Origin of the sequence: Oryzibacter oryziterrae (genome assembly GCF_021864535.1) — a bacterium.
In the GTDB taxonomy this organism is placed as follows: domain Bacteria; phylum Pseudomonadota; class Alphaproteobacteria; order Rhizobiales; family Pleomorphomonadaceae; genus Pleomorphomonas; species Pleomorphomonas oryziterrae.
The window spans coordinates 1-57671 of record NZ_JAKJIC010000018.1; the positions used below are offsets into that span (position 1 = coordinate 1).

Sequence of the window (57671 nt, forward strand, 5' to 3'; positions counted from 1 at the left end):
TTGAGGATGGTGTTGCCAAACGCCTCGCCGGCGTTGGAAGAGCCATCAGTCACGGCAAGGTTGATCGTCACGCCCTTGGAGATACCCGCGTAGGACACGACGTCAACACCGTCACCACCATCGACAACGTCCTTGCCGGCGCCAGGCTCCAGAAGATCGTTGCCAGCCATGCCCGACAGCGCATCGTTGCCACCGAGCCCGGACAGCTTGTTGTTGTTGCCATTGCCAACCAGCGTATCGCCGAAGGGGGAACCGACGAGGTTGGAGATGAATCCAAGTGTATCCCCCGCCGCATCGCCCTTGGTGCCGGTGCCGACCGTCAGATTGGCCGCAACACCCGACGGTGCCGACACATAGCTGGCTGTGTGGTTGCCGGTCGGGTTCTGGATGAAGATGTAATCAGCCCCCGGCCCGCCGATAAACGTGTCGTTGCCGCCGGTGCCGCTATAGAGAAAATCGTTGCCCCCATAGCCATAGATCGTGTCGCTAAAAGCCGTGCCGGTGAGGTCGTCGACACCATTTGTCCCCTTGATGATTCGGCCGGTCGTGGCGGTATCGAGCACAGTCATCTTGAGGTCTCCGTTGTCGTTGATCCAGGAAAAGACAAAGCGGCCATCGATCATCACGTTACGTGCCGCTTCGAATGACCGCATGCCTTACCTATAGAACGAGTATGTTCACTCTCTTTACGCGTCAACATATAAGTTTTTCGCGTCAAAGAAATTCCAATAGGTAGGGAGCTCTGGCTGCAGTAGAGCGCCTGACGAGCGCGACATCGTCTTGAAGCCCGCCCCGCAAGGCCGGATATATAGTTATCTTACAATGATTTGAGTCTTCATTCCTCCGCAATGGCATGGACCCTCTCAATCGGCGGATCGGACGCTCGGGAGACATGCTCAATTTCGTTCAAGGCGTGTGGCATCGTCGCGAGGGAAGTGCTCCCGCATGGCCAGCGGTACGGCTATTGAATCCCTCCTCACCGTCCCGGTTTCTCGGTCGGAAGGCGGTGATGTCGGAGAGGATCTCGCGGGCGGCGTTGCAGCCGGGGATGCCGGTGACGCCGCCGCCGGGGTGGGCGCCTGAGCCGCACAGATAGAGGCCGGGCACCAGCGCGCGATAGTCGGCATAATAGAGCGTCGACTGCATGGGAAAGATATGGTCCAAATGCAGGGCGGTGTGAATGATGTCGCCGCCTCTCCTCCTCTCCCTCCCCACAATTCCTAATCCACAATGAATTAATTGCCTTTCGCCCGTGAATTCGCTAGCACTGGGGCCAATTACAAATCATCTCGGGGGAGGCCCGGATCATGCTTCTGGCTTGTGGCGATGCGCTGATCGATTTCGTTCCGGTGAAGAGCACCGATGGGCGTGACGGCTATGTGCCGGCGGTCGGCGGATCCTGCCTCAACATTGCCGTTGCCATGAGCCGGCTTGGCGCGCCCACCGGTTTTGTCGGCGGCGTCTCCAACGACATGTTCGGCGCCATGATTGCCGAGCATATGGCGGCGTCCAACGTGTCGCTGCGCTATGTCACCCGCTCGGACACCGAGACCACGCTGGCCTTCGTGCGCTTCGTCAACAACGAGCCGCATTATGCCTTCTATGACGAGACCACCGCGGCGCGGCTTTGGACCTATCAGGAGGGGTCGATCCCCTTCCCGGCCATCGATGCGCTGCATGTGGGCTCCACCACGCTGATCAACGAGCCGGTGTCGTCGGAATATCTCAAGATGTTCCGCGCCGGCAAAGGCCTGACCACGCTCTCCTTCGATCCCAACTGCCGCCCGTCGCTGACCCACGACAAGGTCGCCTATGTCAGGCGCATGGAAGAGTTCGCCGCCAGTGCCGACATCATCCGCATGTCGGACATGGACTTCGACTTCATGTTCGGCGGCAACAACTGGGACGCCAAGGCCGACGCCTATCTCAAGGCCGGCGCCAAGCTGGTGATCGTCACCCGTGGCGGCGACGGCGTCACCGCCTGGCACGCGACTGCCGGCAAGCTTGAAGTGGCGGCGCCGAAGATCCAGCTGGTCGACACCATCGGTGCCGGCGACACCTTCCAGGGCTCCTTCCTGGTGGCGCTGAAGGAGGCCGGCCGCATCGACGTCGATGCGCTCGCCGCCATCCGTGCCGACGAGCTGGCCGCCGCCCTCGCCTTTGGAACGAAGTGCGCCGGCGTCACCTGCTCGCGTTCGGGTCCGAACCCGCCCTGGCGGCTCGAATTGAGCTGACCGCCGGGGATAAGTCCGCCGGCGTTGCGCCCAAATCCCTCAAGTTCCATTTCCGCGACATTGTCGCCTGCCTCGTCGAGGCCGCAGGCGACATAAGCGTGACATTTAAGTCAGGCCATAGCACCCGCCGATCATGTTGAAACAACATGATCGAAAAGCGGCTGCTCAACTCTTGAATCTGGAGCGATTTCTTGTCGACCTGACGGTTCCGTCAGGTCGGAAAGCGCTCTAGACGCGCCAGATGATTGTCGAAGGCGAGATCGTCGCGCCCGCAGGGGTTAAGCCTGGTTGTGGCGCCGGCAGTCATCCGGGCCAGGGTGCCGGCGCCGTTCGAGAGCAGCAGCTGCCCGGCTTCGAGCGGCGCCATGCCACAGACATCGTCCAGCCTGACATCGCCGAGGAAGCGCGCGCTGCCGGCTTCGAAGGCGAAGGCGATGCCGCCCTTGGGCGAGGAGAACACCACGGCCCCGCCATCGCCGGAGGCGGCGACCGAGCCGATGTAGTTCTTCGGCAGCGCCATGATATCCTCTGGAATATCAATGAGTTCCGCCGTTCTGCCCGGCTGGGTCCGGCCCAGCAGCGGCGGCAGGTCGGACGGGTCGCCTTCATATTGGCAGCCGAACCAGACCGCGCCGGTACGATCGAGCGCCAGATGGCGGATCGACAGCGCATTCCATTGCCGATCAAGCACTTGCGTGTCGATCACCTTCTGCGCGTCCGGGTCGACGAAGGTCAGGCTCGCCTTCATGTCGGCCACATTGAGATTGGTGCGCCCGAAATCGGCCGTGGTGTCGAGCCCGCCATTGGCGATCGCCAGCGTCCGGCCGTCGGCCATCCAGATCAACTCGTGGCTGCCCACCCCGCCGGTATCGAACTCACCGATCCGCTTAAAGCCTTGGCGCACATCGTAAATTCCGATGACACCGACGCCGCGGTCATAGTCGTTTTCGGTGGCGTAGAGGCGGCTGCCGTCGGCGGTGAACACGCCGTGGCCGTAGAAATGCCGCCCCTTGGGGCTGGTGATCACCTGCGGCTCGCGCTGTCCCGCCACGTCGAAGATCACCGCGAAGGTACCGGGCCGGCGGGCGAAGGCGACGCAGAGACCCGCCACCGGGTCGAAGGCCACGTCATGGCCCCGGTCCGGCAGCGGATGCAGGGCCCGCACGGTGCCGTCGAGCGCCACCAGCGCCACGGCAAAGCTGTCATCCTTGAGCTTCGCGCAGGAGGCAAACAGGGTTTCTCCTGTGGTCTCAGAGGCATAGACGACCGGCGTGCCGAGCGTTGCCGCAAGCCAGCCCCCGCCGGCCAGCGACAGGAAGGCCCGGCGTGAGGGCGCGAAGGAGCCCGTCATGTCAGTCTCCGTCATTGGCGTTGAAGCCGGCTTCGACACCGAGCGAGGCGGTCAGGTCACGGCCGATCGACTTCTTGAGATTGTGCAGCGCCACGCGCACGTATTCCACCACCTTGCGGTCCTGCGGATTGTCGGCGGCCGCCGGCATGGAGTCGGTGATCTTGTTCAAGGTCTTGGACGTGTTGCGCAATTCGAACTGGATCGAGTTGGCAATCCACGTCTCGTTCTTAGGGATATAGGTTTCGAGCGAGGCCACTTCGAGAATGCGCAGGCTGGCGTCCAGCGTTGCCTCGGTCACCGACAGGCTCATGCCCGAGCGCCAATAGGGTGCCAGGCGCGGCTTCTTCACGTCCTCGGTCTTGCCGAAGGGCGTGGTGATCATGTCTTCCACCACGCTCTCGAGGCCCGAGGTCAGGGTGTTGAGCAGCTTGCCCACCACTTCCTTGTGGGTCTGGAACTGCGGGTTCTGAGCGGACGGGGTTGCAACAAGCCTGGTGGCGGCGCCGTCGGGTGCCCAGGCCGCCGCCATTTCCGCGGCCATGTTATGCACGTTCACCGAAATGGCCTTACCGTAGCTGCAACGGAAGGCGCCTTGCGGGTTTGCCTTGTCGAGCAAGGTTGCAGCGCCATCGCCATAGAGGACGAATTCGAGAGCCGTCAGCCCCTGCGCACCAACCGATTTCTGCGGCAAGGTTGCAGGATCAAGCGCCGTCGGGTCCGATTTGGCGAGAATCTGGTTGACCGGCTTCAATCCCAACCCGCGCGGGTCCGGCCAGAAGCTCAGGCGTTCCAGGCGGTGCTCTTCCATCAGTGGGCCGATCTTCACCGGCAGAAGGCTGAAGAAGCCGCGCAGCGTCCCCTCGAAGGCGCGCTTGACGTCGGTAAGGCCGGCATCGGTCGGAGCGGCGCAGAAGCGGCCGAGGTTGGCCGCCAGCAGCTCGGACTGCATCTCGAAACCCTCATAGGAGGGGCGCACCTGCCCGTCGATGACCGAGGCGGCCAGCTTGGCATAATCGGCTTCGGTCAGGACCTTGGCCTGGATCACCATATCCTCCGCGGCACCGGGACCGATCAGCGCGAGGCTTGTCAGACCGCCGGCGATGAGGCCCAGAAGACGGCGGCGCACCTCTGCGACAGGGAGAACCGATTTCAGCATGTCAGCCTCTTTCACAGTGATTTCAGGAAGTTGAGAAGCGCATCCCGCTCCTCTTTCGACGCATTCATATAGGCCTTGCGTGACAGTTCGGCCTCGCCGCCATGCCAGAGGATCGCCTCCTCCGGGCTCCGGGCGCGCCCGTCATGCAGATAGCCGGCTTTCGGATTGACCGCCTCGGTATAGCCGATGCCCCAGAGCGGCGCCGTCCGCCATTCCTGCCCTGCCGGGCCTCCGCTGGCAAGGTCCGGTCCGAGGTCGTGCAGCAGGAGGTCGCTGTAGGGACGGATGGCCCGGTTGCCGATGGGGGCCGGCGCAGTCGCCGCCGTGGTGAAGTCGGGATGATGGCAGGCGGCACAGCCCATTGAGGCAAAGAGCTTTTTCCCCTCGACACCCGCGGCCTCCGCCTGGCTTGCCGCCTTGGGCACCGCCAGATGACGGACGTAGTAGGTCACGAGATCCAGCATCTTGTCGGGCACCTCGTAGGGGCCGAGGCTCGCCTGCACGCCGTTCGGAAAGGCGCGACAATTCCCTTCGGCCGCCGTGCAATCGCCTTGAGGATCGGGCTTCAGATGTGTGGACAGGCCCATGTCGCCGAAGAAGGCCGCGCCGATCTGGCTTTCCACCGTCGGCTCGCTTGCCTTCCAGCCGAAACGGCCGAGACTGGCCTTCCCATCCGCCCCGGCAACCTCGCTGACGCGGCCGGAAATGCCGTCACCGTTCCGGTCGTCGGGATCGGCCAAAGCCCGGATGTCCGCCTCGGGAATGGCTTCCAGAAGACCGTCGCCGATCAGGGGCGGCGCGATCCGCGGCGACAGTTCAAGGCCTTTTGCCGGCGCGCCGAAGGCAAACCCGGTGAGACTGTAATCCGGCACGCGCAACGTCACCGTCGTGCCGTCGGCAAGGTGCATGTCGCGCGATCGCCAGGCCACGGTCGCCCGCGCCTCACCGGCGAGACCGGTGACGGCCTGGTCCTGCATCTGCGAGCCATAAACGGGGTCAGGGCCGTAGCCGCCGTGCCCATCGGGGACAAACAGCTTGAACAGGATGTTGCCGGTCGACGTCGCATCCGGGGCGTCGCCGCGGCCGTCGCGAATATGGCAGCTGTGGCAAGACCTTGCGTTGAAGAAGGGTCCGAGACCGTCGGAGGCCAGCGTCGAGGTGGGCGACGGCGCCCAGAACTTCTTGAAGACTCCGTTACCCACCTTGAAGGTGAGGCCGTCGTCCAGGGACAGACCCGGCAGGGGCGATTGGAAGGCTTGCCGCGCCAGCCGGTCGTCGGCGGAGGCGGCGCCGGTCATCAGGAGAAAGGCCAGAAGCGGCGGCGCCAAGGCTGGCGCCACCGCGTTGATGACAAGCCAATGAGGCCGCTTTCGCGCCACTTACTTGGCCACCGCGCTCGGGTTGTCGAGGCTGTCGGAGCCCTCGAAGGCAATCGAACCGAGGCCAAGGGCCGTCACGGCCCGCTCGATCGACGGCACCTGATCCACCAGCGTCTTCACGAGGTTATCGACCACGGCGTTGCCTTCGGTGTTGCCCTCGGCGATCATCTGATCGAAAGCTTCGACCGTTTCGCCGCGCTTCTTCAGGGCGCTCGCCGCCGCGAGCGAGGCTTCGAGCTTGGCCGCCACTTCCTTTTCGACCGCCGGATCCTTCTCCTTGAGGAGGTCGTCGACCGACGGTCCCTTGATCACGCTGCCGTCGAGGCGGGTGTAGGTGCCGTAGAAGATGTCGTGGATGCCCACCACGTCATTATAGTGCGAGTTGAAGGTGTTGTCGGAGAAGCAGTCGTGCTCTTCCTCCGGATCGTGCAGCAGCAGGCCGAGCTTGGTGCGCTCGCCGGCCAGTTCGCCATAGGAGAGCGAGCCCATGCCGGTCAACAAGGCAGCAAGGCCTTCCTTGGGATCGGCGTCCAGCAGGCGCTTGGCAGCGGGACCGCTGTCGGCCCAGTCGCCGACCATTTCCTTGAGATCGGAGACGAGGAGATCGGTGGCGGCCTTGAGATAGGCGGCGCGGCGGTCGCAATTGCCCCCGGTGCAGGCCTTGGTGTCATAATCGGTATAGGGTCGCTTGCCGGCACCCGGGCCGGTGCCGTTGAGGTCCTGCCCCCAGAGCAGGAACTCGATGGCATGATAGCCGGTCGCCACATTGGTCTCGACGTCCCCGAGGTTCTGCAGCGTGCCGTGCAGGAGATCGGGCGTGATGTTGGTGGCGTCCACATCCTTGCCGCCGATCTTGATATGCGGATTGGCGATGATGTTGAGCGTGTAATAGGCGTTGGCATCCGACGACGTGCCATAGCTCGGGTCGACATAGTCGATCAGGCCTTCATCGAGCGGCCAGGAGTTCACGCGTCCCTCCCAATCGTCGACGATCGGGTTGCCGAAACGGAAAACTTCCGAGCGCATGTAGGGTGGCCGCGCCTTGATCCAGGCGGCCTTTGCGGCGGCCAGGGTTGTATCGGAGGGGTTGGCGATCAGCGCATTCACCGCCGTCTGCAACTCGACAGCCCCAGCCAGCGCATCCGAATAGACGGCCTCACCGATCGTCACGTAGTTGCGAACGACCGCCTTCTCGTCCGTGGCGGCCTGCGCCGGCATCGCGGCGAGTGCCCCGAGGGAAACCGAAGCGACCAACAGAGCCACCATGTTTCTTATAATCATTTCCGCATCCTTCCTGGACATTATCTTGCCTATATTAACCATGACCGACACAAGATTGATGACACCTTCGGCAATAGGTATATTTTTGGGAATATTTCTCTATTTTCCCGCCTTCGCGACAATCTCCGGGACCTTAAACTGAAGACAGGTTCCTTTAGATTGCCCCGGATACGACCAATATCGACGCCTCAAAGCTCCCTGACATGCCCGGCCAAAGGGGGCGCGGCACGAAAGGCAATGCCGCCACAGCGCGCAGGACACACCGCAAGCGAACGACTATCCGCTTGATATTGCGAACTAATTTTGACATCGACAGAGCAAGGCCCGCGACCTTTTCGCTATCTAAAATTCATGAGATTAATAGTCAAGTTATTTTTGCGGACGGGATCGGGGGAAAATATGAGTGTGAATTGCGAAATCTGACATCTATTAAATTTCTCTAAACTTGCTGTATTATCGCTCACATGCTGAGTATCCGGAGCCCTGTCATGGGGCTTTTGCAAAGCTAGACTCCAAGTACAGGTTTGGCCGCCAATCAAATCGTCTGACGCTGATTGGCCGGCTTCCAGGCAGGACAAGCCCCATGGCTGTTTCGAAAAACATACTCATCGTCGGCGGCAGTATGTATCTGGGTCACCTTCTTCGGGCCGTTCTGGCCGAGGGGCTTTACACTGTTCGCATACTCGACAGCGTCGCCCCGGACGCGACCTACCCCGGTGAAGAGGTGATGTGCGGCGACCTTGGGGACCAGAGCCTGCTCGTCTCGGCTTGCCGCGGATGCGACATCGTTGTCGACTTCACGAAGCTGGACGTCGGTCGCTGGAACGGGGGCGAGCTTGCGACTTTCTCCTCCGGCGTTGCCCATCTTTGGGAAGCCGCGCGGATTGCCGGCGTCAAGCGCGTGATTGCCCTGTCGTCGGACAGCATCACCGGCTTCTATCGTCGCGCCAGCGTGCTCGATCATTTGACCATGCCCCGGCCGGACGGCCCCTCCGGTGTTGTGGGCGCGCTCAATGAATCGATTGCGTCGCTCTATGCCAACAAGTTTGGCCTGGAAGCCATGTGCATCCGCATGGGCGCCTGCCGTCCGGAACCCATCGACGAACGCATGCTGTCGACGTGGATTTCCCCTTCGGACTTCCAGCGCCTGATGCGCATGGCGATCGAGACGGAATACCATTTCGAGATCGTCTACGGCGTCTCCGCCAATGCCGACCGCTGGTGGGACAACTCCAACGCCCGCCGCCTGGGCTACCGCCCGCAGGACCGTTCGGACCTCTTTGCGCCGCGCCTGCGCGGTCAACGCTCGGCCAACCAGATCGAGAACACCTTCCAGGGCGGACGTTCGGCGGCCGACAGCTTCAAGGGCGATCCCCGGCGGATCACCTGAACCCGGCCGTTTCTCGCCGCGGTGACGCCAACCTTATCGCAGCGAGGCGAAGGTCAGGCGCGCGCAGGCGGCCGGCAGCCCCGACAGCAGCACGTCCACATAGGCGATCGACTGATAGTGGCCATTGAGCGATATCCTGGGGATCGCCAGGAGATCGGTTTCGCCGGATCGCATGAATCCCGGCTTGGATGACACCGCCGTCTGCAGGCCGGCCTGCCTTACGAAGGCCATTTCACGGCGACCAAAATTGCGATTTCGGCCAAAGGGATAGGCAAAATCTACCACTCTCTGGCCGGTCTGCTGTTCGATGTCGGCGCATCCGCCGACGATTTCCTCGCGGCAAAGCGATGCCGACAGACCGGCAAGGGACGCGTGTGTGCGCGAATGCCCCGACACCGTCACCAGACCCGAGGTGGCAAGGTCGCGGACGCCTTGCCAGTCGAGCATTTCCGCCTTCAACATCAGCGCCATATCAAGCCCGTAGCGCTGGCAAAGTTCGGCGGACACGCGGCGTTGCTCATCCACGGGGGCTGAGCGGAGTGCAAGAAGCAGGCGCGAAAAGGCCCTGTTCTTGCTCCGCTCGTCGGCACAGTCACAGGTGTAGCGGTGACCGAGAATGTCCAGGTCAACGGCCTTGTTCTCGGCTATGGCGCGCTCAAGCAGCAGCCACCAGCAATTTGCCGTTCCATCGATCATGCCAGAGCAGACGTAGACCGTCGCCGGCGCCCGATGCTTCTGCAGGATCGGCAGGGCATGATCGAGGTTGTCGCGGTAGCCGTCATCAAAGGTCAGCACGGCAAAACGCCCGGAGCCACTGCCCTCCCCGCGCATGCGTGCGGCAGCGTCGGAAAGTGAGATCACCTCGATGCGCTGCTCTTTCAGGTGGGTCAGCACGGCGTCGAGAAACTCAGGGGTCACTTCCAGGTGACCGTTCGGCTGGAAAGGCGCATCGGAGCGCGGGCGGACACGATGCAGCATGAACACCACGCCGTCCCATCGGCAGCAACGCGCAAAAAGACCGGCAGCGCCTGACCACCGCAAGCCATTGAGGACACTGCGTAACACAAAGGTCTTCATATCAGGCAACCGCATGCCACGAGGCCACTCACTCGACGCAATCCACTTTTCCCCTGATATCCGCATTGTCTGACACGAACGTCGCTGCCACCCCACGCTGCCATCGGCTCGATCCATCCCCCGGTCGCACTGCAACAAACATCTACATTACTGTAACTATCGCATAGCAGAGATGGAATTTTAACCCGCCACTGCCATAGTTCTGGCCAATGAAAAGATCAGGGTAGAGGCCATGGAAGAACGCAGATCCGGCGTCAGGCGTCGTACGTTGCGATCAGCGAAGATCGTTTACGGCGACTACCGATACACTGTAGATTGCATCATCCGTGATGCAAGCACAACAGGCTTGCGTATTCGTTGTGACCATGCGGCTGAAATTCCTGGCGAATTTCAGCTCTATGATCCCGCTGAAAACAGTCTGCAGAAGGTTGAGGTCATGTGGCGGCGTGACAATGAGCTTGGTCTCAAATATGTCAGCCCGCCAATTCACATCCATGAAAGCAACGATCCGCGTCATGCGCGGTTCAAGTTCATGTGATTTGCCGACCGCCGCTGAGGCTTGAACATGCATTCCATGGAAGGCGCCGCAGACCGGCGCCTTTTGCTTTGAGCGCTTTGCGATCATGTCGGGTCGACATGATCGGCGGGCCTCTAGCTGGGCAAATGGGCGACAGCCCACTCGTGCAACGCCGCCGCCACCGGCCGGAAAGCATGCCCCGCGTTCGACATCTCGTATTCGACTCGCGGAGGCATCTCGTCAAAGGCGTGGCGCACGATCAGGCCGCTCTTTTCGAGCTCCTTGAGCTGCGCGGCGAGCATATGCTGGGTGATGCGTGGAATGCCACGCTTCAGCTCGTTGAACCGGCGGGGGCCGTCGAGCAGAAGGCACAGAATTTCGCCCTTCCATTTTCCCGAGACCGCCTTCAGGCCGCGCTGCACCGCTTCCAGCCCCTCCAGGATCTCAGGCGGGCAATCAAGACCTGATGAGGAATGCGCTCGGGGTTGGGATTCAGTCTTCATGGCAACCTCGTCTAGATGCCCCATGTCCTGACATCGCTGCAGCAACGCGCCACGACCACGATAGCCCGGTCAGGCCGCAGTGGGGGCGGCTCCGACACCATGGGCAATAGCGCGCCGCAGGCACGTCTTTCGGCAAATGTCATGCGGCGAAGGGCTTATCCCTCTTGGATTAGGACGAGATTTGGCTCAGCTCCAGTAAAAAGCGCCACTAGGGTCATCACAAGACCGTGTGCTTTCCAATACTGCGCAATGGCAAGATGGCCTGCCGTTGAACGCACGCCAAAGTCAGCGGAAGCTTGTCTGGGGAGGATCGCATCTGGTCATCGCCAGACGCGATCCATTGCCGGCCATCCGTCAGGACAGACCGACAATCTGTCCGTCGGCATCAAGGCGAATGTGGTTTGCGGCAGGAACCTTCGGCAGCCCCGGCATGGTCATGATGTCCCCGCAGATGACCACGATGAACTCGGCGCCGGCCGACAGGCGCGCTTCGCGCACCGGCAGGATATGCCCTGAAGGCGCGCCCTTCTTGTTGGGATCGGCCGAGAAGGACGACTGCGTCTTGGCCACGCAGATCGGCAGATGACCGAAGCCCTTGGCCTCGAAGTCGCTCAGGCGCTTGTGCACCTTGGCGTCGAATTCGACGCCGCCGGCGCGGTAGATCTCGCGGGCAATGGTCTCCACCTTCTGGTGCAGCGGCATGTCGTCGGGATAGAGCACCTTGAACGGCGTGCGGCGCGGCCGATCGAGAATGCCGGCGATCTTGCGGGCCAGCCCTTCGGCGCCCTTGCCGCCCTCGGCAAAATGGGTGCAGAGCACGGCTTCGACGCCGATGTCGTTGCAGAGCGTCAGGAGCATATCGATCTCCGCGTCGGTGTCCGAACCGAAGCGGTTGATGCCGACGACAGCCTCGACGCCGAACTTGCTCACATTCTCGATATGCCGCTGCAGATTGGCAAAGCCCGCTTTCAGCGCCGCGACATTCTCCTTGCCGAGATCTTCCTTGGCGACGCCACCGTGCATCTTCAGCGCACGGATGGTGGCGACGATGGCGACGGCGTCGGGCGCAAGGCCGGTCTTGCGGCACTTGATGTCCATGAACTTTTCCGCGCCGAGGTCGGCACCGAAGCCGGCTTCCGTCACCACGATGTCGGCGAGATGCAGCGCGGTCTCGGTGGCGATCACCGAGTTGCAGCCGTGGGCTATGTTGGCAAACGGGCCGCCGTGGACGAAGGCCGGGCTGCCCTCCAGCGTCTGCACCAGATTGGGCTGCAGCGCGTCCTTCAGAAGCACCGCCATGGCACCGGGCGCCGCGACCGCCTCGGCGGTGATAAACTCCTTCTTCTCGGTCTCGCCGATGACGATGCGCGACAGGCGCGCCTCAAGGTCGTGCAAATCCTTGGCCAGGCAGAACACCGCCATCACTTCCGAGGCGACGGTGATGTCGAAACCGTCTTCCTTGGGAAAGCCGTTGCCATTGCCGCCGAGGCCGTTGATCTGGTTGCGCAGCATGCGGTCATTCATGTCGAGCACGCGCCGCCAGGTCATGCGCCGACCATCCAGCTTGGGCTCGTTGCCCCAGTAGATGTGATTGTCGATCATGGCCGACAGGAGGTTATGGGCCGAGGTGATCGCATGAAAGTCGCCGGTGAAATGGAGGTTGATCTCCTCCATCGGCACCACCTGGCTGTAGCCGCCGCCGGCCGCGCCGCCCTTGACGCCGAAGCAGGGGCCGAGCGACGGCTCGCGCAGGCAGATGGCGGCCTTGCGGCCGATGCGATTGAGCGCGTCGCCGAGACCCACCGTCGTGGTGGTCTTGCCCTCGCCGGCGGGCGTCGGCGTGATGGCGGTCACCAGCACCAGCTTGCCGCGCGGGCGGTCCTTCACCGAGCGGATGAAATCATGCTCGATCTTGGCGATATGCTTGCCGTGGGGAACGAGATGGTCGGCGGGTATCCCGAGCTTGGCGGCGATCTCGGCGATCGGCTTCAGCTTGGATGCGCGGGCAATCTCGATGTCACTCAGCATGATGGTCTAATCCCCCCTGCGGCGCCATCCCTGCCGGTCTCTGCCGGCCAGGCGCCTTTCACGTGCCCGGACCCTGCCATAGTGCGGATTTTCCGAGAAGGCGAGCGGTCCATATTATTTCTACAAATTGCTTTTCGATTTTCTTTGAACGGAAGATTTCCCCCGCTTTTCCGGCCTCCATGCTGGACCGCCACGTCCGCCATTGCCGACGCCAGCGACAGACTGTCTCAGAATTGTTGAAAGCCCATACGGGCAATGCCATAAAGCTGCGGTCTCTTCCTGGAGGCTGCGACGGCCAGGCAATCGCTCGTCAACGGACCGGATGGCGGATGCGCGGCATCTTCCTTGCTTGATAAAAGCCCGGCGTGGATCAGGTCTGCCACCGCGCCACTGCCCTCTCCTTTCGCGCCAAGGTGTCCATGACCAAGTCCCGTCTCCTGCTGCTCGGCCGTGTCCTGTCCTTCGTTCGCCGCCCCAGGGGCGCCGGCGACAGGGAGAGCTACACCTATATCCCGAACGGCCTGATCGTCGTGGACGAGGGGCGCATCACTGCCGTTGCCGACGCCGCTGACATCGATCAGTTCCGCACGGACGGCTCGGTGCTGCGCAATTTCTCGGGCAAGCTGATCCTGCCCGGCTTCATCGACACGCATATCCATTTCCCGCAAACGCAGGTGATTGCCTCCTACGGCACGCAGCTGCTGGAGTGGCTCGAGAAATACACCTTCCCCGCCGAGCAGCGCTATGCCGACCCAGCCCATGCGGCGGCCGGCGCCCGCTTCTTCCTCGACGAGCTTCTGCGCAACGGCACCACCTCCGCCGTCGTCTACGGGTCGGTGCACAAATCGGCGGCAGAGGCGTTGTTCGCCGAGAGCGCCGCGCGCGGCACCATGATGCTGGCCGGCAAGACCTGCATGGATCGCAATGCGCCGCCGGCCCTGCGCGACAGCGCGCAATCGGCCTATGACGACACCACCGCGTTGATCAAGGCCTGGCACCGCCAGGGTCGACAGCGCGTCGTCATCACGCCGCGCTTTGCCATCACCTCAACGCCGGAACAGCTCGAAGCCGTCGGCGCCCTGATGCGCGAGAATCCGGACTGCCTGCTGCAGACGCACATGTCGGAGAACCTCAAGGAAATCGCCTTCGTACGCGAACTCTTCCCCGAGCGGGCCGGCTATCTCGACGTCTATGACCACTATGGCCTCATCGGCCCCAGGACGCTGCTCGGGCACTGCATCCACCTGACTGCCGACGAAATCGCCCGCATGTCCGAAAGTGGAGCCGTCGCGGTCTTCTGCCCGACCTCCAACCTGTTCATCGGCTCGGGTCTGTTCGACGCGCAAGGGCTGGAGCGCGGCGCCACTCCGGTCCGCACGGCGCTTGCCACCGATGTGGGCGGCGGCACCTCCTATTCCATGCTGGTCACGGCGGCGGAGGCCTACAAGGTGATGCAGCTGCGCGGCCAGACGCTTTCCGCGCTCGAAGCCTTCGACTGGATGACGCGGGCCAATGCCGAGGCGATCGGCGAAGCAGACGTCGGGCGAATCGAAGCCGGCGCGCTTGCCGATCTCGTGGTCCTCGACCCAACCGCAACTCCAGCCATGGCCCACCGGATGGACGCCGTTTCCGGGGATCTCGAGGAAGAACTCTTCATCCTCATGACCTTGGGGACCGACCGCAACGTGGCTGCCACCTTCGCCGCGGGGCGGGAGTACAGGTTCTGACCGGATCGGACGCTGGGCGCGCCGCACTCGAAGCCTGAATGCGAGGCCGGCTGGCGCTTGGCCACGGCCGGATACAAGGGGCACGATCGTGCAACAGGCCGACCCGGGGCGCACCGCACGGGGCCGCCAGCCTCGCTGCCTACAAATTTAACAAAATGCATTTTTCGATGAATGCGCGATTTTCTTCCGCTTTGTTCCGGGCTTCCCGCTTCGGCCTCAGGGCTCACGCAACCGTGATAAAATCGTTTTATTTTACTTATCGTTAAATGATGAATCGAACGCATTTTGAATTTGCGACGCAAAATCGATTGCCTCTGTACACAGTCCTTTGGTGCACGAAATGAGATGATTGAATCCCATTGAAACTACGGGCTCTTTCGGGCTTTCCATGCAATTTTGCGCCACTCGAAGCAGTAAACCCAAAACTTCAGGAAAATTACAGTGCAGGACAACCGTTATTGCACCGCAATAACAAGCTATGGATATGTTTGGAGATTTAATTTTTTCGACCCTTCAAAAAAAGCCTTGCCAGCCGAAAAAACCGGCTATAGCATTTGATCATTCCGCAGGGCAGCTATGCTATATCGAGATATCTGCCTGAGGGAGAGCGAATGCGGGATGGGACCTGCCTTCGTGAATGCAGCGTGGCACGATCGGTCAAAACAATCAGGCGAACCTGTCAGGTTGGCGACGGGATGGACGTATCGCAATCGCTTCGCGCGTTGACGCGGTTCATCATTCGTCATCTGGGCTCACCTGGTTGAACTTGTGTCGGGAGAAGGGAGAAATTCTCCGGCGCACAGGAGGACGAGACCAACCACATGTCACGCATGGCATTGAGCCGTTTTCTTTTTGAGATGCCGCAGGGGATTGCGGTGTCATTACGCTCTTGGGAGGAGCCAATATGAAGAAGCTTCTTGGCGCGCTGCTCGGCGGCGCTGCTCTCTTTGCTGTCTCCGGGTCGGCCATGGCCGGCGAGAAGTGCGACGTCATCCACTGGTGGACCTCCGGTGGCGAAGCCGCCGCCGTTGCCGAATTCGCCAAGGCTTTCAATGCCGCTGGTGGCGAGTGGATTGACACCGCCATCGCTGGCGGCGGCGGCGACAATGCCCGCGCCGTTGGTATCCCCCGCATCATGGCCGGCGATCCGCCGTGCGCCATGCAGTTCAACTACGGCAAGCAGTTCGACGAACTCGTCTCGAACGGCTTCCTGCGCAACCTCGACGACGCTGCCAAGGCTGGCGGCTGGGAAGCTGCGACGCCCCCGATCACCTGGGGCCAGATCCAGCGCGATGGCCACGTGATGGCCGTTCCCGTGAACATCCATGGTTCGAACTGGTCGTGGTGGTCGAAGGCCGCCCTCGAGAAGGCCGGCGCCACCATGCCGACCAACTGGGATGAAGTCTGGGTCGCCCTCGACAAGCTCAAGGCCGCCGGTATCACCCCGGTCGCCGCTTCGGGTCAGGCCTGGCAGCTCGACATGATGTTCCAGTTCATGGTTCTGTCGATCGCCGGCAATGACACCTTCAAGGCCGTCTATGGCGATCACAGCGAAGAAGCTGTGAAGTCGGATGCCTTCAAGCAGGCCATCGCCGCCTTCCTCAAGGTCAAGAACTACATCGACGCCGGTTCGGCCAACCGCAACTGGAACGACGCCAGCGCCATGGTGATCAATGGCACCGCCGGTGTTCAGTTCATGGGCGACTGGGCCAAGGGCGAGTTCGTTTCCGCCGGCAAGACCGAAGGCACGGACTACTACTGCAAGACCACCTTCTCCGACAAGAAGGGCTACATCTTCGGCGGCGACATCTTCGTGTTCCCCGTCTCGAAGAACGCCGACACCACCAAGGCCCAGGATCTCCTGATGAACACCATGTTCAGCAAGGAAACCCAGGTTGCCTTCAACCTCAAGAAGGGTTCGGCCCCGGTTCGCCAGGACGTCGACACCTCCAAGGTTGACCCGTGCGGCCAGGAAGCCCTCAAGCTGATCGCCAACCCCGCGACCCAGGTTGCCGGTGCTGATGCGACCAACACCCCGGATGCCGTGAACGCCATGCGCGACGTGCTGGCCTCGCAGTGGACCGACCCGAACGCCACGGTCGATACCTTCGTCGAGAAGTTCGTCCCGGCGCTGATGACCGACATGTAATCGGTCTGTGAAGACAACGGGGCGGGCGCGGTCTCAAGCTGCGGCCGCCCTTTTTTTACCCTGCTGCCAGTTGCTTTTAGCTGCAGCCAGGATGGAGCGAATGCACGAACCGCCCCTGACGCAGATCAGGGCGTTTTCGGGCACTCCGGTACGGGCCAGCCGATGAAAACACGCCTCGTCGCATTGCTTCGACGAGCTGCGTCTGGTCCTTCGATTTGACAGATTAGGTCGGGTGTCGGCGCCACCGCGTCGGCCACCGCAACCTGGGAGGCGGTCATGGCCAACAAGCGACGGCGCAATCTTGCTCCGGTCCTCGCCATTGCTCCGTTTTGGGTACTCATTCTTGTGGCGTACCTCGGAACAATGCTCTTCACGATCCTGATGTCGTTCACCAACTCGAAGACGCTGCCAAAGCTCGAGTTCGTGGGCCTCAAGCAATACCAACGCCTGTTCACCACCGACCTCTGGATCACGGCTTCCCAAAATATCTGGGCCTTCAGCATCCTGCTGATCCTGATCAGCCTCACCGTCGGCTTCCTGCTGGCCGTGGCGCTCGATCAGAAGATCCGGGCTGAAGACACGATCCGCACCATCATCCTCTACCCCTATGCGATGTCGTTCATCGTCACGGGCCTCATCTGGCAGTGGCTGCTCAATCCGCAGCTCGGCCTGCAGAAGGCCATGCACGACCTCGGCTGGGAGAGCTTCTCCTTTACCTGGACCCAGGATCCGTCCATGGCGATCTACTCGATCATCATCGGCGGCGTCTGGCAGGGATCGGGCCTGGTCATGGCCATCATGCTCGCGGGCCTCAGGTCCATCGACCAGGAGATCTGGAAGGCCGCCAAGATCGACGGCATCCCCGACTGGCGCGTCTACATCTCCATCGTCATCCCGATGATGCGCCCGACCATCGTCACCGCCGTGGTGCTGATGTCCCTCGGCGCGGTCAAGGCCTATGACATCGTGGTGGCGCTCACCGGCGGCGGCCCGGGCTCCTCGTCCTTCACCCCTGCCCTGTTCATCATGAACTTCTTCTTCACCCGCCAGAACGTCGGCCTCGGCGCGGCAGCCTGCACCGTGGTGCTGGTCGTCGTCTCGGTCTTCTTCGTGCCCTGGTTCTATTACGAGTATTTCCGCGAAGAGAAGAGGGGCCACTGATGTCTGCACTCACCGCCCAGTCCTCGCCCCGCGGGCCGAAGCCGAAGCGCCTCACCCCCGCCCGTGTCGGCCTCTATGGCTTCGTCGCCATGTCCTGCCTGTTCTTCCTGGCGCCTCTGTACGTGATGATCATCACGTCGTTGAAGCCCATGGAGGAGGTGCGCCTCGGCTATATCTTCAAGTGGCCCGACAGCCCCACCATCCAGCCGTGGATCGACGCCTGGTCCAGCGCCTGTACCGGCCTGGCCTGTGAAGGCATTCATTCGGGCTTCTACAATTCCATCAAGATCACCATCCCCAGCGTCATGGTGTCCATCTTCGCCGGTGCGCTGTTCGGCTACTGCCTCAGCTTCTGGAAGATGAAGGGTTCGAACTTCCTGTTCGGTCTGCTGCTGCTCGGTGCCTTCCTGCCCTATCAGCTGTTCATCTATCCGCTGGTGCGCATCTACGCCTGGGCCGGGGCCTATGGCACCATGTTCAACATCATCACGGTGCACACGATCTTCGGCCTGCCCGTGATGACGCTGCTGTTCCGCAACTACTTCTCCTCGGTCCCGATCGAGCTGTTCAAGGCCGCCCGCGTGGACGGCGCCGGTTTCTGGCGCATCTTCCTGTCGGTGATGCTGCCGCTCGCAACCCCGGTGGTGATCGTGGCGGTGATCCTGCAGGTGACCGGTATCTGGAACGACTTTCTCTTCGGCACCGTCTTTGCGGGACAGAACAACTGGCCCATGACCGTTCTGCTCAACAACATCGTCAACACCACCCAGGGCGAGCGGCATTACAACATCGACATGGCGGCCACCATCCTGACCGCCGCCGTTCCCCTTACTGTCTATTTCGTCTCGGGCCGCTGGTTCGTCCGCGGTATTGCCGCCGGCGCCGTGAAAGGTTGATCTTCATGTCCGCACTCAACTCCCATGCCACCGGCAACCCGGCCGATGCCTCGGTTGCTGTCCGCGACCTCCTGATCGCCTACGGCTCGCTGGTCGTGCTCGACAAGCTGTCGCTCGACATTCCCAAGGGCGAGTTCCTCGTCCTGCTCGGGCCGTCGGGCTGCGGCAAGTCCACGCTGCTCAACTCGATCGCCGGCCTGCTCGACATCACCGACGGCGAGATCTGGATCTCCGGCAAGAACGTGACCTGGGAAGAGCCCAAGGATCGCGGCATCGGCATGGTGTTCCAGTCCTATGCGCTTTATCCGCGCATGAGCGTCTACGACAACATGGCCTTCGGCCTGAAGATCGCCGGCCTGCCCAAGTCCGAGATCGAAGAGCGCGTCGGCCGTGCGGCCAAGATGCTGAAGCTCGAGCCGCTGCTCAAGCGCAAGCCGTCGGAGCTGTCGGGTGGCCAGCGCCAGCGCGTCGCCATCGGTCGTGCCCTGGTGCGCAATGTGGACGTCTTCCTGTTCGACGAACCGCTCAGCAACCTTGACGCCCAGCTGCGCTCGGAACTGCGTGTGGAAATCAAGAAGCTGCACCAGGACATCGGCAACACGATGATCTACGTGACCCATGACCAGATCGAGGCCATGACGCTGGCCGATCGCATCGCGGTCATGAAGGGCGGCATCATCCAGCAGCTCGACGATCCGCACACCATCTATAACCGCCCGAAGAACCTGTTCGTCGCCGGCTTCATCGGCTCGCCGGCCATGACCTTCCTCAACGGCAAGATCACCGCGCTGAATGGTGCGCCGGCCGTTGACGTGGGCGGCGGTGTTGTGGTGCCGCTCGGGCGCTATCAGTTCGAGGCCGGCTCCAGCGCACCGGCCGCCGGCACGGATGTGGTCCTTGGCGTGCGTCCCGAACATATCATCACCGGCAGCCCCGCCGATGGTACGGAAGACGGTCGCCGCTTCTGGACCAAGGGTCAGGTGAAGATGCTCGAGCCCACGGGCGCGGACACCATCCTCTGGACCGAGGTCGGTGGGCAGAACCTCACGGTGCGTGTCGACAGCGATCACGAAGTGGCGCTCTACGCCCATTTCGACTTCGCCTTCGACCTCGACCGCGCTTCGCTGTTCGACAAGGCCAGCGGCGACCGCCTGTAATTCAACTTCGGTCGCCGCGCAGGTGGTGCGGCGACCGCATTTTCGGCCAGGGACGATGGGGAGGAGCCTTCGTCCCGTTCGACCAGCATCTGACAACGTTGGCATCGCCCCGCTGGACGGCTGGGAAAGTCCGGGCCCTGCGGGGCGCGGACAGCATGCCTCGGGATGGCCTGGTGGCATGGCCCCAAGCGGCGCGTTTGCAGGCAGGACAGCCGCTGTCGAGCCCCGCCCGGCGACAGGACAAGAACCGGTTTCACAGCCGGTCACTCAGGGAGGACCCACATGGCGCTCGAACATCCCTTCTCGATGCAGCTCTTCTCGGCGCGCAACTTTCCGCCGCTGGCTGACCAGCTTCGGCTCATTCGCAGCCTTGGCTACACCAATGTGGAGCCCTTCGGCGGCCTCTATGGCGATCTCGACGCCTTGAGCGCCGGCCTCAAGGCCAACGACCTCACGGCCTGCAGCGGCCATTTCGGCATCGACATGCTGGAAAATGATCTCGACGGCGCCGTGCGCGTCGCCGAGCGCCTCGGCATGAAACTCATTGTCTGCCCCTATCTGTTGCCGGACCGGCGCCCGGTCGATGGCGAGGGCTGGCGCCGCTTCGGCGACCGTCTGTCGGCGATCGCCGGCAAGGTGAAGGCGCGGGGCTTCCGCTTTGCCTGGCACAATCACGACTTCGAATTTCTCCCCCTCAAGGACGGTTCGCTGCCGATCCAGCATATCGTCGCCGACCCGGCCGTCGATCTTGAGCTCGACCTTGCCTGGGTGGTGCGCGCCGGCGTCAATCCGCTACCCTGGCTCGAAGGCTATGCGGGCCGGATCGCCGCGGTGCATGTCAAGGACATCGCCCTGCCCGGCACGGCCGATGACGAAGACGGATGGGCCGACGTGGGCTTTGGCACGCTTGGCTGGTCCGATCTCTGGCCAGTGGCCGCGGCGTCCGGCGCCAACTACATGGTTGCCGAGCACGACAATCCCTCCGACTTTGCGCGCTTTGCCCGCCGGAGCCTTGCCTCAATGAAGTCGCTCGCCGGCGCCTGATCGGCGCGGCTCCCGGGTTCGAGAAGACCAAAGGAAGACGATCATGGTCATGCGTGTCGGCGTCATCGGCTGCGGCAACATTTCCGACATCTACCTGCGCAACGGCAGCTTCTTCCGTGACTATCGCGTCACCGCGGTTGCCGATCTGCGCCCCGAAGCCGCCAAGGCGCAGGGTGAGAAATACGGCGTCCCCGCCTATGGCGTCGACGAACTTCTCAAGCGCGACGACGTGGATACGGTGCTGAACCTCACGGTTCCCGCCGCCCACGCCGAGGTTTGCCTCAAGGCCATCGAGGCGGGCAAGCATGTGCATACCGAAAAGCCGCTCGCCACGACGCTGGAGGACGGTCGGCGCATCGTCGCCGCTGCGCGGGCGAAGGGTGTCCGCGTCGGTGCGGCGCCCGACACGATCCTCGGCGCCGGCATCCAGCATGCCCGAGCGCTCATCGATGCCGGCCGTGTCGGTTCGATCGTCACGGGCACAGCCACCGTGCTTGGCCGCGGCATGGAGCATTGGCATCCCAATCCGGAGTTCTTCTTCAAGCCCGGCGCCGGGCCGGTGCTCGACATGGGCCCCTATTACATCGCCGCGCTCGTCACCCTGCTTGGGCCTGTCAGGACGGTCAGTGCCACCGGCAAGATCGGCCGCGCGCAGCGGCTCGTCACAGCCGAGGGGCCGATGAAGGGCAAGACCATCGACGTGGAGGTTCTCACCACCGTCAACGGCCTCCTGTCCTTTGCGAACGGCGCCGAGGTGGTGTTCATGACCAGCTGGGATGTCTGGGCGCACGGCCAGCGTCCGATCGAGCTGCACGGTGTCAACGCGTCCTTGCGCGTGCCGGATCCCAACTTCTTCGGCGGCACGATCGAGCTTGCCGAGGGCACCAATGTCTGGTCCGAGATTGCGACCACTGACGCCGTGTTCGGACGGATCAACTGGCCGCTCAAGCCGGCGGAGCAGAAGGTCGCCAACTATCGTGGCCTCGGTCTTGCCGACATGGGCGCAGCGATCCGCGAGGGGCGGCAACATCGCACCAACGGCGACTTTGCCCTGCATGTCCTTGCGGTGATGCTCGGCCTCATCGAATCGGCTGAGGCCCACCGCCCCGTCGGCATCTCGGAAAGCTGCGACAGTCCGGCCCCTCTGGGCGAGACGGAAGCGGCCAGCCTGATCTGAACCTTGCCGGATTTCACCGGGGCGCAGCCTTTCGCGCCCCGGTCCATTGCATCACATTGGCAATCAATTCGCCTCGCAAATACAGATCCAAGCCATTTCAATAGCTTGCAGATTGTTCCGGACTCTGTTTGTCGGCTTTGGTCTGGTCGGCAGGGCTCGGCGGAGCCGAAAAATCGCCCGAAAAGAAAAAATCCCTCAATGAAATCAATTCACTGAGCTTGCTATCGGAATCAGTTTCTTGAGATCTCACTGCAAGCGATTCAAATGACTCAATAAAAATCCATTTCGGATTCAGTTTCTGAGCTCAATCAGCGCGGCTTGAAAGACTTCAAACCGGCGCCTTGCAGACAAGCGCGAGGCTGTTCTTGCCGTTTGCCTTCGGAGTTCAGGCAACGGAAACCATAGAAACCATTTTCTTCTGTCATTTTCAACAGCTGTTTCATACCGTCGGCAGCAGGTGCGTCATCGCAAGATTTCTCTAGCAAATATTTGCGATAAGCATTGCCAATCTTCCTGAGGTTTGGCCTCGATGTCCTCCTCCCCGGAGGCCACGATGCGTTCCAGGCAGCAGGTAAGACCCTGAAAAATTTATTCAAAGTCGCTGGTTTGCCCTTGACGGCATTCATGGCGGCGTTGCCAATCTCAGCCCAAGACATGCTGTGATTTGAGTCATCTGGGGTGAAAATGTCCAAGCGGGTGCATTGGAAGCAGAAGCTTCGCTACGAGTTCGACAAGACCATGGCCGCCGGTCCGATTGCGTTGATCGGTTGGCTTGGTCTGATCTCGCTGATCATCATCGTTCTGGCCGGTATTGTTCTGGCGATCTCCGGGATTGCCCCTGAAGGCGGCTCTTCGCTCGGCTTCATCGAGGCGACCTGGGAATCGCTGATGCGTGCGCTCGATTCCGGTACGCTCGGCGGCGACAACGGCTGGAGCTTCCGCGGCGTCATGCTGGTGGTCACGCTCGCCGGCATCTTCGTCGTGTCGGCCCTCATCGGCGTGCTCAGCTCCGGCATGGAAGCCAAGATGGAGGAGCTGCGCAAGGGCCGCAGCCAAGTTCTCGAGAAGGACCACACGATCATTCTCAACTGGTCGCCGTCCATCTTCGACGTCATCTCCGAACTGGTCATCGCCAACGAAAGCCGCAAGCGGCCGCGCATCGTGGTGATGGCCAACCGCGACAAGGTGGAGATGGAAGACGAGATCGCCGCCAAGGTGCCCGATACCAAGAACACGCGCATCATCTGCCGTTCGGGTGATCCGACCGATCTCTATGATCTCTCCATCGTCAACCCGCAGACGTCGCGAGCCATCGTCGTCCTGTCGCCGGAAGGCGATGATCCGGACTCCCAGGCCATCAAGACGATCCTGGCTCTGGTCAACGATCCCTCCCGCCGGCCCGAACGCTACCAGATCGCCGCCGAGATCCGCGACGGCAAGAATGCCGAACTGGCGCAGGTGGTCGGCGGCGCCGAAGTGCAGGTGATCCTGGCTGACGATCTGATTGCGCGCATCATGGTGCAGTCCTGCCGCCAGTCGGGCCTCAGCGGCGTCTATTCCGAATTGCTCGACTTCGATGGCTGCGAGATCTACGCCGCCGAGCAAACGGCCCTCACGGGTCGCAGCTTCGGTGAGACGCTGTCCGCCTATGATAGCTGTGTGCCCATCGGACTGGTGAACGGGGCCGGCGCTGTTGAGCTCAATCCGCATCCTGAGCGCGTTCTGGTCAGCGGCGAAAAGCTGCTGATCATCGCCGAAGACGACGACAAGATCGAGATGAGCACGCCGGCGCCGGTCAATGCCGCCGCCATTCGCAACTATGGCGAAGAGCCGCGCCAGCCCGAGCGCACGCTGATGATCGGCTGGAACCGACGTTCGCCGATGATCGCGGCGGAGCTGTCCCGCTATGTGGCGCCGGGCTCGCTGCTGACCATCGTCGCCGAGGTCCCCGACCTTGCCGGCAAGGTGGCTGGCATCAGCGTCTACGGCACCAACCTGGCCATCGAGTTCGCCGAGGCGGACACCACGCATCGCGCCTCGCTCGAAGGCTTCAACGTGCCAAGCTACGACCATGTGCTCGTGCTCGGCTATACCGAGGAACTGCCGCCGCAGCCCGCCGACACGCGCACCCTCGTCACGCTCTTGCATCTCAGAAAGATCGCCGAGCAGGCGGGCCTGCATGTGTCCGTGGTCAGCGAGATGATCGACGTGCGCAATCGCGAGCTGGCCGAAGTGAGCCGGGCCGACGACTTCGTTGTCAGCAACAAGCTGGTCAGCTTGATGCTCGCCCAGGCGGCCGAGAATGAGTATATGTCGGCCATCTTCGGCAATCTGCTCGATGAGCAGGGCTCGGAGATCTATCTGCGTCCCGTGTCCGACTATGTGGCCATCGACCGTCCCGTCAGCTTTGCCACGCTCACCGAATCCGCGCGCCTGCGCGGAGAGGTCGCCCTCGGCTATCGCCGGCGCCGGGCGGATGAGGCGGACGACCGTGGCCTCGGCGGTGTGGTCATCAATCCGGCCAAGACCGAGCAGGTGATGTTCGCCGAAGAAGACAGGATCGTGGTGCTGGCGTCTTCGTGACGCCGGTGCCGGTCCTCCAGCACAGCCTGACTTTGACCGATCAAGTGAACCGCGATGCCCGTTCAACCGGCGTCGCGGTTTTCTTTTGCGGATGCTGCGGCAGATCGCGCCCACCCACGGCGGCGGCGCGGCACAAACGCCGAAAGACGCCCGAAGGCGTTTTTCGTGCTCGACATGGTGTCTTGAAGAAATGGTCGGAGTGGCGTGATTCGAACACGCGACCCCCTGCTCCCGAAGCAGGTGCGCTACCAGGCTGCGCTACACTCCGTTCCGTCTGGTGGGGCGGTGTATAACGTCCCGAACCCGGCTCCGCAAGCCCCGCAAAACACTTTTTCGAAGTGGGCTGGGGAAACTTGCCGATCAAAGCGAAGAACCCGCTGATTTCCGGCACTTAGGCCAGAAATTTTCTTTTGCCTCTCCCGGTGACGCCGCTCAGGCGGCCTCGCCGATGCGGGCAGCGCGGATGCGCTCGACATATTCGTGCACGCGGTTCCGCCCGGCGTTCTTGGCGGCGTAGAGCGCCTGATCGGCTTCGCGGCAAAGATCGCTCAGGGCGTGATGCGGGCTGGTTGCCACGGCAAGGCCGATGCTGACCGTCACGCGCCGCTCGATCGTGTCCGAGGTATGCATCTGCGACTCGACCGCACCACGGATGGCCTCCGCGACCGACACGCCGCTGCCGGCGCGTTGCGGCAGATGCAGGGCGAACTCCTCGCCGCCATAGCGGGCGACGGTTGCCAGGGGCGACACGGTGCGACGGATGGTCTGCGCCACGGAGCGCAACACTTCATCGCCGACGGCATGCCCCCAACGGTCGTTGAAGCTCTTGAAGTGATCGATGTCGAGCAGAAGGATCGCGTCGCCCGCACGAAGCGCCTGAGGTACGTGCTGGTCAAAGTAGCGGCGATTGCGAACGCCGGTCAGGCCGTCGGTGTTGGCGATCTCGACCAGTTGCACATGCTGGCGCTCGCCAATGAGCAGAACGATCAGCATGGACAGCAGGAACTTGCCCCCGATGAGCACGAACAGGCCGGAGGCCGGACTGATCAACTCGTGGTTTCCAAATACGAAGTCGTAGACAATGACCAGACAGAGCAGGCTCAGCGCCAGCAGCACCGCGGAGAGAGGCACACGCACCTGGAGGGGCTCGCGCTTGCGGTCAAGATACACGGCCAGCCCCGACAGGCCCAGCGAGAAGCCGGCAACCAGGTTGAAGGTGATGGCCCGCTCGCTATCAAACTCGTGAAAATGGCTGATCAGACCCGCGACAAAGGTGACACCTGCGGGAACGAAAATGTAGCTGGAGGGCATGATGCTGCGGCGACTGCTCAACCGAACCATCCCCAACCCGAACATGCTGTAGGCAAGGACACCGGCCACGACATTGATCAAACTGAAGAGGCTGTAGTGGAGGTGGTCAATCTCCGCATAACCGGCCAAGGTCGACCCCAGCGCGAGGATGAGGAAGGACGCTCCGATCTGACGGACACCGTCAATTGGCCCCAGGACCGCGCGCAGATAGACGAGAACCAGAGCCCCGGCAATATAGGCGGTCTTCTGCAACAGCAGAACTGTGGTCAGGTTGAGTTCGGTGGTCATGCGGTAGAGTCCTTGGTGGTACTCGACGCATTTAAATCCTCAGGACTGAATAAAGGACCAACGAATAGAATTTCACATAGTTAAAATTGAATATAGCCGTGGGTGGGGCGCTTGTGCCGCACCCCACCCTGCCAAGTCTCAGTTCCAGCCGACGACGCCCTTGATTTCCAGGAAGTCGTGGATGCCCCAGCCGGCATACTCGCGGCCGTTGCCGGACTGCTTGTAGCCACCGAAGGGGGCAAAGGTGTCCCAGTCGGGATAGTTCACATAGATCGACCCGGCCCGGATGCGGCGGGCAACAGCGCGCGCCTGTTCGATGTCGGTGCCCTGAATATAGCCCGCGAGACCATAGACCGTGTCGTTGGCGATGCGAACGGCGTCATCGATGTCCTTGTAGGACAGGATCGACAGGACCGGCCCGAAGATTTCCTCGCGGGCGACGGTCATGTCCGGCGTCACGTGGCCGAAGACGGTTGGACGGATGTAATAGCCGCGGTTGAGGCCTTCCGGCCGGCCGAGACCACCGGTCACCACCGTTGCGCCTTCCTTGATGCCCGTTTCGATCAGCCGCTGGATCTTGTCGAACTGCAGTTGGCTCACCACCGGGCCGAGGTTGGTGGCGTCGGAACGCGGATCACCGGTGACGAGCTTTTCGGCAGCGGCCTTGGCGATGGCCAGGGCTTCGTCATGGCGATCGGCCGGCACCAGCATGCGCGTCGGGGCGTCGCAAGACTGGCCGGTGTTGCCGAAGCAGGCGCGCACGCCCTTGGCGACGGCGCGGGCGAGATCGGCGTCCGGCAGGATGATGTTGGCGGACTTGCCGCCCAGTTCCTGTGCCACGCGCTTGACCGTGTCGGCGGCCGTCTTGGCGACGATGATGCCGGCGCGGGTCGAACCGGTGAAGGACACCATGTCCACGTCAGGATGACCGGACATCACCTGCCCCACATCCGGACCGGTGCCGTTGACCAGGTTGAACACGCCCTTCGGCGTGCCGGCGGCTTCCATCACCTCGGCGAAGATGATGCCCGAGATCGGCGCGATCTCGGAAGGCTTCAGCACCACGGTGCAGCCGGCGGCGATGGCCGGGGCGACCTTGCAGGTGATCTGGTTCAGCGGCCAGTTCCACGGCGTGATGAGGGCGCAGACGCCGATCGGTTCGCGCAGGATGCGCGTGGTGCCAAGCGGCTCCTCAAGATCCATCTTCTCGAAGTCGGCGATGGTCGCCTCGATATGCGCGCGACCGGCCCAGGCCTGGGAGTCCTTGGCGAAGGCCAGCGGAGCGCCCATCTCGTAGCTGACGGCCTCGGCGATATCGTCGAAGCGGTCATTGTAGGCGGCGAGGATGCGCTTGAGCAAGGCGAGGCGCTCGGCCTTCGGCGTCACCGAGAAACTCTCGAAGGCGCGCTTGGCGGCGGCGACCGCCAGGTTCACGTCGGCAGAAGTTCCAACGGAAATGCGGGTATAGGCTTCTTCCGTCGACGGATCGATCACATCCAGCGTGGCCGGAGACACCGGGTCGACCCAGGCGCCGTCGATGAAGAATTTCAGATGGTTGGACATGATTCCCCTTGGATTTTGCTTCTAGTGGTTCGATTCCGACATTTGCATCCGCCCGATACGGCCCGCCGAGCAAATGTCGGAATCATGAGAACCACTAGCAAGTATCTGTTTCTAGTGAAGCCTTTGAGCGCCTTTCGATCCTGTTGTTTCAACATGATCGGCGGTTGCTCTAGGTAGGTAGAAGACAATATGCGGCTCCGGGACGCAAGCCCACGAAGACCGTGGCGCCGACCCCATGGTTGGGATGGCCCGCCCCGCGTGGCACGTCCGCCATCAACGCCACACCGGCCGCGCTGCGCAGATGCAGCCGCATCGACCTGCCATGGAAGACGACGCTTTCCACTTCGGCACGGTCGGCACCTGCGCTCTCCACCGTGTCGAGGCGCAGATCCTCCGGCCGGATGCCGACCATGATGGAGGCGCCGGGCTGCAGCGACAGGCCGGAGTCCGTCGGCAGGTCGAGCAGCAATGCTCCCGCTGCCAGATGCAGGCCCTGCCTGTCGGAGGCCCGGCACTGGAAGTCCACGAGATTCATGGTGCCGATGAAGCCGGCAACAAAGCGCGTCGCCGGTCGGTCGTAGAGTTCGGCCGGACTTGCCACCTGGTCGATGCGCCCATGGTTCATCACCACGATGCGGTCGGAGATGGAGAGCGCTTCGGTCTGGTCGTGGGTGACCATGATGAACGTGGTCCCCAGTTCCCGCTGCAGGCGCTTGAGTTCCACCTGCATCTGCTCGCGCAGACTGGCGTCGAGCGCCGACAGCGGCTCGTCGAGCAACAGCACCCTTGGGGCGCAGACGATGGCGCGGGCCAGCGCGACGCGTTGCCGCTGCCCACCCGAGAGCGCCCGCACCGGCCGATCGACCTTGTCGGCAAGGCCGACCATTTCCAGCGCCTCGCTGACTCGCCTGGTCTGGTCGCCGCGCGCCACGCCGCGAACCGACAGGCCGAAGGCGACGTTGTCGCGCACGTTCATGTGCGGAAACAGGGCATAGTCCTGAAAGACGGTATTCACCGGCCGGTCATAGGGCCTCAGCCCCAGGATATCCCGCCCTTCGAGGCGTACGGCGCCATCGCTCGGGGCTTCAAAGCCGGCGACGATGCGCAGCGTGGTGGTCTTGCCACAGCCCGAAGGGCCGAGCAGGCTGACGAACTCGCCTTCCCGCACCGACAGGGAGATGGCGTCCAGACCGAGCGTGCCGCTGGGAAAGACCTTGGTCACACCGGACAGTTCGAGCAAGGCGTCATTCGCCATCACGTTCCTCCGACGGCTTGATGGTGTTGACCCAGACGATCTCGCACCGGGTCTTGCCGAGGTTGCGGAAGGAATGGGGCAGCGTCGAGCGAAAGGCGAAACTGTCGCCGGTGGTCAGCAGATATCGCGTCCCGTCGATCACCAGTTCCACCTCGCCGGCGGTGACGACGCCGAACTCCTGACCGTTGTGCGAGTAGGAGGCCGTACCACCGCCGGGCTCCACCACCACCAGCATGCCCGTGAGCGCGCTGCCCGGCGGCGATAGCAGTTCCTTGGAGATGCCTTCGCTGCGCACCGGCAGCGAGCGGCGCCGTCCTGCACGGACGCAGTAGAGATCACTGACGGGTTCGCCCGGATCGGAAATGAGAGCGGATGGCTCGATTTCCAGCGCCGCCGCCAGGGGCCAGATGACCTTGACGCGGAGCGAGGACAGACCCCGCTCGATCTGGCTCAGCGCGCCGATCGATATGCCGGCGCGTTGGGCCAGTTCGGCAAGCGAAAGATTCCGCTCAATCCTGAGCGCACGCACACGCCGGCCGATCCGCACGTCGGCGTCATTCTCGCTGTCGGTGGGCACTTCGGTGTCCATCGGCTCTCCAATCCCTGTCATTGTTGCGACCGGTGCCGCCGGGGCGGCACCGATGCGGGCCGCGCTCAGCCGCCGGCCTTGACCTTCTCGAACATCTTCGACAGCTCGTCGTTCTGCTTCATCGGTCCGGTGAACACCGTGGACTTGAGGACGGTGTCCGGATCGTCAGGCAGTTCCAGCGCCTTGAGATCGGCGGGTGGAGCGGCGGCAAAGGCCGAACTGGTGGACGCACCATAGCCGTAGCTCTCGATCAGCGCCTTGCCGGAATCGGCTTCGAGGCGGCTGTTGATGAAGTCATAGGCGAGATCCTGGTGCGTCGTGCCCTTCAGCATCACGAAGCCGCAGGCCCAGGTCAGCATGCCCTCCTTCGGCTTCATGAACTCGACCGGCACGCCCTGCTTCTTGAGCGCCACCGCAGAGGCGTTCCAGGTCATGGCCGCCACGAGTTCCCCCGACGTCAGCGCCTGCTCGACGGAGGTCATGTCGGTGGTGTAGCTCGACAGCAGGGGCCGCTGCTCGCGCAGCTTCTCGGCCACCTTGTCGAGCTCGGCCGGCGACATGTCGAAGGGATTGACGCCGGCCACCAGGGCCGCCACCACCGGCGTGTCGTGCACGGCGTCGATGGTCGCCATGCGGCCGGCATATTGCGGATCCCAGAGCAGGTTCCAGCTCTTCTCAGGATTGCTCACCAGATCGGTGCGGTAGAGGATCGAGGTATTGCCCCAGTCCCAGGGCACCATCCACACCTTGCCGTCGCCGGCCTGAATGTCCGGTAGATTGCGGAACACCGGGAAGATCTTCTCCCAGTTTTTGATCTTGGCCGTGTCGATGGGCTCGAGCAGGCCTTCCTTGTTCCAGCGGGCGATCTTGTCATAGCAGGGATGGGCGAGATCGGGATGGAAGCCGGCCTTCACCTTGGTGAAGGCGTCGTCGTCGTCGCCGAAGGTGGAGATTTCCACGCTGTCGGGATGGGCGGCCGTGAAGCTCTTGTGGAAGTCGGGCAGTTCATAGCCGGACCAGGTGAAATAGGTCAGCTTGTCGGCGGCACCCGCCGGCGCTGCGGCGACCATGGCGCAAAGCGAGACGGCGGCGGCAAGCGCCGTCGGCAATCTTGTGCTGAAGTCCTTGATAGACATGCTGTTCTCCTCGTTGACGCCTTTTGCGGCTGTTGTTTATGCGGGGCCTCGACCCGGCGAATGGCGGCGCAGAACTTCCGCCGCGCCGGCCAGCAGGATCGAGAAGGCCAGGATGGCGCTGCCGAGGGCCATCACCATCGGCAGCGACTTGGGAAAGCGCAGCTGGCTCCAGATGTAGAGCGGCAGCGTCGGCTCGGTCCCGGCCAGGAAGAAGGCGACGATGAACTCGTCGAAGGAGGTCAGAAAGGCCAGCATGGCGGCGGAGGCCACGGCCGGCAGCGCCAGCGGCAGCATCACGCGGCGAAACACCACGCCGTCATGGGCGCCAAGGTCTTCCGCCGCTTCGGCGATCGACCGGGGAATGGCCTGGAACCGCCCGCGCAGCACGATCACCGTTGCCGGCAGTGCCACCAGCACATGGCCGATGACGATGGACAGGCGCGACGGCCCCAATCCGGACAGGTTCACCAGGATCAGCAGGGCGATGCCGATCACCACGCCGGGAATGAGCAGCGGAAGGCGCGCCACGGCGGAGACAAGCGTGGCAAAGCGCGATCGGCCGTGGATCTCCAGATAGCTGATGGTCACGCCACAGACCGTCGCGACCAGGGAAACCGTCAAGCCGATGCCGACACTGTTCATCAACGCGCCCCGCAGCGTCTCATTGGCGAGCAGCGCTTCATACCAGGAGAGCGTGAAGCCCTTGAGAGGGAAGGCCGCCTGCACGGCGTCATTGAAGGAGAACAGCACGATCAGGGCGACCGGCAGATACAGGAAGACAAGATAGGCGATGACATAAGGGCCGAGCCAGCCGCCCGAGGCCGTTGCGCGCTGGGTCATGCGATCCCTCCCGCGCGGCGGTTGACCGACCGCGTCACCAGCCCGACCAGCAGGATGACGGCCATCACCGCCACCGCCAGTGCGGCGCCAAAGGGCCAGTCATTGGCCTTGCCGAAGGAACTCTGGATCAGCGACCCGATCATGGTGCTCGCGGGACCACCGACGAGCGCCGGGGTCACATAATCACCAACCGTCGGCACGAAGACCACCACGGCGCCGGCCATCACGCCGGGCATGGACAGCGGCAGGATCACGCGGCGGAAGGTGGCGAAGGGCTTGGCCCCGAGGTCGGCCGCAGCCTCCTTGAGGGATGGCGGAATGGCTTCCAGCGCCACATAGATCGGCAGAATGGCGAAGGGCGCATAGGCGTGTGCCAGCGTGATCACCACGGCCGCCGGCGAGTTGATGAACAGGGTCAGCGGCTGATCGATGATGCCGAGACCGATCAGAGCCGAGTTCAGCACGCCGTTATAGGCAAGAATGATGCGCCAGGCGAAGACGCGCAGCAGATAGCTCGTCCAGAAGGGCAAGGTGACCAGGAACAGGATCAGCGACCGGCGCCGCCCGGCGTGAAAGGCCAGGTACCACGCCACCGGATAGGCGGTCACCACGGTCGCCAGCGTGACGATCCCGGCGATCACCAGGGATCGCGCCATCACCATGGCGTAGAGCGGATCGGTGACCAGCGCCTCAAAGTTGGCAAGCGTGAAGCCCTGTCCGAGCAGCGAGCCGTCATTGCCTCGCAGCGCCAGGAAGAGCACCAGCGCCAGCGCGAAGAGAATGAAGACCAGTGTGACGAAGGCGCCTGGCAGGCCCATGGCAGCCTGGAACATCCAGGGCGCCGCAACGGACCGCCGGGCCGAACCGGATTCTACGGGCACGGCAAGGCTCCAATTCGTGAAATTACGTATTACATTTTCATAAATTTGAAAGTTGTCAAGGGCGCTTTTGTCGCCGCCTGCTCACTTTTCAAAGGCGTCCAGCGTCCGGTACCAGAGAATGGCCGCCGCGACGCCGATCTGCCGGAAGGCATGGAAGGGAATCGGTCGAATGGGCGACAGCGGGAACGGCAGTTCGTCGGGATCGCCCGAGAGGATGTGCCGGGCAATGGCCTGTCCGAGGGCGGTCATCAGGCCGACGCCCCGCCCCTGACAGCCGGCAACGGCGATCAATCCGGCCTCCGGAGCATGCAGATGCGGCAGGTGGTCGGGCGTCATGCCGACCCGCCCGAACCAGCGGCGCTCGATCGATATGTCCGCAAGATCAGGATAGAGGCGCCGCAGCGCCCGTTCGAGATGCTTCCAGTCAGCGGCCGATCGCGGCACCGACATGCGCCCCCGGCCACCGAGGATCAGGCGGCCATCCGGACTCTTGCGATAGTAGACCAGGATGCGGCGGCTGTCGGAGACCGCCTGTTGGCCGGGCAGGATCTTCTCGCCGAGTTCACGCAGCAGCGGCGCGGTCGCGACCTGGAAGGAATGCAGCGGCACCAGGGTCCGCGCGAGGCCCGGGACGAGCCCGTCGCTATAGGCGTTGGTCGCCACCACCACATGGCGCGCGGTGACGGTTGCGCCGGTGGATGTCTGCACGATCCAGCGCTCGTTGCGGCGTTCGAGGCGCAAGGCCTGGGTTCCCGTCGCAATGCGCGCGCCGGCCTCGGCGGCGATCCGCGCCAGTTCGGTGACGTAGGCCAGTGGATCGATGGTGCCGGCCCGTCGGTCGAGCCAGCCGCCGACATAGCCGTTGGCTCCGGTCATGGCCGCCACTTCGGCAGCGGACAGCAGCTGCGTATCCGCCCCGCGGGACCGCCATTGCCGGTCGCGCTCCCGCGCGAGCCTGAGAGCTGTCTCCGTATGCGCCGCCTGGATCCAGCCGTTGCGGACCACGGGCACGTCGAGCCCTTCCCGTTCGATCAGACCGAACACACTGTCCGCCGTGGACGCGGCAAAATCCACCAGCCGCGGTCCGGCAGTACCAAAACGCGACAGCAACGTCTCGGGATCGTATTTCAGCCCGGGAATGACCTGGCCGCCGTTCAGCCCCGATGCGCCCTCGCCGATCTCCTTGCCGTCGATCACCTGAACAGACCTGCCGGCGCGCGCCAGATGGAGCGCCGCCACGAGACCGCAATAGCCCGCACCGATGATCGCCATATCGACCGCGACACTCTCCGCCAGCGGCCCCGTGCCGATGAATGTGCGCCGCGTCTGCCATGCGGAAAGGCCGAAAGAACCATCGGACATGGGCACCTCCAGATTTTCGAAAAGCGAACCACGAAATCCATAAATTTGAAATTGGCATATTGAATTTCATTTTTCCATTCAAATTTCACCCCTGAAGCCCGCAATCTCCCTCCACGGATCTCAGTTTGACCACCCCATTATCCAGGTGGACGGACAGGCCCCTCCGGTCCTGGCTACGCGCCAGGGAAAAAATCCCACATTTCGGCGAAGACTGCTTTCCATCCGTACACGCCAAGCGCTCATCCAATGCAGACTACACAAACATGGCCAGCAACAGTGCAATGCAAGTTCAAATGTCAAAGCGTCAAGCTACCAGCAACACAACCACCTGAACGCGTATTTCCTTGTTCAATTTCGCGCAATTCCTATATAAAAATGACAATATTCCAGTCCAAAATCGCAGGATAATACAATGATATAAATCGATGATCAGCAATGGACAGACAACTTATATACAATAACACTTACCCTGCCTTCAGATTAATCACCAATTAATCATGCACGCCAGATAGATGTTCCGGATACACACTGGAGAGATCCGTCATGAACATCCATTCAATCAAGGTTCGCATCACCTCTCTCTCCGCTGTCTGCTTGCTTGCTACAGTCGGCGCTGTGGTTGGCTACGGCGTCTATTCCAACAGCCAGACCAATGAAGCGACCAACAAGGGCGTTTACAGCCTGCTCGATGCCAAGGCGCAGGAAGCCCTTCAGAACCTGGCGGCAACCCAGGCAGCGGTTGTCAGGACCGAGGTCGACACAGCTTTCAGCGCCGCGCGCAACATGGCCCGTGCCTTCGAGACCATGGCGTCCGGGGATGCTTTGGCGACGCCTGCGGCCATGCGCCGGACCCAGCTCAACGCCACCCTGCTCGGCGTTCTCAAGGACAATCCTCGCTTCAACGGAACCTACAGCGCCTGGATGCCCAATGCCATTGATGGCAATGACGCCGCCTTCACGGGCAAGGCGGACATCGGCTCCGACGCCACGGGCCGCGCCCTGCCCTATTGGACGCGCGATGTCACCGGCAAGATCGCCCTTCAGCCGCTGGTGGAATATGACAGCCGCGAAAAGCACACCAACGGCCTCATCAAGGGCGGCTGGTTCATCGGCCCCGAGGAAACCGGCACCGAGAGCCTTCTGGCCCCGCTGCCCTATATCGTGCAAGGCAAGGCTGTTCATCTTGCCACCATGTCGGTTCCGATCACCGTCAATGGCAAGTTCATGGGCGTGGCTGGTGCCGACTTCAATCTCGACTTCGTCCAGACGCTGGCCCAGGAAGTCAAGTCCAAGATCTACGGCGGTGCCGGTGACGTCACCATCGTCACGCAGGATGCCCTTGTTGTCGCCTCGAGCATCGATCCCACCGGCATCGGCGGTCCGCTCTCCAAGTTCGACAACTCTTGGCAGGACGACATGCAGCGCGTCGCCAACAACAAGGACGAGGTCTATCTTGATGCCGAGCATGACCGGCTCAAGATGTTCTCGCCGATCTCCCTCGGTCGCACCGGCAAGACCTGGTCGGTGATCATCGGCGTACCGCGCTCGGTGGTCATGGCCGATGCAAGCAAGCTTGCGGCCGACACCGACGCCGCCCAGACGCAAAGCGTGAAGAGCCAGCTCCTCGTCTCCAGTGGCGCCGCGCTCGCCGGCCTGATCGTGATGTGGCTTGTGGCGCTTTCCATCAGCAACCCGATCCAGAAGCTCACCGCTGCCATGGAGGGTCTTGCCGCCCGCAAGACCGGCATCGTCGTCCCCGGCACCGATCGTCAGGATGAGGTGGGCGCCATGGCACGCACCGTCGGCGCGATCCAGGAAAACGCCGTCGAAGACGCCCGGACCGCGACCGAACAGGCCGCCGCCAACGACGCACGCCTCGCCGGCGAACGCAAGCAGGCCATGGCTCGTCTGGCCGACGACTTCGAGCGCTCGGTCGGTGCCATCGTCTCGTCTGTATCCGCGGCCTCCAACCAGTTGCAGTCCGCTGCCGAAACACTGACCGGCTCGGCCGAAGAGACCTCCAACCGCTCGACGGAAGTGGCACAGGCCTCCGAAGAAGCCTCCCAGAACGTCAACACCGTCGCCTCCGCCACCGAGGAACTCGCGGCTTCCGTGCGTGAGATCAGCCGTCAGGTCGCCGAAAGCGCCCGCATGGCTGCCAATGCGGTGACCGAAGCAGCCGGCACGGCCAGAACCGTCCGCGACCTCTCCGAAGCCGCACAGCGGATCGGCGAGATCGTCGACCTCATCGGCAATGTCGCCGGTCAGACGAACCTCCTGGCGCTCAACGCCACCATCGAAGCGGCGCGCGCCGGCGAAGCGGGACGCGGCTTTGCCGTGGTCGCCGCCGAGGTCAAGGGCCTCGCCGACCAGACCGCCAAGGCGACGGCGCAGATCAGCGCCCAGATCACAGAGATCCAGAACTCGACCGGCTCGGCTGTCGGTGCCATCGATTCGATTTCGGCCACCATCCAGAAGATGGACGAGATTGCCTCGCTGATCGCCGCCGCCGTGGAAGAGCAATCGGCCACGACGCAGGACATCGCACAGAATGTCCACAGCGCGTCGACCGGCACGGGGGCGGTGTCGAAGAACATCGCGATGGTGACCCGTACGGCAACCGAGACCAGTGCCGCTGCCGAACAGGTACTGGGCTCGTCGGGCGAGCTCTCCAAGCAGTCCGATCTGTTGCGCCGGGAAATGCAGACTTTCCTCGCCTCGGTGCGCACGGGCTGACGCTCCGACGCCGCCCGACACACCGCACTCCATCGGCCCCGGCTCCGGCATCCCCGGCTCCGGGGCCGCCCTCTTTCCCAAGACGGCGCCAATCCCAGCTTGTTAGCCCGAACCAACGGTGCCCCTCATCGGTTGTTGCGGATCACGACCATTGTCGCTATATGACCCGGGCCTAACGGCTGCTGGGGTGTCGCCAAGTGGTAAGGCAGCGGATTTTGATTCCGCCATCCGTAGGTTCGAATCCTGCCACCCCAGCCAATCCATTTTTAGGCCATTCAATATCTTTAATTTAACAACGAAATCAATAAGTTAGCCATTCATGCCGAGTCTTGAATTTGGCGAGTGACCACAACGCTGACCACAACACCCCGACCACAATACCTCTTCAAGGACGGTAGGTCTGGACGAATCGATCTGGTTTAAGTTGGGCGTCTGTTGGCGCCGCGCCCCACACGGTAGTCCTTGAGGAACTTCGCAGCGACGGCAAGGTCCGTGGAAGTGATGCGTCCGTCTTCAATGCGGAGCGCAAGCTCTTCGGCCAATGCCTCATGGAACATATCGAGTGCGTCGCGGTCAGCCGTCTTGCTCAATTGAAAATGCTCCTGGGTTGCGTTGTGCGCTCAATAGGAAAGGCGCCGCACCGATTTACGCAGTGCGGCGCTATGCTCTGTCTTTCGCTCCGATCAGAACGGGTTCATCTGAGATAGCGGATTGCTCTCGTTGTCGAGCTGCATTCGCCGGTTCCGTTCGGCAAGCTGCATGGCCGCCTCATCGTCCGCGCGCCGCTTGGCCTCCATGAACCTTTCAAAATCATCGGCCAGTGTGCCAAACGGAACCCGAACGTGCGTCACAGGAAGCCCCGTGACCTTGTCGAAGATCATCAGCGTCCCGTTTGGCCCGTTGTCGAAGAACACGCCGCCCGGCACCTTGTCCGCGTGGGCGGTCTGGTACTACTCGGTTGCCCACAGAAGGACAGCCTTTGCGGTTGTCCTCCTCGATAGCCACACGCATCGCTGCTATATTCTGGAGACCGCAAATGACAGCTTCCGCTTCAATTCAAGCTCAGCCGCCGCCGCAGCAGCAGCGGCAGCACGAAAAGATTGCAGCACGAAAGCTGCCAAGATTCACTTATAAATCGGCACAAAGCTATTCAAACAAGCCGAACCTGCTCATAGTTTCATCACCGGAGACAATAAAGACTAGGAGGCTGCGACTCAGGCAAATCCGAAATGAGGTCAGCCACAAGTCTCATTGTATGTTTGGCGGAGGCCAGAAGCGCCCCCCTCCACGGCATGGTAATTTTTCGGATACTTAGTTCTGAAGGGTGGACAGCTGGCCTGTGCTTGCCATGTTGCATCCATTGCGTTTATGAATGCGGGTGCGTAAGCACAAAAGCGAGAAAAATAGCCAATGCTAACGGATGGCTTGACGCTACTCATAAAATTGTCTTCCGCCGCTTGGTAGAAGGTATGCAGCTTGTCGGCACAAGATGCCGCGCTGGCAGAAGAGCCACCTGAGGCGGGAGGCATGTCAGCAGGGCAGGAGCTTCTGACGATCTCTCTAACCTTTGTGATGTCACCCAATACGCTATTTACGCCCATTTCCCCGTTGACGTAGATCGGCGTGGAGAAGGCGTTGGGATCGTACGCTCCGTAGGTTTTTACCTCCTCGATCACATTCGCTATTTCCTTGATGAAACGGGTGGCATCGCCGTTGGACAAATAGCCCTTCACGTCAGGCTTCAGAATGATGTCTTCGTCGGCATTAGGGAGCGTGACATCCGAGACGCGAGTTCCGTGACCATCGAACTGATATCTCAATGCCTTGGGGCCAGCACAAGAGATCTTGAGATCGACACCGGGATTGATCCCGGACAAGGTCGCCAATTTGCCGTTCTTGCTGTCAGCGATCTGCCACCCGGCTGCGCTTGCATTTGAATTCGCGGGGGTATTCGAAGTGTCTGTCTTGGCGGGCGCGGGCGCTTCTGTGACGACAGGTTTCCCAGTGCATGCTCCAACGACGGATTTCACAGCAGAGGCTGTCTTCATGTTGACCAGCTCGTGGCCGTCCACCTGAACTGCAAAGGATTCAGAACTCATCATTGATGAGGCAGCATCCCTCGTGAGCTTGAGCCAACAAGTAGGGCCACCTTCATCTGTTCCGCAGAATGTGGGCACTGAGAACGGGCTACCATCGACAATGGCCTCGGAACCGAGCCATTTGCCATCGTAATTGTGTGCGCCCATAAACATCACGGACAGGCCAACATTTCCTTCTGCTTCCTTGTCGCACTCGATTTTTACGAACTCGCCTACCCACCCGTCATTGTTAGTATGAGGGATGTTCAGAGAGGCGACATTTCCCTTTGTTATCCATTGAAGCTCTCCTTGAGTCATTGGGAGCGCTGCCACCGGAGCCTGAGGGGGGGGTGTTTCTGAGCCGCTTGAAGTCCGTGGGGTAGCTTCGCTGGTTTCTGAGGGCCCACTCTTGTGTACCAATTCAGAATAATTCAGGTCCATCAAGCTCTTGTCTTCTAGACTCGTAATATAGGAAGTTACGTTCTCCAGTGACCCCTTGTAATCATAGGTGCCAGAGTTTTTGAGATCGATCTTTGCCCTTGCTGATATTCTCAAAATCAGCGTATTCGAAACGGATTGTTCAACGAGTGTCCTGGCTTCTTTTTCTTCAACGGGGATGAACTCAGGAACCTCATTGTCACCCGGCCACCAATAGATCTCACCATTGTTCCTTTCGAACATCGCGCCGCCACGGCCTTGTTCATTCGGATGCCAGCAACGATCATTTTTTGGAGTTTTGATGTTTGCAATGAGTTTGCGATTCTTGATCGGGTATTGATCCATGAGGGTGGGGAACCCATGTCGATCAAAATCATAACGACCCAAGTAAACCGTGTATTTGAGATTTGAAATATACCCGCTCATGTCAGGCGACAGCTTATGAATTTGATCTGAGATCGCGAGTTCTGCATCCCGAAGCTCAAATTCATTCTTCGTCTCAAACTGAAGATTGCAATACACCATGCTTTGCAGATTGTTGCCTTCCTCTTTCACGATGTTCGGGTTCACCTGTTCCCACAGGGCCAGATAGGGCTTTATATCCGGAGATCCCGCCTGGATATCTACTGTTCCGCCCGCGAAGACAGACGTGGTTTGCACTGTAATTGCGGCTACAGCCAGAGAGAAGAGAAGGCGCAATTTTGGATCCTCAGATTTTTAGGTTCGCTGACTTTTAGGGGAGGCAATCGCCCCCTTATTTTTTTGAGCAACTGATCGCGACAGCCATCATCCCTTTAGAGTGGCTTGAAAGGAAAGCTGTAATGTCAGCTGGATCACCAGATAGTGACACGAGGCCGTTTTGGAGTAGATGCGGGGAAACATGATTCTTGCTCGCCAGTGCGTCAATCTGCGGGCCAAATGACATCGTGTTGGCAATAAGAATGCTGATTCCAGAATCCTCTACCTCCAAGAATTCGATATTGATTTTTCCATTCTGCGTACTTTGCATCAGGAATAAACTATTTCCGAGATCGGAGAGCATAATTTCGACTCCATCCCCGCCGTCATAGCTATAGCTAGGCCATAGAAACCCGGATTTCTTTTCTACAATTGACGCATTTGCCTTCTGACCTGTTATTTGGTTTGCGCAGAAATAATCTCCTGCCACGGGAGCGTAATCTCCACTTGTTATAATCGGTGTATCGACTTGATAACAGCCGCCAAGGCTAACGGCAGTTGCAACCGCGATCGAGGCCAATCGAAACGCAGGAAATTGTGTGAACATGCTCATGTGCTGGGTTCTCTCTGCGCGAGCCTCAACCAGAGGCTATCAAGCAGCGCAACGTTCGACAAAATGTAACGCAACCAATGTCGAAGGACGCGCAACTCGAACTTTCCTAAAATGCTGGCTGAATCAATAGCGCAATCCCTGATTACATACCAAGTACGTCCTTGTGCGTAGTGACCGGGCAACTACAAAAGCCGAATGCAAGAAAACACACCGCCGAATCATCTCGCTTTACCTACCGTTCAGCGCGGCGGGAGGAGCCGTGCTCTTCCACCCGCTCAGCAAGCTCTACGAGCGTACCAGCATCATCACCACCATTCCCTCGATCCGCCCAAGCCCGCGTGCCAGTTCGACAAGCGCGCCCGAGCGGGTCGGGGTGTCGTTCATTATTCTGCTTTCTTGATGAGAGGCCCATCCGCACGCTTCGGCAGCGTCGAAGTGATGAGCCAGTTTGTTGCGTTGAGAATGCCAATCGTTCGAGCGAACGGGATGAAGTCCCGCGCCATGCTCGCATCCTTTTGGTCGAAATTCTGGTCAGAGCGCAGGGCCGATGCCCCGATGTTGGTCAACAGGTTTCCGATGTCACCCAGCGTCTTGATGACCGGGACGCTGGAACCGAGGCTGGACCCAAGCCCGGAGTTGCGCGTCGTAGAGAACAGCCGGTGGTCCTCCCCCGATACCATGCTGTCATAGCCTGAGATGTAGTACCCCTCTCCAAAATTGGATGAGGCGGTAGCAGCTTTTCTCGCGTCCGTAGGCGTCGGAATAGATGGCCCCAAACTTGGGGGCGTCTTCTCCAATCTCATCCAGCATGGTGCGGATGTCGCGCGTCACATGGCCGAGCAGCTTCCCCGTCAGCTCGGCAATCTCCAGGCTGGACATGGGTGAGACCAGCCTGTTGCGCTGTTGCGTGCATAAAGGAGGAGACCATGCAACAACGTGCTGCTGTATGCCTCCGGACTGAAGTCCTCCGGCTGTCAGGACTGGCTTAAGGTCAGGCTTTGGGCCGGGTGTTAGGATTGGCGTTTGGACTGGCCAAGGGCTTTGCGGTATTGAAACAGATGAGGGGGTGGATGGATGCGAGAATTATCCCGCACCCGATCCCGTTCCATGAGACCAATCTCCATTGAAGAGCTTGGCTTAGATCGCCCCCACCATGGTCTTGGTCTCCGACAAGCACCCATCCCATTCGGCTTTGGTGATCTTCCCTTCGCCAATCGCAGCGCTCTTCCTGCGGCTCACAGTCGATCTGTCTACCTTGAGGGCCTTCGCCAAAGCTGCGTCAGAGGTGTAGTGACCGGACTTGACCATGCTTAGGAGTTGGTCTGTCTGGTCATTGCTTCCCCCTGATGTGGTCCAATGGCCATCGTCGAGCTTGGCTGTGAACCGTCTGACATCGTCGCCCCTGCGGGAGCGAACCTTCTCAAAGACCACGTCGAATGCTGCCCCTCCTTCCTCCGACAGCCCCTGTGGTCTGGTCAGATGGACGACGATGTTGAGTGGAACCGTCATCTTCGAAGTCCCCCGATATCCGCCCTTCTTGTTGGCGTGGTGGATGAGGATCGAAGTCCGCCCTTCGGCTTTCAGTGCGACCAGAAGGGATAGGACGGGGTCGAACGAAGACGCTGCATTCTCGTCCCCGATGGTCGCAAGCGTCGAGAGATTGTCGAAGAATATGAGGTCTGCGTCATGCTCTTCAGCGAGGTCAAGGACGGTCGCCCGCCCCTCTGTGCTGGCTATGTCAATGAAGTCGCCCCCTTCCTGCCCAAGGCGGGCAGCGATCTTCAGATTGGCCATAGCCGCTTCCTTGTCGATCCCGTCTATCGTCGGCATGAGGACGCGCACCCGTTCACTCAGATCGATGAGGTCCATCTCCCCGTCAATGATCAGTACGCGCCGGGGTCTAGGCGCCGCCCAACGCCCGAACAACGAACCTCCTCCAGCCACGGCAAGCGCCATGGCCAGAGCAAGCATTGATTTTCCGAGACCAGCTTCAGCGTAGATCATGCCGGTCTGTCGATCAGCCAACCAAGAGCCAAGCATGGGTTCACGCTCCGGAATATCCAGGTGAAGGAGGTCAGCCGCAGAAAGCACGCGTATCATCTGCGCACTTTCTGACATCACGCAGCCCTCGCAATCGGCAAGGTCGCTGCGTTGGCCAACTGATCGGCCCGATCGTTCCACTTGTTGCCAGAATGTCCATAGACATGACGCCAACCCAGCTTCGGGAAGCGCGCCGCGACATCTATGAGCTGGTCCCAAAGTTCCCGGTTCTTCACCGGCTTGCCGTTGGCTCCACGCCAGCCGTTGACCTTCCACCTGGGAAGCCACTTGGTGAAGCCGTTGACGACATACTGGCTATCCGAGACGATGACCACGGACAGGTCCGTCCGGTTCAAGGCGTCGAGCGCTTCAAGTGCCCGGATGGCCGCCGTTAACTCGGCAATGTTGTTGGTCGCAATGCCGAGATGATCGGACCAATGGCCGACTTCCACGCCTTCATGGACGACCACAAAGCCGGAACCGGCAGGGCCTGGGTTAGACGGTTCGGCAGCGCCGTCCGTGTAGATTTCGACCGAAGCCCCGTTGGCCATGGTCTTGATGAAGTCGGCAGTTTCGAGGAATGCAGAGAGAGACATTGTGCTGGTCTTTCATATGGTTGGGAGTTGGGTCGAGGATGCTCGCCACGCTTCGTCACGCGGGCGTATGGCGCATCTCGGGGATGGTGCTGACCATTCCAGCCAACCAAGCTCAGGGCCGCCCATAGCCTTCCTAGCGAACAGCAGAACGCACACGCGCCGACGCACCCAAGACCGGACCAGCACGAGGCGGCCTTGAGTGTGTCAACGCATGGCGTTGAGTGTTGCGATGGAAGGAATGGACGCCCTGAACAAGGCGGATGAGAAGGTCGGCACCATGCCGAAGAGGCGGAAGGCTGCTAGACGAGAGCAGCGGCTAAATTCGAATGAGACCTATGATGTGTCGCAATTGTTAGAACCTATGATATGTCGCAAATAATGCTTTGTTTCTAAAGGATAATCAGAGAATTGCGGCAGCACCCTACGCAGGTAGTCATCTCGCACACTCAATCTCAGGTGATAAAAATGCTGCCCGTCAACACCTCGTACGCCTGTTCCTGTGCTCAGGCGATTGGGTGAACCAGGTGTCTTGCTTTTGGCTTTCCAGGCGCCGCAGCCGGTCGCGTTTGTTAATCAGGTGGCCGTCATTGAGGCTCATATGAACGATGACGTACGGAAGCGCCAAGAGAAGCAGGGCGCCGATGGCTATGAGCGTGTCCATGGTCAACCACCCGCGCCTTCTGTCACCACCTTTTGAACCGCCGATTTGCTGAACCCGACCGCTTCGGCGATCTTGCGCACGCTCTCACCGGACGCACTCCGGCGCAAGATTTCTGCCTTGGTCTCGCCGGTCAGCTTGGCGGGTCGTCCACCTGACCGACCTTCGGCTTTCGCTTTGGCGATGCCTTCAAGCTGGCGTTCCTTGCGTAGGGCAGTCTCGAACTCTGCGATGCTGGCGAGGATGCCGAACACGAGCTTCCCTGTCCTGGTCGTTGTGTCCAGCGAGGGATCATCCAGAACGCGGAAGCCAACGTTCTTTCCGTCGAGCGTTTCGACTATCTGATGGAGGTGCGCCGCCGAGCGGGCCAGACGGTCCAGCTTGGTGACCAGCAGCACGTCGCCTTCTCGAACGAACCGAAGGCACTCCTCCAGGGCCGCCCGCTCGCGATCAAGGCCCGACTGCTTTTCGCTGAATATCTTCTCGGCTCCTGCCGCTGCCAGCCTATCGAGCTGGGCGGCATGGTCCTGCCCTATGGAACTGACGCGGGCGTATCCAACAATCATTCCTGTCCCCTATCCTCTAAAGGAAGAATGGACACATAGTTAGTGGACGCTAATTGGACAGTCAAGCGATATGTGTCCACTATGTGTACTTTGTGGACAAGCACGCTCGATCGGCAGCCAGCGCGGCAAGTCGTTGAGACCTAGGTGAGTGGGTAACCGACCGCGTGCGTGGAATAGAAGTGTTGAACCTCAGCTTTGACCGGCGTGCCGATGACCGGCTTGTGTAAGCGGGACACACTCGACGTGCCACAGGAGTGGCGGAACGCGTCAAGTCGTTGAGACCTAAGAGGGTGGGTAAAGAATCGATCGCGCGCGGTGCGCGGTTGGGTTCAGCCTTGGACCAGCTTGCCACGGATCGGCCTGTCCGATCGTGACACGTTCGATGTGTCGCAAGATGGCCGGTTCGCGCCAAATCGTTGACACCTAGGTGAGTGGGTAAATAACCGCCAAGCGGTTCTGCACGCCCAATCTCAGCCGCGATACGCCCATACCAGAGGGCGAACGATCGGCCCGCCCTGCGCACGCCCATAGGCTCGCGACCGGGTGCACGGGGGGAAAGGCGCGCGGCTCATCCATCATGCCCCCTCGAAAATATGCGACCCATTTTTAGCCGCCGGTCAAATGTCCTAGGATGGCGGGTAAATAATCACCCGGCTTTCTGCGGATGCATCCATTGCCCTCAATTTTGAGGGAATTGAGATTACCGCCGAAGTCGGCTTCGGCATCCCCTACGATCGCGCTTTCGCCATGGCCACGTCGTGCTGGACACGCTGGATATCTGACTGAGCAAATTTGCTCAGACGGTCGAACGCACCAATCCGAGCGGGCGCCGGCCCCACATCGACGCCCTGGCCGCCGAGGCCGCCCACGAAGTGATCTCCCGTTATCAGGCCGAGATCATGCGCGATTTCGCCGCCAACGCTCTGATCGTCAACTTCAACAACAAAGAGGTCTACCGCAAATGAACGCTTTCACCCCCATCTCACGCTCAACCCCCATCATCCACGTCGAAGGCAACCGCGTGTTTGCCACAAGCAAGGACGTCGCGGAGTTCTTCGGGAAGCGCCACGACCACGTCCTTGAGGCCATCACTGACATCCTCAAGATGGACATTTCCATTGCCCCGAATTTTCGGGCCATTGAGCTTCCCGTCAAAGTCGGCTTCGGCATCCGCCGCGACCGCGCTTTCGAAATGGACCGCGACGGCTTCACGCTGCTCGCCATGGGCTTCACCGGGCCGAAGGCGCTCAAGTTCAAGCTGGCCTACATCGCCGCGTTCAATGAGGCCATCAAGCGCTTGGAAGCGCTGGAAGCCGCGCCCACCGTCCCCGCCCTGCCCGACTTCACGAACCCGGCGCGTGCGGCCATTGCATGGGCTGAGCAGTACGAGCGGGCCGAGAAGGAACGGCTTGCCGCCCAGGCTGAAACGGTGCTGCGCATCGCCGCCGTGGAAGCGGAAGAGAAGGCGGAGAGGCAGGTCATGGCGTCTTCGAAGGCCAGTTGTGCATTGGGTTGCTGTGACCGGGCGCCGGTGGTTTCCTCATGACGACAAACCCGGCTTGCTCCAGGTTCTCGATCAGGTTTTCGGCAGTTAATCTCGCCATCAGGTCATCCCCAAAATGGACGCGCTTTTTTCCGCGATGGCTTAGGCCGTACATCAGCGTGAACATGAGGTCGTCTCTGCTGGCGGGCATGAATTCCTTGTCATCGGACATCGATTGGCTCCAATAGAACACAAAGAGAACATAAGTGAGTTCGAAGCCGTTGCCTACTGACAAGAGTCGGCGGTAGGTCGACATCTGGATGGCGTATGGATGCTAAGGAGTGACCTATCTCCGCAACAGTGGTCCCCCTCCACCACCACCCCCACCACCGCCGCCACGCTCTCAACGGTCGCGTACGGCGCCGCCCTCACCATGTCCAGCCTGGAGATTGCCGAGCTGACAGGGAAGCGCCACGACAACGTCATGCGCGACATCCGGTCCATGCTCGTCGAACTTTACGGCGAAGGACGTCTCCCCAGTTTTGGGGGCACATCCAAAGTCACTCAGCCAAACGGTGGGGAGCGTGAAGTACCCTGCTTCAACCTCCCCAAGCGCGAAACCATGATCCTCGTGTCCGGCTACTCGGTGGTCCTCCGCTCGCGCATCGTCGACCGCTGGATGGAGCTTGAGGAAGCCGCCAAGTCCGCCTTCGCTCCTGCCCTGCCCGACTTCACGAACCCGGCACGCGCCGCCATTGCATGGGCCGAGCAGTACGAGCGGGCCGAGAAGGAACGGCGGCGAGGAGATATACCACCCACTCCGTAGACACAACTTCACGTAAAAATTATCAACCATAAGTTATGGTGCGTATAAAATCATATGCAATCAAAAGAACACATCTATAGACATCATTTCCCACTATATAGTAACGTTAACTAATATTTAAGAACGAGGAACTCTTCACATGGCCAGATGCACAGCGCCGGTTCAGGGACATCGATCAGCGAGCGCTGAAGCGGCCTGCCCCAAATGTGGCGGCGGACGCTTTCGCGGATATGGTGGAAGCTCATCCTTTGCGCCGTCTTCTTACCCAACATACTCTCCGTCATACAGTGGTGGAGGCGTTGGGAGTAGGGGCGGCGCGTCTGCTGGCAGTACACGCCCTAGGTGGTCGAGAGCTGGATCTTCAGTCGTTTATACACCAGCTGAAGTACGAACGCTGACACCTATCCGCGAAAATTTTGAAAAGCGAGCCTTGCTCCCAGATCTTCGCGATATATTTCTTTGCCATGCCTGGGATGACAGAAAAGGCATCGCCAAGGAGCTGCATGATCTACTTATTTCGCGCGGTGTCTCCGTCTGGTTTAGTGAGAAGGATGTGCCCCTTGGCACTTCTTTACTGCGTGAGATCGACAAAGGACTTGTGAACTCGCGCGTAGGAATTGTACTTGTAACCCCCGCACTGCTCCGTCGGGTTCAAGCAGAAGGTGTGGCGGACAAAGAACTATCAGCGTTACTAGCACGTGACTTGCTTGTTCCCATCGTGCACAACACGACCTACGAAGCTCTCCGAGATGTTAGCCCGTTGCTCGGGTCGCGAAGTGGCTTGAGCACCACAGAGGACTCTATGTCGGAAGTGGCTGCCAAGTTGGCCGAGTTGGTTGCGCTCTAGCTCGCATGGGCTACAACTTCATCACAGTCGAACACTCAAACTGCTTTCTTGCCAGCATTCGGCGGCGGCAGCTTCACGCTCTCGACACAGGTGCGCATGATCTCAAGCGGCTGCGCTTGGGAGTAAAGGCCGAACGTAATCGACAAGCCGTCCGAATGCCCCATAACACGAGCAACGACGCTCTCATGCTGTCCAGCCTCCTCGCACTTTCGCGAGAACCAGCGACGGAAGGAATGGAAGTCGACACGTGAGCGTCTGGCATTCGGGTCGGGCTTGTCGTCGACACCAAGGCGTCGCCGATAGGTAGCGAAGCGCTTGGATATGGCCATCGTCCTCGCGCCATCCCAACCGCTTTCAGGAAAGTCAGGAAATATGAAAGCGTCAGGCGGAAGGCTCTCTCCAGTCTTGGCGCTGGTGGTCCGATCCCGAATGATATCGGCAAGCGCCGCATGGATTGGAACCTTGCGGACGCCCGCCTTGGTCTTGGCTCTCCGGATGTCGAATAGACCATCCACACAGTCTCTCACCCGGAGCTGTCCTATTTCCTCCAGGCGCATTCCGGACAGGGCTGCAATCCACATGAGGTCCTTCAAGTCCCGTGTGGCCGGTCCATGTACCAGCTTCGCAACTTCCTGATCGGTGTAAGGCCTCGGCTTGCTTCCCCTGCTCTGACCGTTCTCGTCAACGTCCTGACTGTCACGCCAATCGCGGACTCGCGGCAGTTGCTTCCCGCTCCATGGGTTGGGCGCATCGTGGTCGAGGATACCAACCTTGGACATCCACTTCCAGAAGACCGAAAGGAGGCTGAGCTTCTTGTTTATGGTGCGCGGGTTGATGCCCTTCGCCACCATTCCGAGGTCCCTGAACTCTCCAGCCGTCCGGCTTGTGACCGCTTGGACGGTTAGAGGGCGTCGGGCTTCCTTCATCCAGGCAGTCAGATCAGCCATGGCCGTCCGGCAATCCGCTTCACTGCGCTGAGCAAAGTCCTTTGCCGCCCGCCGCGTGGTCAGGTAGCGTTCCAGATGCGTGTCGAGTGGATCGGCCTTTCCCGCAACGATGTCTGCGTAAACGGCAGCGTCGTCAGGCGAACGATCCCGAAGCCGGTCGATGCGCGCACCAAGCCCCTCTTCAATCATTTCCACGCGGCTCCGAGTGTGGGCTTCCCGAAGCTCCTGCCGAACCTCCAGCGCCTCACTTATGAGGGCTTGCCGCTCATCCTCATGCTTCTTTGGAGCTGCGAGTGCGTCCATTTCCTCGCGAAGCTCTGCCACCACCTTCCAGCGCGCGGCTTGGGCAGCAGACAGGTCCGTTGTCTTGAGCGACCGCAACAAGCGCCTCTTGCCGAGTGCGTCTCTCAGCCCGCGCGGAACCTCAACAACGGCATACCAAGTGCCGTCTCTACGCGGCTGAGTGAGGTATCTTTTATCACCTGTCCAACCCATGAAATCACCTGACCACAACGCTGACCACAACGCACTGACCACAACTCCTAGGCCGAAAACTACATGAATATCAATATGTTCAATACCTTAAATGTTCAAATCTGGGTGTCCTGCCACCCCAGCCAATCCTTTTTCATTGTTCCCGGCCTGACTGCGTGACGCTACGCTGCCCTCTTGTTGCGATCCAGTCGCGCTGGGCACCGGACGGAGCAACAGTGCCTCGGCTTCGGCAAGCAACTCCGAGGGATCACTTGCAGGTAACAAATGGCCAGATTCGTCCATCCTGATCGCAGTTGACGAATGTGCCCGAGCCTCTCCGGAACGGACTACAAGGAAAGATCTGGATCACCATGGGCCTCGACTGATGCACCGCGAGGCATGGAAATGCCGCAGGCCAGGCGGACCGGTAGGTTTGGGCGCTGGCACCTCGTCAGCCGCATTATCCTGCTCTGGCGTTAAGTGACGAGACTGCACAGCAAGGGCCATTCGGGCGCCGGACGATCGAACATGCCGCTCACCGAGGTGGCGTCGCCAAATCGGGGAGTTGCTTGCATGCGCGGTCAATCGTCTTGAGGCACAGGCAGACAAAGGGCAGCGTACCAGTGCGCCTCCTGATCATGACGTTTCATTGCAATCAGGCTAACGTCGTTTGGACTGGATGTTCAAAATCGAACCGGGCAAAGGTGGCTCTTCGTACGATGTATCCTTCGGCGCACAGGCATCATTTGGGACTCCGGGCACTATTCACGGGCGGCAGACGACCGGTGTACTCGAAGTGGCGCTGAGCGCATGCCCCTAAACTCGAGCAACACTCCAGCCTGACATGCTTCTTCAAGCCAGTGGCCAGGCGCAATGACGCGCGCGCCCAGGACGTTCACAAGTGCATCCAGCTGTCGTGTTGCCTTTGTCCGGCATCTGCGACTGGCCAGTCTTGGCTTGGGAAGCAGACATGGCCATCGACCAGTGCGACGCGATCGTTGAATTATAGAATGCAAGAGAGTGAAAATGAATACGTTTGATGCCAACGAAAACCAGAAGGAAAAAGCAAATATCGACACAAGACTTAAACTTGCGTCCCTATGGACCTGTTTTATGTTTATGTATATCTATGTCGACTACTTCCACCTGTACATGCCATCTTCATTAAACGACATACTGTCCGGAAAGGTGTTTGAGTTTGAAATCAGTCAAGCTTTCCTTTTGATCTCCATGATCTCCGTGACAGTTCCAGCTCTGATGATTCCATTCTCCCTCATTCTGCCAGCGAGCGTGTGTCGCAGGACCAACATCATCGCGGCAATAGTCTACATTCCCTACACACTGTTCAACTTGGTGGGTGAAGCCTGGATACATATGGTCTTTGCCGCTGCTGTTGAAGTTGTTCTGCTGTTGGTAATTTTGCGACATGCTTGGATTTGGCCTCGTGTTCAAACTGGAATCACTTCCGGGGCAGCAGCGCACAGCTTCCAGGTCGCGAAGCCATAACTTCACCCCTAGATGCAAACCATTGCCACCTGTCGTGTGTACAGGCGGGTGCCGGCGCACCGAGAGTCCTTCTACCCGGCAACCCGACGGAGCCTCCTTTCCTTCGTACTCACGCGTCCCGGCATGATGCCGATGTGACGACGTCAACAAGACGAACGGGAACCAGCGGACAGTTGGCGAGACGTGTCTCGTGGCAGGAGCAACTACCAAGTCCGTGCTGTCTTTGGCTTCTCCATAAAGCTAGATGTGGGCGACAAATGAATATAGACAGATCATTCCAGAAAGTACTTTTCAGGTACTTATAATTCATTGATATGGCAATTTCAGAATGTCATTGGTGCAGCCTAGTCGAAACCGATATTTAGGACATGCCCATGCGTTCTTATGTACTTCGTCAGGAAACCTGCACGTCCCGAATGACCAGAAGTGGACGACTGCGGTTTGTCGCCTTGGCCGCCACTGTGCTGTCGAGCCCGACGGTTGTTCATGCCGCCTCTCTTGGCGAGAACATGGATGCAGCAGTGGTGACGGACACCTCGATGGACCAGGTCCAACCCGGCCGGATCGACCGGGCCTTTGCGCTGTTGCACGACTGGAATGTCGTTGTCGGTGCTGCCGCCCTGATGCTCCCCGAGTACGAGGGATCCGACAAGTTCAAGGTCATGCCCTTTCCCCTCGTATCCGCCTCCTTTGGCGAGCGCGTGTTCCTCGACCCGACGGGTCTCAGGCTTGATCTCTACCAGGATGGCGGGCTGCGGGTCGGGCTGAAGGGTGGGTATGACATCGGGCGGCAGGAGGGCGATTCCGACTATCTCAAGGGGCTCGGCGATATCGACGCCGGCGGAATCCTCGGGGGCGTGGTCAGTTATGAAAGCGGTCCATTCAAGGTTTACGCCGAGGTTGACAAGACGATCGGCGGCAGCGACGGCCTCACGGGCACGCTCGGTGCCGCCGCGTCGCATCGATATGAGCAGTTCATCTTTTCGGCTGACGTTTCCGCCACCATGGCGGATGACAAATACATGGCGGCCTACTACGGGGTGAACGCCATCCAGTCAGGGAGATCAGGCCTTGCGGAATATGACGCGAAGGGTGGCTTGAAGCGTACCGACTTGAAGGTCTCCGTTACCTACATGGTCAACGAAAACTGGTCCGTGACAGGCGCCGCCGGCGCTGGTTTGCTGATGGGCGACGCCAAAGACAGCCCGATCGTCAAAGACGACATCCAGCCGTTCGCGATGCTGGGCCTAGCCTATCGGTTCTAGAGCGCTTTCCGGTCAGGAGGAGCCGCCTGATCGACAAGAAATCGCTCCGGATTCAACAGCTTGAGCCCCCTCCGATCTGTTCTTCCAACATGATCGGCCGGTGCTCCGGTTTGGCGATCCACTGATGTTGAGAGCCAGGCGCTCTCAATGTCAGTGGAGTGATCTCCGTACAGACGGGAGGGGCGACTGCCGCCGGGAGGGGCGCGCCGTAGGAAGGTGGCTGCATCGGCTCTTTTCAGTTGATGGAGTAACCGGCCAGACTGGAAAGAGCCCCCGACCTCCTCTTCCCCCCCAATCCCCCGCGAACTTGTGCCCCCACAACGTTCCGCACGCTCTCTCGCCTCATAGTGCCTCTCGAACCTGGGTCGCTTCGGCATCCTTGCCGAGCCAATGGAGGGTCAAGGTCATGGGCGAGAGCGCGGTGGTCGACAGGGTGTGGCAGGCCTTGCGGTCGATTGATGATCCGGAACTTGGGGTCAACATCGTCGATCTCGGGCTGGTCGACGAGGTGGCGGTCGATGGCAAGTCCATCGCCGTGCGTCTGATGATGACCACGCCCACCTGCCCGATGGCGGCCTTGATGTTCGAGATGGCGCGGGCGGCCATCGAAGGGGCGGTCGGCCCTGGCCATGAAGTGGCGGTGACGCTGGACCGCAATGCGCGCTGGCATCCGGAGCTGGCGGTCGAAGCCGTCCGCGACCGCTTTGCGCCGCCGCCGCCCAGCGGCGACAGCCTGCTGGATCGTGCGGCCCGTCTGATCGGCTGGAGGTGAATCATGACCCTGCGCCTCGCTCCCGGCATCGCCCTCTTGCTTGCATCGGCTTTCGCGCTGGTCTGCGGCCTTGCGGGCGGACTGGCGCGCTTTGCCCTCGTCGACGTGCCCATGACGATCGCCGACATGCATGGCGTCCTGATGGTCTGCGGCTTCTTCGGCACCCTGATTTCCCTGGAACGCGCCGTGGCCGACGGCCGGCTGCTGGCGCTTGGTGTGCCGATGTTCGGCGTTGTCGGCACCATCCTGCTGTTCGTCGGCACCGTGGAGATGGCAGCCGCAGCCTATCTTCTGGCCTCCGTTGGGCTGCTTGCCCTCACGCTGATCGCCGCCGTCAGGGTCCGCGAGCCCTTCCTCGTCGTGATGAGCGCCGGCGCGCTTCTGTGGGTTGCCGGCTGCGTCCTGTGGCTCGCGGGCCATGAACCGCGCGACGTGGCCTATGACTGGTTCGGCTTTCTGATCCTCACCATCTTTGCCGAACGGCTCGAGTTATCCCGCCTGCGCTTTCATTCGCGCGCGGCGCTCCAAACCCTCGGTGCCATCCTCACCGTGCTCGCGCTGGCGCTCATGGCGGGCGAGCCATGGAACGGTTCGGTGACTTTCGGCCTCGCCCTCGCCGCGTCCGCCATCTGGTTCCTGCGCCGGGACGTTGCCCTGGTCACCGTTCGTGAAACGGGGCTTCCACGCTTTGCTGCCATCTGCCTGCTGCTCGGCTATGGCTGGCTCATCGCCGCGGCCGGGCTGCTGATCACCCTGCCCCCAGCGGAAACCACCTTCGGCCATGACGCGGCCCTGCACGCCATCGCTCTCGGCTTTATTCTTTCAATGGTGATGGCCCATGCGCCGATCGTGCTGCCGGCGGTGGCAAGGGTGCCGGTCCGCTACACCGCCTGGCTCTATGGGCCTGTCGCGCTGCTGCAGCTCGCCGCAGGCTCGCGCGTCGCCGCCGACCTGATCGAGGACGCCCAGTGCCAGCAGCATTCGGCGATGATCACGGTGGCCGCGCTTGGCCTCTATGTCGCAACGCTCGCGGTCACGCGCGCGGTGGATCTCAGGCGGAGCAGGACGTTGGCTTCCGTCCTCGAGTGAGCGGAGGATTGCGCCTCAAATCGCGCGTTGAAATTATTAATAAGAGCAACGAAACAATCATATATATCTCCTTTTAAATATATACAATTGTGATGCAGTATCCTGCGGTTGCCAAACACGAAAGTATTTTCACGTACACCAAAAACTGTCATCCGCTGTTAACTAATGCCAATCCTACAATGTGATCAGACGTGGCAGTTTGCCGTTTCCACCCTCTTTTGGGTCTCGGCAATCCTGACATTTCGCCGTCTTCGAAGCCTGCCTGCAATCCAGTTCGGCAAACCTCCGCGAACGCTTTGCAGCACACAGGGTTCACCGATCACTTGTGAGGTCTCATGAAGATCAATGATCTGTCGCTGCGCACCAAGCTTATCGCAGGCACCGGTGCGCTCTTTGCAGTCGCGCTGGGCGGTGTCACCATTCTCGGATCATCGATGATGATGACCAACGAGCGCGCTGCCGCGGAAAACAGTGCCACCACGCTTCTGTCGACCTACAGTCTCGACATCACCACGCGCGTCAACACCGCCCTGTCGGTGGCGGAAACCAGCGCCAGCGGCATCGAGGGCATGGTGGCCGACAACAAGGTCGACCGCGACGAGATCGGCAACTACGCCACGTCCGTCGTCCGCGCCAACCCGCAGCTGATCGGCATGACCGTTGCCTTCGATCCCAATGCCATCGATGGCCATGATGCGGACTACAAGACGCATGCCTTCTCCGACGAAACCGGCCGCTTTGTCCCCTACTTCTACCACAAGGCCGATGGCAGCGTAGCGGTCGAGAAGCTGGTGATGACCAAGGAGGCCGGCACCGAGGGCTGGTATGACAAGCCGCTGCGGGAGAACCGCAACCTGCTGACTCCGCCATACATCTATCCGATCGACGGCAAGGACACGCTGATGGCCACCTTGTCCATGGTGGTGCGGCGCGATGCCAAGCCGATCGGCATCGTCACGGCGGACATGCCGCTCACCGAGATTTCGGCGCATGTGTCGTCGCTGAAGCCGTTCGAAACCGGTTCGGTGCGCCTCATCGGCACCGACAATCTCTGGGTCGCCAATCCCGATCCGTCGCTGATCGGCAAGCCGGCCGATGGCGCCCTTGCAAAGGAAGCGCTCGCCAATGCCAACGGCGACCCCGTGGTGTTCACCGACGACGACGGCGTCTCGCAGTGGATGCGCGCAACCTCCGTCACCTTCCCCGGCCTCAAGGAGACCTGGCTGCTGGTGGAGACCATTCCCGAGGCGACACTGACGGCCAACGCCACCGCCGCGCGCAACGCCATGATGCTGGCCTCGCTGGTGGCGCTCGCCATCGCCCTCGTGCTGTCCACCTATCTGTCGCTGTCGCTGGCTCGCCCCATCATCGGCATGACGCGCCGCATGCGCGACCTTGCTGAAGGCGACACCAACATCGACATCGACGGCCTCTCCCGCAAGGACGAGATCGGCGAGATGGCCCGCGCCGTCAACATCTTCCGCGAAAATGCCATTCACCGGCAGGCGCTTGAGGGCACCCGTGACGCGCATGAGAAGGCGCAACTGGCCCGGCAGACGGCCATCGAACAGCTGATCGACTCCTTCCGCCGCTCGTCCGCCTCGGCCATGCAGCATGTCAGCACGGCCACCGTCGCGCTCGACCAGGTGGCGACCGAGCTCAATGCCGCCGCCGCCGAAACCAGCGACCGCGCCGGTCTTGTCTACGAAGCCGCACAGCGCGCGTCGGGCAACGTGCAGACCGTCGCCTCCGCCGCCGAGGAGCTTGGCTCGTCGATCAACGAGATCAGCACCCAGGTGGCTCGCACGTCGTCGATCATCGGCACGGCCACCGAGGGCGCACGCACCAGCAACGTCAAGGTGGGTGAGCTTGCCAAGGCCGCCGGTCGCATCGGCGAGGTGGTGACGCTGATTCAGTCGGTCGCCGAGCAGACCAACCTGCTCGCGCTCAATGCCACCATCGAGGCCGCTCGCGCCGGCGAGGCCGGCAAGGGCTTTGCGGTTGTGGCCGCCGAGGTGAAGCAGCTCGCAGACCAGACTTCGAAGGCCACCGGCGAGATCGGCCGTCACATCGACGCCATCCAGCAGGCGACGCGCGAGGCGGTCGGCGAAATCTCGCGCATTTCCTCCACCATGGAAGAGGTCAACGGCCACTCGGCCGCCATGGCCGCGGCGATCGAGGAACAGGGCGCGGCCACCGACGAGATCGGCACGTCGGTCGAAAGCACCGCCAGCGAAACGCACATGGTCACCGAGAACATCGGCAAGCTGCAGGCCTCGGTGGCGCAGACCCGTGCGACGGCCAATCAGGTGCTGGAAGCCGCCGGTGCCGTGACCTCGGTCAAGGACCAGCTCGAAACCGAGATCGAGCGCTTCCTGCAGGCCGTTGCGGCCGCCTGATGAAAAACGCCCGGCGGACTTTTCCACCGGGCGCCTCCGATTGATTGCGGCTGTCAGGCCGCCTTGTCCTCAGGCCGGCGACACCGTCGCCGGCCTCTTGCTTTTCCTGTCAGCGCGCCCATTCGGGCAGCCACTCGCGGTGTGCGACCAGCAGCTTGTCGACCAGCGACCAGATCTGATCGAGGTCCAGTTCGGCGCCGGTGTGCGGGTCCAGCATGGCAGCGTGGTAGATGTGCTCGCGCTTTTCCTCGACGAGCGCCGCCACGGTAAGTTCCTGCACGTTGATGTTGGTGCGCATCAGCGCCGTCAGCTGCGGCGGCAGAGCCCCGACATAGGTCGGCTGGATGCCGCTTTCATCGACAAGGCAGGGAACTTCGGCGGCGCAGTTGGCCGGCAGCGAGGTGATGCAGCCGTTATTGCGCACGTTGCCGTAGATCACCGAGGGCTCGCCCGTCCACACCGAGTTCATGATGGACGAGGCATATTCGTGGCTCTCCTTCACCTCAAGGGTGTCGTCGCCGGTCAGCGCCTTGGACTCTTCCTTCCAGCGGGCGATCTGCTCCACGCAGCGCTTGGGATATTCGTCGAGCGGAATGCCGAACTTCTCGATCAGGTCGTCGCGGCCTTCCTTGATGAACCAGGGCGTATATTCGGCGAAATGCTCGGAGCTTTCGGTGACGAAATAACCGAGGCGCGTCAGCATCTCGTAGCGCACCTTGTTGGGGCAGCGCGGGTTCCAGTGGCTGGGCTTGGGGAAGCGGCCTTCGCGATAGCCGGCCAGCAGGTCGGGATAGAGATTGCGGTAGCTGCCATCGTCCATCCGTTCCTCGAACTTCAGGTAGAAGGCCATGTGGTTGATGCCGGCCGCGCGATAGCGGATCTTCGAGACGGGGATGTCGAGATCGCGCGCCAGCTCGTAGGCCGTGCCCTGCACCGAGTGGCAGAGGCCGACCTGGCGGATCTTCGGAAACTTCTCGGCGATCGCCCAGGTATTGATGGCCATCGGGTTGACGTATTGCATCAGGATGGCGTCCGGGCAGACCTCCATCATGTCGGCGCAGATCTTCCACAGATGCGGCACGGTGCGCAGGCCGCGCATGACGCCGCCGATGCCGAGCGTGTCGGCAATGGTCTGGCGCAGGCCGAACTGCTTTGGCACCTCGAAGTCGGTGACCGTGCAGGGCTCGTAGCCGCCGATCTGGAAGGCGACGACGACGAAGTTGGCGCCGGTCAGCGCCTTGCGCTGGTCGGTATGGGCCTCAACCTTGGCGGAGGCGCCGAGGGCGCGCACCAGCTTGCCGGCAACGATCTCGCTTTCGGCCAGACGTTCCGGGTTGATGTCCATCAGGGCGATGGTCGCGTCCTTGAAGGCCGGGCGGTGAAGAACGTCGCCGATGATGTTCTTCATGAAAACGGTGGAACCTGCGCCGATGAAGGCAATCTTGGGAGAAGCACGCATGGGTTCGAGATCCATTGGTCGGAGCGGTAGAACCTCCTGACAACCGGTGCGGCTCCCGTAGCCGGCAGGCGGTTGACCGGAGAAAGGTTATGGTCCTGAGGGCCCGATCACGACATAGGCGATCCTTGTGTCGCGACGATGTGGTCCGCAGCTGAAATTCGTCTTC

The 57671-nt window shown here is 61.2% G+C and carries 50 protein-coding genes, 2 tRNA genes and 1 pseudogene; 23 read left to right on the plus strand and 30 right to left on the minus strand.

Annotated elements, in window-relative coordinates:
* Both L2I41_RS17025 and L2I41_RS21650 read right to left on the minus strand, forming a co-directional pair.
* The coding region (locus tag L2I41_RS17025; RefSeq protein ID WP_390634388.1) for a calcium-binding protein at positions 1–569 on the minus strand (569 nt) is incomplete at its 3' end.
* A 337-nt stretch (positions 570–906) separates the two neighbouring features.
* Positions 907–1146 (minus strand): hypothetical protein, encoded by a 240-nt coding sequence (locus tag L2I41_RS21650; RefSeq protein WP_390634390.1) that lies wholly within the window; start codon positions 1144–1146, stop codon positions 907–909.
* Positions 1147–1307: 161 nt separating this feature from the next.
* On the opposite strand from L2I41_RS21650, the gene L2I41_RS17035 reads away from it, so the two are divergent.
* Positions 1308–2234, plus strand: coding sequence for a carbohydrate kinase family protein (locus L2I41_RS17035; protein WP_237154783.1), 927 nt, complete (start codon positions 1308–1310; stop codon positions 2232–2234).
* A 211-nt stretch (positions 2235–2445) separates the two neighbouring features.
* Here the strand turns inward: L2I41_RS17035 and L2I41_RS17040 are convergent, their stop codons facing one another.
* Genes L2I41_RS17040 through L2I41_RS17055 form a run of 4 tightly spaced genes read right to left on the minus strand, consistent with a single transcriptional unit; the run spans position 2446 to position 7401 of the window.
* Positions 2446–3585 (minus strand): DUF1513 domain-containing protein, encoded by a 1140-nt coding sequence (locus L2I41_RS17040; RefSeq protein ID WP_237154784.1) that lies wholly within the window; start codon positions 3583–3585, stop codon positions 2446–2448.
* 1 nt (position 3586) lies between these two features.
* On the minus strand, positions 3587–4741 hold the full coding sequence (locus L2I41_RS17045; protein ID WP_237154785.1) for an imelysin family protein: 1155 nt from the start codon (positions 4739–4741) through the stop codon (positions 3587–3589).
* A gap of 11 nt (positions 4742–4752) precedes the next feature.
* Positions 4753–6069 (minus strand): di-heme oxidoreductase family protein, encoded by a 1317-nt coding sequence (locus tag L2I41_RS17050; protein WP_237154786.1) that lies wholly within the window; start codon positions 6067–6069, stop codon positions 4753–4755.
* A gap of 51 nt (positions 6070–6120) precedes the next feature.
* Positions 6121–7401: an imelysin family protein gene (locus tag L2I41_RS17055; protein WP_237154787.1), complete on the minus strand. Its 1281-nt coding sequence runs from the start codon at positions 7399–7401 to the stop codon at positions 6121–6123.
* Positions 7402–7984: 583 nt separating this feature from the next.
* Here L2I41_RS17055 and L2I41_RS17060 point away from each other — a divergent pair.
* Positions 7985–8791, plus strand: coding sequence for an NAD-dependent epimerase/dehydratase family protein (locus tag L2I41_RS17060; protein ID WP_237154788.1), 807 nt, complete (start codon positions 7985–7987; stop codon positions 8789–8791).
* A gap of 33 nt (positions 8792–8824) precedes the next feature.
* On the opposite strand, the gene L2I41_RS17065 is transcribed toward L2I41_RS17060, so the two are convergent.
* Positions 8825–9985 (minus strand): polysaccharide deacetylase family protein, encoded by a 1161-nt coding sequence (locus L2I41_RS17065; RefSeq protein ID WP_237154789.1) that lies wholly within the window; start codon positions 9983–9985, stop codon positions 8825–8827.
* 115 nt (positions 9986–10100) lie between these two features.
* On the opposite strand from L2I41_RS17065, the gene L2I41_RS17070 reads away from it, so the two are divergent.
* Positions 10101–10406: a PilZ domain-containing protein gene (locus L2I41_RS17070; protein WP_237154790.1), complete on the plus strand. Its 306-nt coding sequence runs from the start codon at positions 10101–10103 to the stop codon at positions 10404–10406.
* Between the two features lie 113 nt (positions 10407–10519).
* On the opposite strand, the gene L2I41_RS17075 is transcribed toward L2I41_RS17070, so the two are convergent.
* Entirely contained in the window at positions 10520–10888 is a 369-nt protein-coding gene (locus L2I41_RS17075; protein ID WP_237154791.1) for a winged helix-turn-helix transcriptional regulator, read from the minus strand.
* Positions 10889–11242: 354 nt separating this feature from the next.
* Positions 11243–12916, minus strand: a complete 1674-nt coding sequence (locus L2I41_RS17080; RefSeq protein ID WP_237154792.1) for a formate--tetrahydrofolate ligase — start codon at positions 12914–12916, stop codon at positions 11243–11245.
* Between the two features lie 419 nt (positions 12917–13335).
* Here L2I41_RS17080 and guaD point away from each other — a divergent pair, with 419 nt between their 5' ends.
* The 7 genes from guaD (at position 13336) to L2I41_RS17115 (ending at position 22227) form a co-directional block, all read left to right on the plus strand.
* Positions 13336–14643: a guanine deaminase gene (gene guaD / locus L2I41_RS17085; RefSeq protein ID WP_237154793.1), complete on the plus strand. Its 1308-nt coding sequence runs from the start codon at positions 13336–13338 to the stop codon at positions 14641–14643.
* A gap of 904 nt (positions 14644–15547) precedes the next feature.
* Positions 15548–16792 carry an ABC transporter substrate-binding protein gene (locus L2I41_RS17090; protein WP_237154794.1) on the plus strand — a complete coding sequence of 415 codons (1245 nt, stop codon included), beginning with the start codon at positions 15548–15550 and terminating at the stop codon, positions 16790–16792.
* Positions 16793–17068: 276 nt separating this feature from the next.
* Positions 17069–17953 (plus strand): carbohydrate ABC transporter permease, encoded by an 885-nt coding sequence (locus L2I41_RS17095; protein ID WP_237154795.1) that lies wholly within the window; start codon positions 17069–17071, stop codon positions 17951–17953.
* The gene (locus L2I41_RS17100) at positions 17953–18849 is read left to right on the plus strand and encodes a carbohydrate ABC transporter permease (RefSeq protein ID WP_237154796.1); all 897 of its coding nucleotides are present in this window, start codon (positions 17953–17955) and stop codon (positions 18847–18849) included. Before L2I41_RS17095 ends, L2I41_RS17100 begins: the two co-directional genes overlap by 1 nt.
* Positions 18850–18854: 5 nt before the next feature.
* Positions 18855–20006, plus strand: coding sequence for an ABC transporter ATP-binding protein (locus tag L2I41_RS17105; protein WP_237154797.1), 1152 nt, complete (start codon positions 18855–18857; stop codon positions 20004–20006).
* A gap of 282 nt (positions 20007–20288) precedes the next feature.
* The gene (locus L2I41_RS17110; RefSeq protein WP_237154798.1) at positions 20289–21050 is read left to right on the plus strand and encodes a sugar phosphate isomerase/epimerase family protein; all 762 of its coding nucleotides are present in this window, start codon (positions 20289–20291) and stop codon (positions 21048–21050) included.
* Between the two features lie 43 nt (positions 21051–21093).
* Positions 21094–22227, plus strand: a complete 1134-nt coding sequence (locus tag L2I41_RS17115) for a Gfo/Idh/MocA family protein (protein ID WP_237154799.1) — start codon at positions 21094–21096, stop codon at positions 22225–22227.
* Positions 22228–22535: 308 nt separating this feature from the next.
* Here L2I41_RS17115 and L2I41_RS17120 read toward each other — a convergent pair whose 3' ends face one another.
* On the minus strand, positions 22536–22853 hold the full coding sequence (locus L2I41_RS17120; RefSeq protein WP_237154800.1) for a hypothetical protein: 318 nt from the start codon (positions 22851–22853) through the stop codon (positions 22536–22538).
* 58 nt (positions 22854–22911) lie between these two features.
* Between L2I41_RS17120 and L2I41_RS17125 the strand changes: the two genes are divergently transcribed.
* Entirely contained in the window at positions 22912–24810 is a 1899-nt protein-coding gene (locus tag L2I41_RS17125) for a CASTOR/POLLUX-related putative ion channel (protein ID WP_237154801.1), read from the plus strand.
* A gap of 191 nt (positions 24811–25001) precedes the next feature.
* Here the strand turns inward: L2I41_RS17125 and L2I41_RS17130 are convergent.
* From L2I41_RS17130 to L2I41_RS17170, 9 genes are all read right to left on the minus strand, one after another.
* Positions 25002–25078, minus strand: a tRNA-Pro gene (locus L2I41_RS17130).
* Positions 25079–25242: 164 nt separating this feature from the next.
* Positions 25243–26409, minus strand: a complete 1167-nt coding sequence (locus L2I41_RS17135) for a GGDEF domain-containing protein (protein ID WP_237154802.1) — start codon at positions 26407–26409, stop codon at positions 25243–25245.
* 138 nt (positions 26410–26547) lie between these two features.
* A complete protein-coding gene (locus L2I41_RS17140; protein WP_237154803.1) occupies positions 26548–27972 on the minus strand; it encodes an aldehyde dehydrogenase family protein in 1425 nt (474 codons plus the stop codon).
* Positions 27973–28141: 169 nt separating this feature from the next.
* Complete coding sequence (locus tag L2I41_RS17145; RefSeq protein WP_237154804.1) at positions 28142–29227, minus strand: ABC transporter ATP-binding protein; 1086 nt, start codon at positions 29225–29227, stop codon at positions 28142–28144.
* Complete coding sequence (locus tag L2I41_RS17150) at positions 29217–29816, minus strand: cupin domain-containing protein (protein WP_237154805.1); 600 nt, start codon at positions 29814–29816, stop codon at positions 29217–29219. Before L2I41_RS17150 ends, L2I41_RS17145 begins: the two co-directional genes overlap by 11 nt.
* Before the next feature lie 65 nt (positions 29817–29881).
* Positions 29882–30886 (minus strand): ABC transporter substrate-binding protein, encoded by a 1005-nt coding sequence (locus tag L2I41_RS17155; RefSeq protein WP_313791147.1) that lies wholly within the window; start codon positions 30884–30886, stop codon positions 29882–29884.
* 102 nt (positions 30887–30988) lie between these two features.
* Positions 30989–31792, minus strand: coding sequence for an ABC transporter permease (locus L2I41_RS17160; protein WP_237154807.1), 804 nt, complete (start codon positions 31790–31792; stop codon positions 30989–30991).
* Positions 31789–32625, minus strand: coding sequence for an ABC transporter permease (locus L2I41_RS17165; protein ID WP_237154840.1), 837 nt, complete (start codon positions 32623–32625; stop codon positions 31789–31791). The genes L2I41_RS17160 and L2I41_RS17165 overlap by 4 nt, the downstream gene beginning before the upstream one ends.
* A 129-nt stretch (positions 32626–32754) precedes the next feature.
* Positions 32755–34035 carry an NAD(P)/FAD-dependent oxidoreductase gene (locus L2I41_RS17170; protein ID WP_237154808.1) on the minus strand — a complete coding sequence of 427 codons (1281 nt, stop codon included), beginning with the start codon at positions 34033–34035 and terminating at the stop codon, positions 32755–32757.
* A gap of 543 nt (positions 34036–34578) precedes the next feature.
* On the opposite strand from L2I41_RS17170, the gene L2I41_RS17175 reads away from it, so the two are divergent.
* Positions 34579–36771, plus strand: coding sequence for a methyl-accepting chemotaxis protein (locus L2I41_RS17175; RefSeq protein WP_237154809.1), 2193 nt, complete (start codon positions 34579–34581; stop codon positions 36769–36771).
* Positions 36772–36954: 183 nt separating this feature from the next.
* A tRNA-Gln gene (locus L2I41_RS17180) sits at positions 36955–37029 on the plus strand.
* 161 nt (positions 37030–37190) lie between these two features.
* Here the strand turns inward: L2I41_RS17180 and L2I41_RS17185 are convergent.
* Positions 37191–37361, minus strand: a complete 171-nt coding sequence (locus tag L2I41_RS17185; protein ID WP_237154810.1) for a DNA packaging protein — start codon at positions 37359–37361, stop codon at positions 37191–37193.
* Between the two features lie 93 nt (positions 37362–37454).
* A complete protein-coding gene (locus L2I41_RS17190) occupies positions 37455–37652 on the minus strand; it encodes a hypothetical protein (protein WP_237154811.1) in 198 nt (65 codons plus the stop codon).
* On the opposite strand from L2I41_RS17190, the gene L2I41_RS17195 reads away from it, so the two are divergent.
* A complete protein-coding gene (locus L2I41_RS17195; protein ID WP_237154843.1) occupies positions 37639–37905 on the plus strand; it encodes a hypothetical protein in 267 nt (88 codons plus the stop codon). The genes L2I41_RS17190 and L2I41_RS17195 overlap by 14 nt on opposite strands.
* A gap of 101 nt (positions 37906–38006) precedes the next feature.
* Here L2I41_RS17195 and L2I41_RS17200 read toward each other — a convergent pair whose 3' ends face one another.
* Positions 38007–39986: a hypothetical protein gene (locus L2I41_RS17200; RefSeq protein ID WP_237154812.1), complete on the minus strand. Its 1980-nt coding sequence runs from the start codon at positions 39984–39986 to the stop codon at positions 38007–38009.
* Positions 39987–40041: 55 nt separating this feature from the next.
* A complete protein-coding gene (locus L2I41_RS17205) occupies positions 40042–40578 on the minus strand; it encodes a hypothetical protein (protein ID WP_237154813.1) in 537 nt (178 codons plus the stop codon).
* 229 nt (positions 40579–40807) lie between these two features.
* On the opposite strand from L2I41_RS17205, the pseudogene L2I41_RS17210 reads away from it, so the two are divergent.
* Positions 40808–40891 (plus strand): annotated as a pseudogene (locus L2I41_RS17210) (ATP-binding protein); the annotation flags it as partial.
* Positions 40892–40961: 70 nt separating this feature from the next.
* Here the strand turns inward: L2I41_RS17210 and L2I41_RS17215 are convergent.
* From L2I41_RS17215 to L2I41_RS17235, 5 genes are all read right to left on the minus strand, one after another.
* Positions 40962–41258, minus strand: coding sequence for a hypothetical protein (locus tag L2I41_RS17215; protein WP_237154814.1), 297 nt, complete (start codon positions 41256–41258; stop codon positions 40962–40964).
* Positions 41259–41262: 4 nt separating this feature from the next.
* Positions 41263–41457: a Rha family transcriptional regulator gene (locus L2I41_RS17220; protein WP_237154815.1), complete on the minus strand. Its 195-nt coding sequence runs from the start codon at positions 41455–41457 to the stop codon at positions 41263–41265.
* Positions 41458–41715: 258 nt separating this feature from the next.
* Positions 41716–42678: an AAA family ATPase gene (locus L2I41_RS17225; protein ID WP_237154816.1), complete on the minus strand. Its 963-nt coding sequence runs from the start codon at positions 42676–42678 to the stop codon at positions 41716–41718.
* A gap of 17 nt (positions 42679–42695) precedes the next feature.
* Positions 42696–43214, minus strand: a complete 519-nt coding sequence (locus L2I41_RS17230) for a ribonuclease H family protein (RefSeq protein WP_237154817.1) — start codon at positions 43212–43214, stop codon at positions 42696–42698.
* Between the two features lie 663 nt (positions 43215–43877).
* Positions 43878–44438, minus strand: coding sequence for a recombinase family protein (locus tag L2I41_RS17235; RefSeq protein WP_237154818.1), 561 nt, complete (start codon positions 44436–44438; stop codon positions 43878–43880).
* Positions 44439–45399: 961 nt separating this feature from the next.
* Here L2I41_RS17235 and L2I41_RS17240 point away from each other — a divergent pair.
* From L2I41_RS17240 to L2I41_RS17250, 3 genes are all read left to right on the plus strand, one after another.
* Positions 45400–45984 carry a Rha family transcriptional regulator gene (locus L2I41_RS17240; RefSeq protein ID WP_237154819.1) on the plus strand — a complete coding sequence of 195 codons (585 nt, stop codon included), beginning with the start codon at positions 45400–45402 and terminating at the stop codon, positions 45982–45984.
* A 370-nt stretch (positions 45985–46354) separates the two neighbouring features.
* Entirely contained in the window at positions 46355–46747 is a 393-nt protein-coding gene (locus L2I41_RS17245) for a Rha family transcriptional regulator (RefSeq protein WP_237154820.1), read from the plus strand.
* Positions 46748–46886: 139 nt separating this feature from the next.
* Positions 46887–47594, plus strand: coding sequence for a toll/interleukin-1 receptor domain-containing protein (locus L2I41_RS17250; RefSeq protein ID WP_237154821.1), 708 nt, complete (start codon positions 46887–46889; stop codon positions 47592–47594).
* A 35-nt stretch (positions 47595–47629) separates the two neighbouring features.
* On the opposite strand, the gene L2I41_RS17255 is transcribed toward L2I41_RS17250, so the two are convergent.
* Positions 47630–49036, minus strand: coding sequence for a DUF6538 domain-containing protein (locus tag L2I41_RS17255; protein ID WP_313791146.1), 1407 nt, complete (start codon positions 49034–49036; stop codon positions 47630–47632).
* A gap of 1005 nt (positions 49037–50041) precedes the next feature.
* On the opposite strand from L2I41_RS17255, the gene L2I41_RS17260 reads away from it, so the two are divergent.
* From L2I41_RS17260 to L2I41_RS17280, 5 genes are all read left to right on the plus strand, one after another.
* Positions 50042–50521 (plus strand): DUF6326 family protein, encoded by a 480-nt coding sequence (locus L2I41_RS17260; protein WP_237154823.1) that lies wholly within the window; start codon positions 50042–50044, stop codon positions 50519–50521.
* Between the two features lie 374 nt (positions 50522–50895).
* Complete coding sequence (locus tag L2I41_RS17265) at positions 50896–51786, plus strand: MipA/OmpV family protein (RefSeq protein ID WP_237154824.1); 891 nt, start codon at positions 50896–50898, stop codon at positions 51784–51786.
* 406 nt (positions 51787–52192) lie between these two features.
* Positions 52193–52558, plus strand: coding sequence for a metal-sulfur cluster assembly factor (locus L2I41_RS17270; RefSeq protein WP_237154825.1), 366 nt, complete (start codon positions 52193–52195; stop codon positions 52556–52558).
* 3 nt (positions 52559–52561) lie between these two features.
* Positions 52562–53647, plus strand: coding sequence for a DUF8744 domain-containing protein (locus L2I41_RS17275; RefSeq protein ID WP_237154826.1), 1086 nt, complete (start codon positions 52562–52564; stop codon positions 53645–53647).
* Positions 53648–53982: 335 nt separating this feature from the next.
* Entirely contained in the window at positions 53983–56046 is a 2064-nt protein-coding gene (locus tag L2I41_RS17280) for a methyl-accepting chemotaxis protein (protein ID WP_237154827.1), read from the plus strand.
* Positions 56047–56155: 109 nt separating this feature from the next.
* Here the strand turns inward: L2I41_RS17280 and L2I41_RS17285 are convergent, their stop codons facing one another.
* Positions 56156–57505 carry an alpha-glucosidase/alpha-galactosidase gene (locus tag L2I41_RS17285; RefSeq protein ID WP_237154828.1) on the minus strand — a complete coding sequence of 450 codons (1350 nt, stop codon included), beginning with the start codon at positions 57503–57505 and terminating at the stop codon, positions 56156–56158.
* Between the last annotated feature and the right edge of the window lie 166 nt (positions 57506–57671).

Excerpts from the sequence above, each read along its gene's own strand:
- L2I41_RS17250 (WP_237154821.1), top strand. The coding sequence starts at position 46,887 with ATGGCCAGATGCACAGCGCCGGTTCAGGGACATCGATCAGCGAGCGCT.
- L2I41_RS17220 (WP_237154815.1), bottom strand. The coding sequence starts at position 41,457 with ATGTCCAGCCTGGAGATTGCCGAGCTGACGGGGAAGCTGCTCGGCCAT.
- L2I41_RS21650 (WP_390634390.1), bottom strand. The coding sequence starts at position 1,146 with ATGCAGTCGACGCTCTATTATGCCGACTATCGCGCGCTGGTGCCCGGC.
- L2I41_RS17170 (WP_237154808.1), bottom strand. The coding sequence starts at position 34,035 with ATGTCCGATGGTTCTTTCGGCCTTTCCGCATGGCAGACGCGGCGCACA.
- L2I41_RS17205 (WP_237154813.1), bottom strand. The coding sequence starts at position 40,578 with ATGAGCATGTTCACACAATTTCCTGCGTTTCGATTGGCCTCGATCGCG.
- L2I41_RS17135 (WP_237154802.1), bottom strand. The coding sequence starts at position 26,409 with ATGACCACCGAACTCAACCTGACCACAGTTCTGCTGTTGCAGAAGACC.
- L2I41_RS17035 (WP_237154783.1), top strand. The coding sequence starts at position 1,308 with ATGCTTCTGGCTTGTGGCGATGCGCTGATCGATTTCGTTCCGGTGAAG.
- L2I41_RS17285 (WP_237154828.1), bottom strand. The coding sequence starts at position 57,505 with ATGCGTGCTTCTCCCAAGATTGCCTTCATCGGCGCAGGTTCCACCGTT.
- L2I41_RS17275 (WP_237154826.1), top strand. The coding sequence starts at position 52,562 with ATGACCCTGCGCCTCGCTCCCGGCATCGCCCTCTTGCTTGCATCGGCT.
- L2I41_RS17240 (WP_237154819.1), top strand. The coding sequence starts at position 45,400 with ATGAACGCTTTCACCCCCATCTCACGCTCAACCCCCATCATCCACGTC.
- L2I41_RS17090 (WP_237154794.1), top strand. The coding sequence starts at position 15,548 with ATGAAGAAGCTTCTTGGCGCGCTGCTCGGCGGCGCTGCTCTCTTTGCT.
- L2I41_RS17190 (WP_237154811.1), bottom strand. The coding sequence starts at position 37,652 with ATGATCTTCGACAAGGTCACGGGGCTTCCTGTGACGCACGTTCGGGTT.
- L2I41_RS17055 (WP_237154787.1), bottom strand. The coding sequence starts at position 7,401 with ATGATTATAAGAAACATGGTGGCTCTGTTGGTCGCTTCGGTTTCCCTC.
- L2I41_RS17225 (WP_237154816.1), bottom strand. The coding sequence starts at position 42,678 with ATGATACGCGTGCTTTCTGCGGCTGACCTCCTTCACCTGGATATTCCG.
- L2I41_RS17150 (WP_237154805.1), bottom strand. The coding sequence starts at position 29,816 with ATGGACACCGAAGTGCCCACCGACAGCGAGAATGACGCCGACGTGCGG.
- L2I41_RS17255 (WP_313791146.1), bottom strand. The coding sequence starts at position 49,036 with ATGGGTTGGACAGGTGATAAAAGATACCTCACTCAGCCGCGTAGAGAC.
- L2I41_RS17080 (WP_237154792.1), bottom strand. The coding sequence starts at position 12,916 with ATGCTGAGTGACATCGAGATTGCCCGCGCATCCAAGCTGAAGCCGATC.
- L2I41_RS17100 (WP_237154796.1), top strand. The coding sequence starts at position 17,953 with ATGTCTGCACTCACCGCCCAGTCCTCGCCCCGCGGGCCGAAGCCGAAG.
- L2I41_RS17115 (WP_237154799.1), top strand. The coding sequence starts at position 21,094 with ATGGTCATGCGTGTCGGCGTCATCGGCTGCGGCAACATTTCCGACATC.
- L2I41_RS17145 (WP_237154804.1), bottom strand. The coding sequence starts at position 29,227 with ATGGCGAATGACGCCTTGCTCGAACTGTCCGGTGTGACCAAGGTCTTT.
- L2I41_RS17245 (WP_237154820.1), top strand. The coding sequence starts at position 46,355 with ATGTCCAGCCTGGAGATTGCCGAGCTGACAGGGAAGCGCCACGACAAC.
- guaD (WP_237154793.1), top strand. The coding sequence starts at position 13,336 with ATGACCAAGTCCCGTCTCCTGCTGCTCGGCCGTGTCCTGTCCTTCGTT.
- L2I41_RS17065 (WP_237154789.1), bottom strand. The coding sequence starts at position 9,985 with ATGGATCGAGCCGATGGCAGCGTGGGGTGGCAGCGACGTTCGTGTCAG.
- L2I41_RS17125 (WP_237154801.1), top strand. The coding sequence starts at position 22,912 with ATGTCCAAGCGGGTGCATTGGAAGCAGAAGCTTCGCTACGAGTTCGAC.
- L2I41_RS17095 (WP_237154795.1), top strand. The coding sequence starts at position 17,069 with ATGGCCAACAAGCGACGGCGCAATCTTGCTCCGGTCCTCGCCATTGCT.
- L2I41_RS17270 (WP_237154825.1), top strand. The coding sequence starts at position 52,193 with ATGGGCGAGAGCGCGGTGGTCGACAGGGTGTGGCAGGCCTTGCGGTCG.
- L2I41_RS17260 (WP_237154823.1), top strand. The coding sequence starts at position 50,042 with ATGAATACGTTTGATGCCAACGAAAACCAGAAGGAAAAAGCAAATATC.
- L2I41_RS17175 (WP_237154809.1), top strand. The coding sequence starts at position 34,579 with ATGAACATCCATTCAATCAAGGTTCGCATCACCTCTCTCTCCGCTGTC.
- L2I41_RS17230 (WP_237154817.1), bottom strand. The coding sequence starts at position 43,214 with ATGTCTCTCTCTGCATTCCTCGAAACTGCCGACTTCATCAAGACCATG.
- L2I41_RS17045 (WP_237154785.1), bottom strand. The coding sequence starts at position 4,741 with ATGCTGAAATCGGTTCTCCCTGTCGCAGAGGTGCGCCGCCGTCTTCTG.
- L2I41_RS17060 (WP_237154788.1), top strand. The coding sequence starts at position 7,985 with ATGGCTGTTTCGAAAAACATACTCATCGTCGGCGGCAGTATGTATCTG.
- L2I41_RS17140 (WP_237154803.1), bottom strand. The coding sequence starts at position 27,972 with ATGTCCAACCATCTGAAATTCTTCATCGACGGCGCCTGGGTCGACCCG.
- L2I41_RS17105 (WP_237154797.1), top strand. The coding sequence starts at position 18,855 with ATGTCCGCACTCAACTCCCATGCCACCGGCAACCCGGCCGATGCCTCG.
- L2I41_RS17040 (WP_237154784.1), bottom strand. The coding sequence starts at position 3,585 with ATGACGGGCTCCTTCGCGCCCTCACGCCGGGCCTTCCTGTCGCTGGCC.
- L2I41_RS17110 (WP_237154798.1), top strand. The coding sequence starts at position 20,289 with ATGGCGCTCGAACATCCCTTCTCGATGCAGCTCTTCTCGGCGCGCAAC.
- L2I41_RS17120 (WP_237154800.1), bottom strand. The coding sequence starts at position 22,853 with ATGAATGCCGTCAAGGGCAAACCAGCGACTTTGAATAAATTTTTCAGG.
- L2I41_RS17165 (WP_237154840.1), bottom strand. The coding sequence starts at position 32,625 with ATGTTCCAGGCTGCCATGGGCCTGCCAGGCGCCTTCGTCACACTGGTC.
- L2I41_RS17215 (WP_237154814.1), bottom strand. The coding sequence starts at position 41,258 with ATGGTATCGGGGGAGGACCACCGGCTGTTCTCTACGACGCGCAACTCC.
- L2I41_RS17265 (WP_237154824.1), top strand. The coding sequence starts at position 50,896 with ATGCGTTCTTATGTACTTCGTCAGGAAACCTGCACGTCCCGAATGACC.
- L2I41_RS17235 (WP_237154818.1), bottom strand. The coding sequence starts at position 44,438 with ATGATTGTTGGATACGCCCGCGTCAGTTCCATAGGGCAGGACCATGCC.
- L2I41_RS17155 (WP_313791147.1), bottom strand. The coding sequence starts at position 30,886 with ATGGTCGCCGCAGCGCCGGCGGGTGCCGCCGACAAGCTGACCTATTTC.
- L2I41_RS17280 (WP_237154827.1), top strand. The coding sequence starts at position 53,983 with ATGAAGATCAATGATCTGTCGCTGCGCACCAAGCTTATCGCAGGCACC.
- L2I41_RS17070 (WP_237154790.1), top strand. The coding sequence starts at position 10,101 with ATGGAAGAACGCAGATCCGGCGTCAGGCGTCGTACGTTGCGATCAGCG.
- L2I41_RS17160 (WP_237154807.1), bottom strand. The coding sequence starts at position 31,792 with ATGACCCAGCGCGCAACGGCCTCGGGCGGCTGGCTCGGCCCTTATGTC.
- L2I41_RS17075 (WP_237154791.1), bottom strand. The coding sequence starts at position 10,888 with ATGAAGACTGAATCCCAACCCCGAGCGCATTCCTCATCAGGTCTTGAT.